The organism is Curtobacterium sp. 1310 (genome assembly GCF_017834105.1).
Lineage (GTDB): Bacteria > Actinomycetota > Actinomycetes > Actinomycetales > Microbacteriaceae > Curtobacterium.
In genome coordinates this window covers 224,327-281,325 of sequence record NZ_JAFICY010000003.1, presented here as the reverse complement: position 1 = coordinate 281,325, position 56,999 = coordinate 224,327, and the positions used below count along the sequence as shown (strand labels likewise).

General features: G+C 69.7%; 55 protein-coding genes and 2 tRNA genes (2 of these 57 running past the window's edge). 26 read left to right on the top strand and 31 right to left on the bottom strand.

The window, feature by feature from the left end:
• The 5 genes from JOD95_RS09670 to JOD95_RS09650 form a co-directional block, all read right to left on the bottom strand.
• Window positions 1-274: the beginning of a response regulator transcription factor gene (locus JOD95_RS09670; protein WP_209684806.1), read on the bottom strand. 389 nt of this gene lie to the left of the window's left edge; 274 of the gene's 663 nt are visible here — the first part of the coding sequence; the start codon lies at window positions 272-274; its stop codon lies beyond the left edge, outside the window.
• On the bottom strand, window positions 262-1,470 hold the full coding sequence (locus JOD95_RS16945; RefSeq protein ID WP_209684804.1) for a sensor histidine kinase: 1,209 nt from the start codon (window positions 1,468-1,470) through the stop codon (window positions 262-264). The genes JOD95_RS09670 and JOD95_RS16945 overlap by 13 nt, the downstream gene beginning before the upstream one ends.
• Window positions 1,471-1,612: 142 nt before the next feature.
• The gene (locus tag JOD95_RS09660; RefSeq protein ID WP_209684803.1) at window positions 1,613-2,464 is read right to left on the bottom strand and encodes a LamG domain-containing protein; all 852 of its coding nucleotides are present in this window, start codon (window positions 2,462-2,464) and stop codon (window positions 1,613-1,615) included.
• Window positions 2,461-3,342: a S26 family signal peptidase gene (locus JOD95_RS09655; RefSeq protein ID WP_209684801.1), complete on the bottom strand. Its 882-nt coding sequence runs from the start codon at window positions 3,340-3,342 to the stop codon at window positions 2,461-2,463. Before JOD95_RS09655 ends, JOD95_RS09660 begins: the two co-directional genes overlap by 4 nt.
• A 294-nt stretch (window positions 3,343-3,636) precedes the next feature.
• Entirely contained in the window at window positions 3,637-4,290 is a 654-nt protein-coding gene (locus JOD95_RS09650; protein WP_209684798.1) for a hypothetical protein, read from the bottom strand.
• Window positions 4,291-4,454: 164 nt separating this feature from the next.
• Between JOD95_RS09650 and JOD95_RS09645 the strand changes: the two genes are divergently transcribed.
• The gene (locus tag JOD95_RS09645) at window positions 4,455-4,907 is read left to right on the top strand and encodes a MarR family winged helix-turn-helix transcriptional regulator (RefSeq protein ID WP_307810414.1); all 453 of its coding nucleotides are present in this window, start codon (window positions 4,455-4,457) and stop codon (window positions 4,905-4,907) included.
• A 75-nt stretch (window positions 4,908-4,982) separates the two neighbouring features.
• Window positions 4,983-5,966, top strand: a complete 984-nt coding sequence (locus tag JOD95_RS09640; RefSeq protein WP_209684796.1) for a TerC family protein — start codon at window positions 4,983-4,985, stop codon at window positions 5,964-5,966.
• A gap of 45 nt (window positions 5,967-6,011) precedes the next feature.
• Here the strand turns inward: JOD95_RS09640 and JOD95_RS09635 are convergent, their stop codons facing one another.
• From JOD95_RS09635 to JOD95_RS09620, 4 genes are read right to left on the bottom strand one after another with little or no spacing between them, the layout of a single operon-like run.
• Window positions 6,012-7,112: an AI-2E family transporter gene (locus tag JOD95_RS09635; RefSeq protein WP_209684795.1), complete on the bottom strand. Its 1,101-nt coding sequence runs from the start codon at window positions 7,110-7,112 to the stop codon at window positions 6,012-6,014.
• Window positions 7,109-8,233: a Brp/Blh family beta-carotene 15,15'-dioxygenase gene (locus tag JOD95_RS09630; protein ID WP_209684794.1), complete on the bottom strand. Its 1,125-nt coding sequence runs from the start codon at window positions 8,231-8,233 to the stop codon at window positions 7,109-7,111. Before JOD95_RS09630 ends, JOD95_RS09635 begins: the two co-directional genes overlap by 4 nt.
• Window positions 8,230-9,666 (bottom strand): lycopene cyclase family protein, encoded by a 1,437-nt coding sequence (locus JOD95_RS09625; protein ID WP_209684793.1) that lies wholly within the window; start codon window positions 9,664-9,666, stop codon window positions 8,230-8,232. Before JOD95_RS09625 ends, JOD95_RS09630 begins: the two co-directional genes overlap by 4 nt.
• The gene (locus tag JOD95_RS09620; protein ID WP_209684792.1) at window positions 9,653-10,573 is read right to left on the bottom strand and encodes a bacteriorhodopsin; all 921 of its coding nucleotides are present in this window, start codon (window positions 10,571-10,573) and stop codon (window positions 9,653-9,655) included. Before JOD95_RS09620 ends, JOD95_RS09625 begins: the two co-directional genes overlap by 14 nt.
• Window positions 10,574-10,764: 191 nt before the next feature.
• Between JOD95_RS09620 and JOD95_RS09615 the strand changes: the two genes are divergently transcribed.
• The 3 genes from JOD95_RS09615 to JOD95_RS09605 are packed head-to-tail and all read left to right on the top strand — an operon-like array spanning window position 10,765 to window position 12,485.
• Entirely contained in the window at window positions 10,765-11,418 is a 654-nt protein-coding gene (locus JOD95_RS09615) for a response regulator transcription factor (RefSeq protein WP_209684791.1), read from the top strand.
• 9 nt (window positions 11,419-11,427) lie between these two features.
• A complete protein-coding gene (locus JOD95_RS09610) occupies window positions 11,428-11,907 on the top strand; it encodes a MarR family transcriptional regulator (protein WP_209684790.1) in 480 nt (159 codons plus the stop codon).
• A 23-nt stretch (window positions 11,908-11,930) separates the two neighbouring features.
• Window positions 11,931-12,485: a GNAT family N-acetyltransferase gene (locus JOD95_RS09605; protein ID WP_209684789.1), complete on the top strand. Its 555-nt coding sequence runs from the start codon at window positions 11,931-11,933 to the stop codon at window positions 12,483-12,485.
• 74 nt (window positions 12,486-12,559) lie between these two features.
• On the opposite strand, the gene JOD95_RS09600 is transcribed toward JOD95_RS09605, so the two are convergent.
• Window positions 12,560-12,916: a hypothetical protein gene (locus JOD95_RS09600; protein ID WP_066657492.1), complete on the bottom strand. Its 357-nt coding sequence runs from the start codon at window positions 12,914-12,916 to the stop codon at window positions 12,560-12,562.
• Between the two features lie 245 nt (window positions 12,917-13,161).
• Here JOD95_RS09600 and JOD95_RS09595 point away from each other — a divergent pair, with 245 nt between their 5' ends.
• Window positions 13,162-14,823 carry a putative Ig domain-containing protein gene (locus tag JOD95_RS09595; RefSeq protein WP_209684788.1) on the top strand — a complete coding sequence of 554 codons (1,662 nt, stop codon included), beginning with the start codon at window positions 13,162-13,164 and terminating at the stop codon, window positions 14,821-14,823.
• Window positions 14,824-14,937: 114 nt separating this feature from the next.
• On the opposite strand, the gene JOD95_RS09590 is transcribed toward JOD95_RS09595, so the two are convergent.
• Window positions 14,938-15,672, bottom strand: coding sequence for an SDR family NAD(P)-dependent oxidoreductase (locus JOD95_RS09590; protein ID WP_209684786.1), 735 nt, complete (start codon window positions 15,670-15,672; stop codon window positions 14,938-14,940).
• 77 nt (window positions 15,673-15,749) lie between these two features.
• Here JOD95_RS09590 and JOD95_RS09585 point away from each other — a divergent pair, with 77 nt between their 5' ends.
• Entirely contained in the window at window positions 15,750-16,328 is a 579-nt protein-coding gene (locus tag JOD95_RS09585) for a TetR/AcrR family transcriptional regulator (RefSeq protein WP_209684783.1), read from the top strand.
• Between the two features lie 36 nt (window positions 16,329-16,364).
• On the opposite strand, the gene JOD95_RS09580 is transcribed toward JOD95_RS09585, so the two are convergent.
• The 9 genes from JOD95_RS09580 to JOD95_RS09540 form a co-directional block, all read right to left on the bottom strand.
• Window positions 16,365-16,748, bottom strand: a complete 384-nt coding sequence (locus JOD95_RS09580) for a VOC family protein (RefSeq protein ID WP_209684781.1) — start codon at window positions 16,746-16,748, stop codon at window positions 16,365-16,367.
• Window positions 16,749-16,879: 131 nt separating this feature from the next.
• Complete coding sequence (locus JOD95_RS09575; protein WP_209684779.1) at window positions 16,880-17,572, bottom strand: YafY family protein; 693 nt, start codon at window positions 17,570-17,572, stop codon at window positions 16,880-16,882.
• A 179-nt stretch (window positions 17,573-17,751) separates the two neighbouring features.
• Entirely contained in the window at window positions 17,752-19,353 is a 1,602-nt protein-coding gene (locus JOD95_RS09570; RefSeq protein ID WP_209684777.1) for an ATP-binding protein, read from the bottom strand.
• Window positions 19,354-19,414: 61 nt separating this feature from the next.
• Entirely contained in the window at window positions 19,415-20,779 is a 1,365-nt protein-coding gene (dnaB, locus tag JOD95_RS09565; RefSeq protein WP_066657525.1) for a replicative DNA helicase, read from the bottom strand.
• Between the two features lie 527 nt (window positions 20,780-21,306).
• Entirely contained in the window at window positions 21,307-21,759 is a 453-nt protein-coding gene (rplI, locus tag JOD95_RS09560; protein ID WP_058728351.1) for a 50S ribosomal protein L9, read from the bottom strand.
• 14 nt (window positions 21,760-21,773) lie between these two features.
• Window positions 21,774-22,031 carry a 30S ribosomal protein S18 gene (gene rpsR, locus JOD95_RS09555; RefSeq protein WP_017887834.1) on the bottom strand — a complete coding sequence of 86 codons (258 nt, stop codon included), beginning with the start codon at window positions 22,029-22,031 and terminating at the stop codon, window positions 21,774-21,776.
• 50 nt (window positions 22,032-22,081) lie between these two features.
• The gene (locus JOD95_RS09550; RefSeq protein ID WP_209684775.1) at window positions 22,082-22,657 is read right to left on the bottom strand and encodes a single-stranded DNA-binding protein; all 576 of its coding nucleotides are present in this window, start codon (window positions 22,655-22,657) and stop codon (window positions 22,082-22,084) included.
• Between the two features lie 3 nt (window positions 22,658-22,660).
• Complete coding sequence (gene rpsF / locus JOD95_RS09545) at window positions 22,661-23,032, bottom strand: 30S ribosomal protein S6 (protein ID WP_058728349.1); 372 nt, start codon at window positions 23,030-23,032, stop codon at window positions 22,661-22,663.
• A gap of 173 nt (window positions 23,033-23,205) precedes the next feature.
• Complete coding sequence (locus tag JOD95_RS09540; RefSeq protein ID WP_066658858.1) at window positions 23,206-24,642, bottom strand: CCA tRNA nucleotidyltransferase; 1,437 nt, start codon at window positions 24,640-24,642, stop codon at window positions 23,206-23,208.
• A gap of 123 nt (window positions 24,643-24,765) precedes the next feature.
• Between JOD95_RS09540 and JOD95_RS16390 the strand changes: the two genes are divergently transcribed.
• The 6 genes from JOD95_RS16390 (at window position 24,766) to JOD95_RS09510 (ending at window position 33,629) form a co-directional block, all read left to right on the top strand.
• On the top strand, window positions 24,766-28,956 hold the full coding sequence (locus JOD95_RS16390) for a DUF6049 family protein (RefSeq protein ID WP_245172039.1): 4,191 nt from the start codon (window positions 24,766-24,768) through the stop codon (window positions 28,954-28,956).
• A gap of 134 nt (window positions 28,957-29,090) precedes the next feature.
• On the top strand, window positions 29,091-30,089 hold the full coding sequence (gene trxB / locus JOD95_RS09530; RefSeq protein WP_066657530.1) for a thioredoxin-disulfide reductase: 999 nt from the start codon (window positions 29,091-29,093) through the stop codon (window positions 30,087-30,089).
• A gap of 63 nt (window positions 30,090-30,152) precedes the next feature.
• Window positions 30,153-30,479, top strand: coding sequence for a thioredoxin (gene trxA / locus JOD95_RS09525; RefSeq protein ID WP_022832611.1), 327 nt, complete (start codon window positions 30,153-30,155; stop codon window positions 30,477-30,479).
• 177 nt (window positions 30,480-30,656) lie between these two features.
• Window positions 30,657-31,961 carry a PLP-dependent aminotransferase family protein gene (locus tag JOD95_RS09520; protein ID WP_209684773.1) on the top strand — a complete coding sequence of 435 codons (1,305 nt, stop codon included), beginning with the start codon at window positions 30,657-30,659 and terminating at the stop codon, window positions 31,959-31,961.
• A gap of 40 nt (window positions 31,962-32,001) precedes the next feature.
• Entirely contained in the window at window positions 32,002-32,964 is a 963-nt protein-coding gene (locus JOD95_RS09515) for a D-alanine--D-alanine ligase (protein ID WP_066657533.1), read from the top strand.
• A 107-nt stretch (window positions 32,965-33,071) separates the two neighbouring features.
• Complete coding sequence (locus JOD95_RS09510; protein WP_209684771.1) at window positions 33,072-33,629, top strand: YdcF family protein; 558 nt, start codon at window positions 33,072-33,074, stop codon at window positions 33,627-33,629.
• Between the two features lie 1,808 nt (window positions 33,630-35,437).
• Here the strand turns inward: JOD95_RS09510 and JOD95_RS09505 are convergent.
• From JOD95_RS09505 to rpmH, 8 genes are all read right to left on the bottom strand, one after another.
• Complete coding sequence (locus JOD95_RS09505) at window positions 35,438-36,415, bottom strand: ParB/RepB/Spo0J family partition protein (protein WP_209684769.1); 978 nt, start codon at window positions 36,413-36,415, stop codon at window positions 35,438-35,440.
• A complete protein-coding gene (locus tag JOD95_RS09500) occupies window positions 36,415-37,308 on the bottom strand; it encodes a ParA family protein (RefSeq protein ID WP_066657539.1) in 894 nt (297 codons plus the stop codon). The genes JOD95_RS09505 and JOD95_RS09500 overlap by 1 nt, the downstream gene beginning before the upstream one ends.
• An 80-nt stretch (window positions 37,309-37,388) precedes the next feature.
• On the bottom strand, window positions 37,389-38,033 hold the full coding sequence (rsmG, locus tag JOD95_RS09495; protein ID WP_209684767.1) for a 16S rRNA (guanine(527)-N(7))-methyltransferase RsmG: 645 nt from the start codon (window positions 38,031-38,033) through the stop codon (window positions 37,389-37,391).
• Window positions 38,030-38,533 carry a R3H domain-containing nucleic acid-binding protein gene (locus JOD95_RS09490; RefSeq protein ID WP_209684765.1) on the bottom strand — a complete coding sequence of 168 codons (504 nt, stop codon included), beginning with the start codon at window positions 38,531-38,533 and terminating at the stop codon, window positions 38,030-38,032. Before JOD95_RS09490 ends, rsmG begins: the two co-directional genes overlap by 4 nt.
• Window positions 38,534-39,496 (bottom strand): membrane protein insertase YidC, encoded by a 963-nt coding sequence (gene yidC, locus JOD95_RS09485; protein ID WP_066658860.1) that lies wholly within the window; start codon window positions 39,494-39,496, stop codon window positions 38,534-38,536. It lies immediately after the preceding gene.
• Window positions 39,497-39,504: 8 nt separating this feature from the next.
• Complete coding sequence (yidD, locus tag JOD95_RS09480) at window positions 39,505-39,900, bottom strand: membrane protein insertion efficiency factor YidD (RefSeq protein WP_081985178.1); 396 nt, start codon at window positions 39,898-39,900, stop codon at window positions 39,505-39,507.
• Window positions 39,897-40,259 (bottom strand): ribonuclease P protein component, encoded by a 363-nt coding sequence (gene rnpA / locus JOD95_RS09475; RefSeq protein ID WP_066657545.1) that lies wholly within the window; start codon window positions 40,257-40,259, stop codon window positions 39,897-39,899. Before rnpA ends, yidD begins: the two co-directional genes overlap by 4 nt.
• Window positions 40,260-40,320: 61 nt before the next feature.
• Window positions 40,321-40,458: a 50S ribosomal protein L34 gene (gene rpmH, locus JOD95_RS09470; protein WP_043595303.1), complete on the bottom strand. Its 138-nt coding sequence runs from the start codon at window positions 40,456-40,458 to the stop codon at window positions 40,321-40,323.
• Window positions 40,459-40,978: 520 nt separating this feature from the next.
• Between rpmH and dnaA the strand changes: the two genes are divergently transcribed.
• The 10 genes from dnaA (at window position 40,979) to JOD95_RS09420 (ending at window position 52,477) form a co-directional block, all read left to right on the top strand.
• Window positions 40,979-42,445 (top strand): chromosomal replication initiator protein DnaA, encoded by a 1,467-nt coding sequence (gene dnaA / locus JOD95_RS09465; protein ID WP_066651121.1) that lies wholly within the window; start codon window positions 40,979-40,981, stop codon window positions 42,443-42,445.
• 621 nt (window positions 42,446-43,066) lie between these two features.
• Window positions 43,067-44,212 (top strand): DNA polymerase III subunit beta, encoded by a 1,146-nt coding sequence (dnaN, locus tag JOD95_RS09460; protein WP_066651122.1) that lies wholly within the window; start codon window positions 43,067-43,069, stop codon window positions 44,210-44,212.
• Window positions 44,213-44,281: 69 nt separating this feature from the next.
• Window positions 44,282-45,169: a phosphogluconate dehydrogenase (NAD(+)-dependent, decarboxylating) gene (gene gnd, locus JOD95_RS09455; protein ID WP_066651124.1), complete on the top strand. Its 888-nt coding sequence runs from the start codon at window positions 44,282-44,284 to the stop codon at window positions 45,167-45,169.
• Window positions 45,170-45,202: 33 nt separating this feature from the next.
• Window positions 45,203-46,381, top strand: coding sequence for a DNA replication/repair protein RecF (gene recF / locus JOD95_RS09450; protein WP_066651126.1), 1,179 nt, complete (start codon window positions 45,203-45,205; stop codon window positions 46,379-46,381).
• Window positions 46,381-46,881 carry a DUF721 domain-containing protein gene (locus JOD95_RS09445; RefSeq protein ID WP_066651128.1) on the top strand — a complete coding sequence of 167 codons (501 nt, stop codon included), beginning with the start codon at window positions 46,381-46,383 and terminating at the stop codon, window positions 46,879-46,881. Before recF ends, JOD95_RS09445 begins: the two co-directional genes overlap by 1 nt.
• Before the next feature lie 133 nt (window positions 46,882-47,014).
• Window positions 47,015-49,024 (top strand): DNA topoisomerase (ATP-hydrolyzing) subunit B, encoded by a 2,010-nt coding sequence (gyrB, locus tag JOD95_RS09440; RefSeq protein WP_245172033.1) that lies wholly within the window; start codon window positions 47,015-47,017, stop codon window positions 49,022-49,024.
• A gap of 131 nt (window positions 49,025-49,155) precedes the next feature.
• Window positions 49,156-51,819: a DNA gyrase subunit A gene (gene gyrA / locus JOD95_RS09435; RefSeq protein ID WP_066651131.1), complete on the top strand. Its 2,664-nt coding sequence runs from the start codon at window positions 49,156-49,158 to the stop codon at window positions 51,817-51,819.
• A complete protein-coding gene (locus JOD95_RS09430) occupies window positions 51,812-52,219 on the top strand; it encodes a DUF3566 domain-containing protein (protein ID WP_066651132.1) in 408 nt (135 codons plus the stop codon). Before gyrA ends, JOD95_RS09430 begins: the two co-directional genes overlap by 8 nt.
• 76 nt (window positions 52,220-52,295) lie before the next feature.
• Window positions 52,296-52,372, top strand: a tRNA-Ile gene (locus JOD95_RS09425).
• A gap of 32 nt (window positions 52,373-52,404) precedes the next feature.
• Window positions 52,405-52,477: transfer RNA gene (locus JOD95_RS09420), tRNA-Ala, on the top strand.
• Between the two features lie 596 nt (window positions 52,478-53,073).
• On the opposite strand, the gene JOD95_RS09415 is transcribed toward JOD95_RS09420, so the two are convergent.
• Complete coding sequence (locus JOD95_RS09415) at window positions 53,074-53,649, bottom strand: hypothetical protein (RefSeq protein WP_066651134.1); 576 nt, start codon at window positions 53,647-53,649, stop codon at window positions 53,074-53,076.
• Between the two features lie 116 nt (window positions 53,650-53,765).
• Here JOD95_RS09415 and JOD95_RS09410 point away from each other — a divergent pair, with 116 nt between their 5' ends.
• A complete protein-coding gene (locus JOD95_RS09410) occupies window positions 53,766-54,305 on the top strand; it encodes a peptidylprolyl isomerase (RefSeq protein ID WP_066651135.1) in 540 nt (179 codons plus the stop codon).
• A 5-nt stretch (window positions 54,306-54,310) separates the two neighbouring features.
• Window positions 54,311-55,177: a rhomboid family intramembrane serine protease gene (locus JOD95_RS09405; protein ID WP_209684763.1), complete on the top strand. Its 867-nt coding sequence runs from the start codon at window positions 54,311-54,313 to the stop codon at window positions 55,175-55,177.
• Window positions 55,178-55,596: 419 nt separating this feature from the next.
• Here JOD95_RS09405 and JOD95_RS09400 read toward each other — a convergent pair whose 3' ends face one another.
• A complete protein-coding gene (locus JOD95_RS09400) occupies window positions 55,597-55,851 on the bottom strand; it encodes a cell division protein CrgA (RefSeq protein WP_022907010.1) in 255 nt (84 codons plus the stop codon).
• Between the two features lie 82 nt (window positions 55,852-55,933).
• Here JOD95_RS09400 and JOD95_RS09395 point away from each other — a divergent pair, with 82 nt between their 5' ends.
• Window positions 55,934-56,578: an aminodeoxychorismate/anthranilate synthase component II gene (locus JOD95_RS09395; protein ID WP_209684761.1), complete on the top strand. Its 645-nt coding sequence runs from the start codon at window positions 55,934-55,936 to the stop codon at window positions 56,576-56,578.
• Window positions 56,579-56,702: 124 nt separating this feature from the next.
• Here JOD95_RS09395 and pknB read toward each other — a convergent pair whose 3' ends face one another.
• A protein-coding gene (gene pknB, locus JOD95_RS09390; protein ID WP_307810413.1) for a Stk1 family PASTA domain-containing Ser/Thr kinase crosses the window boundary here: on the bottom strand, window positions 56,703-56,999 show its 3' end. Its footprint extends 1,536 nt past the window's final position; 297 of the gene's 1,833 nt are visible here — the last part of the coding sequence; its start codon lies off the right edge, out of view — the gene reads right to left on this strand; its stop codon occupies window positions 56,703-56,705.

Genomic DNA, 56,999 nt, shown 5'->3' with positions numbered 1-56,999 from the left:
CCGCGTAGCGCTCCTCGACGTACTGGGAGAGCACGAGCACCGCGACCCCGGGGTGCTGCGCGCGGATGAGGACCGCGGCGCGCACCCCCTCGTCGGTGGAGGTCGGGGGCATCCGCACGTCGACGATCGCCAGGTCGGGGCGGTCGGCGGCGACGGCGTCGAGGAGGGCGGGAGCGGTGTCGACGGCCGCCGTCACCTCGTGCCCGGCGTCGGTCAGCAGGCGGACGAGTCCGGCCCGCAGGAGGACGGCGTCCTCGGCGATCACGATGCGCACGGGAGCTCCACGGTCACTCGGGTCGGGCCGCCGACGGGGCTCTCGGTCAGCAGGGTGCCGCCGGCGGCGCGGACGCGGTCGCGCATCCCGCTCAGTCCGCCGCCGGGGTGACCGTCGGTGCCGGCGCCACCGACCCCGTCGTCCCACACGACGGTCCGGACACCGCCGGGCACCTGGTCGACGGTGACGGAGCACCGCGTGGCACCGGAGTGCTTCGCGACGTTCGTCAACGCCTCGGCGACGGCGAAGTAGAGGACCGCCTCGACCTCGGGCCGCGGTCGACCGGTGAGCACCACGTCGACGGTCGTCGGGACGGCGTTGCGTGCGGCCACGGCGGACAGCGCGGCGTCGAGCCCCCGGTCGGTGAGGATCGCCGGGTGGATGCCTCGGGCGAGCTGTCGGAGCTCGGTGATCGAGTCCTTCGCGTCGCGGTGCGCCTGGTCGAGGAGCTCCCGGGTGGCCGCGGGGTCGCTGTCGAAGCGCGACCGGGCCATGCCGAGGGTCATCGCGAGCGCCACGAGCCGGGGCTGGACGCCGTCGTGCAGGTCGCGCTCGATGCGGAGTCGTTCGGTGGTCGCGGCGTCGACCGCACCCTGCCGGGCGTCGGCGAGGGCGTGGATGCGGTCCTGCAGCGCCGCGGTCCGGCTGGAGCCGAGGAGCAGCGGTGCGAGCGCCCGGTCGAGACTGCCGGCGCCCCACACGTAGAGCACGGTCACCACGAGGAGCACCACGCTCGCCGTGACACCACCGGCCGTGCCACCGGGGAGCAGTCCCGGCAGGGGACCGGATCGAGCCGTCGTCACGATGAACGGAGCGAGCGTCACGAGCGAGAGGAACCCCCAGCCGAGCACGGTGGACACCAGGTGGTGCGCCAGCGCCCGCCAGGTCACCGGGTCGGCGAGGTCGACGAACGCCTGCACCACGGGACGCCAGAGCCCGGTCGTGCGGGTCGTCCGGCGGATCGGCCGTGGGATCTCGACGTCGCGGAGGGCCGCGGCGCGGCGGCGCTCGAGCTCGGCGGCCCACCGGGCCGTCAGGGTCGTGGCCACCAGCAGGAGCACCCCGACCCCGGCGGCGGGGATGCTGCCGATCGAGGTGGCGAGGAACGTGACGAGGAGGACGGTCCAGACGAGGCCGAGGAACGCGTCGAGGAGGAGGTCCACGGCGGAGCTCCAGAGGGCGATCGCTTTCTGCACGGCTTCACAGTAGGGGCGGACGCGAGCACCGCTCGACGGTGGTGACCGCACGATCGGGTGGGGGTTTCCCCCACCCGCCCACGGACGGACGGGAGGCGCGCGGCGACCCCGCCACGCGCCTCCCGTCCGTCGTGCCGGTGGGTCAGCGACCGGCGGCGTTGTGGTTCGCGACCTGCGTCGCGGACAGCTCCGTCGAGTAGACCGCGGCGTACCGCATCGACCCGGTGAAGTACTCCCTGGACGGCGCCCCCGGCCACCCGCTGATGGTGTCGTACCCGATGCGGAAGTACCCGGTGTAGTTCTCCGGGGCCTTGAACGCGGTGTTCGACGCGACGAGGGTGCCGTCCAGGTACAGGCGCATCCCGTTCGTCGGCGACATCGTCGACACGACGTGGTGCCACGCACCGTCGGTGACGGCCTTCGGGGACGTGATCACCTGCGTGGTGCCGTTGTACGAGCCGAACACGAGCTGCCCCGAGGTGTTGACGTAGATCTGCCGGTCGTGCTGCCCCGAGGTGGCGACCTGGTTGCTGCCGAAGCCGATGAGCAGTCCACCGGCCACCGTGGTGCGGAACCAGACCTCCTCGCTGAAGGTCGTCGGGTTCGCGTAGGCCCGCGGCGTCGAGACGAAGCTCGTCGACCCGTTCAGCGTGTACGCCGGACCACCGTCGCGGGAGCACGCTGCCGGGTTCGCGGTCGTGGTCATCGACCCCTGGTAGGTGCCGGCGTTGCCCTTGCCCGACGAGTCCGCCGCGGTCTTCGCGCCGGCAGCCTCGTCGAGGTCGTAGGCGAACAGCGCGCCGGAGGCGTCGGCCAGCGCTGCGGCACCGCAGGTGAAGTACGGCGCGGTCGCCGCGGTGTTGCCGGTGTTCGCGACGGTCGCGCTGTACGCGGACCGCGTCGGAGCGAACTGGTTGAGCAGCACGACCACGGCGAGGGCGACGACGAGCAGTGCGGCGACGACCCGGCCGTCGCGGAGGCGACCGGCCCTCACGAGGCACGCACCGGTTCGACACGGCCGACGGCCAGGCAGAGCACGAGCGGCACGAGGCACACCAGGACGAGCGCAGCCCAGCCGACCGGGTCGAGGTGGATGTTCGAGGTCAGCTGGTAGTGCCCGTTCGCCGTGAGCTCGTGGATGACGACGCGTCCGACCTGGCCGTCGACCAGGTGCACGGTGGTGCCGCCGTGGGCCTCGACGCGGACGGGGAACATCCCGGAGGAGACGATGGTCGCCTCGACACCCTCGGGGCTCGAGGTGTTCGTGATCGTGGTCACGTTCACGAACGGCTTGAGGACGAAGGCTGCGTACGAGGTCGTGAGGGCACCACCGGCGATGCGCAGGCAGGTGCGGGTCACGCGGTCGGTGAAGGCGCTGGTGAGCGTCCAGATCAGCAGGGTGCCGACGAGCAGGATCGGTGCGGCGCGGAACAGCCAGCCGAGGTGGGGCACGAGGAGCACCGGTGCGCCGATGACGTCGTGCTGCGTGAGCGTCCACGGGTCGGTGGCACCGTTGATGTCCCCGCGGGTGTGCAGGCCCTGCGCGTCGATGCCGATGATGCGGTGCGTGTAGACGACGCCGGGGTTCGCATCGGTCGCGAACGAGACGACGTCGCCGACCGCGAGCGTGTCCACGTCGACCGGCATGTCGAGCACGAGGGTGCCGACCGGGGCGGCCACGCCCATCGAGGGCGTCTCGACGACGAACCAGCGACCACCGGCGGACAGGAACAGCACCGCGGCGGTCAGCAGCACGGCGGCGACCGCGGCGACCGTCCAGGCGAGGACGGTCTCGGAGCGGCTGACGGCACGGCCGCGCAGGACCGGACGGTCGAGCGTGCCGCTGAGCGGGATCGCTGCGGTCTGGCTCATCTGCTGCTCCGGTGGGGTCGGCCGCCCCGGAGGGACGGCGGGTGGTGCGGGTGCGGGGAGTGCGTGGGGAAGGGGGGCGGCGCTCGGGCGTGGGGGGACGTCCGAGCGCCGCCGGGGTGGACGCGTCCGACCGGACGGGGGGATGACGGTCGGACTGCGCCGGGGGTGACGTCACCCGGCCGGAAGGGGGGAGGCCGGTCGGGGGGCGTCGGTCTGTGGAGTTCGGTCTGGGAGCGGGGGGTACCGTGCCGGCGGGACGGGATCAGGGCGTCACGCCGGCTCGCTCCCTGCGGGTCAGGCGGTGAAGGTCCAGGTCATCGGGACGGACGCTGCGAGGCCCTGGTACGTGTTGCCGGCCGACGGGTCGAGGGTGACCGCGAAGTTGAACGGCACGGTGGCGCCGGCGGCGGGGGCCTGGGGCATCGTGAAGGACGAGGCCGGCGCACCCTTGAAGCTGGCGAGGGTGCCGCTGAAGACGGTGGTCGAGCCCGAGGTGATGACGAGGTTCATCTTCGCGCACAGGTCGGTCGCGGTGCCGTTCTGCGTGCCGTTGGCCGACTGCGTGCAGGTCGCACCCGGGGTCAGCGTGAAGGTCGCGGCGTTCGCGGTACCGGTGTTCTTGATCGAGATCGCGGTGTTGACGGTGTTGCCGGGCGTCATCGTCGTGCTGCCACCGAACTTGTTGATGGTGGAGCAGGTCGCCGCGTTCGTGGAGACCGAACCACCGTCGGTGCTGAGGCAGGTGACGGTCGCGCCGGCGTTCTGCTCCTGCATGACCAGCGTGCCGGTCGCGGCGGTGTTGCTCGAGTTGGTGATGCTCGCGGCGAACCCGGAGAGGGTGCCGGTGAGCGAGAGCGACAGCAGGACGGCGGCGAAGATGCCGGCGAGGAGTGCCACGGGGGCGAAACGGATCCGCTTCATCGCGGAGGTGCGGAGCTTGGTGGACACGGTGTACCTCATCGTTCGGTGGTGGTGCGGGCAGTCGGAGCAAGTGGTTCGGGCTCACTTGCTTCAATGATCAAGATAGTCAGTTGTTCACCAATTTGACCACTCGTATACTTACCCCAGAGCGGGGGACGCCCCGTGTCCCCCCTTCGACGGAAGCAGGTCCCGTGGCCCCCTCCACCGACGACGCCGACCTGATGGCGGCGTTCGCCGCGGTCGTCCGCGCGAACACGAGCCTGGTCGGCCAGCTCAGCGCGCGAGCCGGCATCCACGAGAACGCCCTGCGTGCGCTCGTGCTCGTCAGCGACACCGGGTACTCGACCCCCACCGAGGTGGCCGGCTACCTCGGGCTGACCTCGGGTGCGGTGACGAACATGATCGACCGCATGACGGCCGCCGGACTGATCGAGCGCGCACCCAACCCCGCGGACCGACGGGGGTCCCTGCTGCGCCTGCTCCCGGCTGGCGACGCCGTCGTCGAGGACTACCGCACGCGCTACGGCGCGATGCTGCGCGCCGTCGACGGCGCGCACGGCGGCGAGCTCCACGAGGTGCTGAACTCCCTGGCGACCAGCCTGTACGAGCAGGCGGCCGACGCGATCGGCGTCCGCGGGGACTGAACCGGGACGCGGCGGACGGAAGGGACGTCGCGGGCCCGCCGCGCGCCTCCCGTCCGCATGCCCCAGACTGGAACGATGCCCCAGCTCCCCGTCGTCTTCGAGGTCGGCTCCATCATCGCGCTCGTCGCGATCCTGCTCGTCGACCTGCTCATCGTCGCCCGCCGACCGCACGTCCCGAGCCTGCGCGAATCGGGCACGTGGGTCGGTGTCTACGTGGGGCTCGCGCTCGTCTTCGCGGTGCTCATGCTCGTCTTCGCCGGCGGGGACGCCGCGGGGCAGTTCGTCGCCGGCTGGCTGACCGAGTACAGCCTGAGCATCGACAACCTGTTCGTCTTCGTCATCATCATGGCGCGGTTCAGCGTGCCGAAGGCGATCCAGCAGGAGGTGCTGATGCTCGGCATCATCATCGCCCTGGTCCTGCGCGGGGTGTTCATCCTGGTCGGCGCGCAACTCATCGAGGACTTCACCTGGATCTTCTACCTGTTCGGCGCGTGGCTCATCTGGACCGCGATCCAGCAGCTCCGTGAGGACGACGACGAGGAGCAGCAGGACAGCGCCCTCGTCCGCCTGCTGCGCCGTCGGGTGCGCATCACGGACGAGTTCGACGGCATGAAGTTCCGCGTCTCCCAGGACGGGGCGAAGCACTTCACACCGCTGCTCATCGTGCTCATCGCGATCGGCACGACGGACCTGCTGTTCGCGCTCGACTCGATCCCCGCGATCTTCGGCATCACCGAGAGCGCGTTCATCGTCTTCACCGCGAACGTGTTCGCCCTGATGGGTCTGCGGCAGCTGTACTTCCTGCTCGGCGGGCTGCTCGAGCGCCTGGTCTACCTGAAGTACGGGATCGCGCTCATCCTGGCGTTCATCGGGGTGAAGCTCGTGCTGCACGCCCTGCACGAGAACGAGCTGCCGTTCCTCAACGGGGGCGAGGGGTTCTCGTGGGCACCGGAGATCCCGACCTGGGTGTCCCTCGTGGTGATCCTCGTCGCGATGGCGGGCGCGACGGGGGCGAGCCTCGTCCGGATGCGACGGGACGCGGTGGTCAGCGGGCGCTGACCGTCCGGGCCGCGGTGGTCGGCCGGCGCTGACCCTGCGGCCGCGTCAGGCGGCGGGCTCGGCGCTCTGCGGGATCGGCAGGGCGATCTCGACGTCGGGGTCGTCCTGCCGGGCCGCCCGGATCATCGAGTTCGCGGTCGCGGCGAGCGGTACGGCGAAGAACCCGCCGGCGATCCCGCCGATCGTCGTGCCGGCGATCACCGCGAGCAGCACCGCGAGCGGGTGCACGGCGACGACGGACCCGGTCAGGAACGGGTGCAGCACCTGGCCCTCGAGCTGCTGCACGAGCACGACGACCCCGAGCATGACCAGGGCGACCACCCAGCCCTTGAACAGCAGTGCCAGGAGCACCGCGACGGCCCCGGCGGCGAAGGCCCCGACGACCGGGATGAACGCCCCGACGAACACCACGACACCGATCGGCCCGGCGAGCGGCACCCCGAGCAGGAACGCGCCGAGTGCGATGCCGATCGCGTCCGTCGCCGCGATGACGACCTGCACGCGGATGAAGTGCGTCAGGGTCGTCCACCCCGCCTCGCCGGCGACGCCGATCCGGTGCTGCGCGGCCCGGGGGAAGAGCGAGACGACCCACTCCCACATCCTCCGTCCGCCGGTGAGCGCGAAGATCGTCACGAAGGTCACGATGAAGAGCCCTTCGCCGAGGTGCACGAGGGTGGCGCCCGCGACGACGACGCCCTGCTGCAGTTCGGCGGCGTGCTGCTCGACGAAGGTCCTGGCGTCCGTCGAGAGCGTGTCGAGGTCGACCGACGGCAGGCCGAACGGCGGGTGCCGCAGCAGGTCCTGCACGGTGCCGATGAGCGCCACCGTGCGGTCCTCGAGGCTCGGGAGCTGCTCGCTGACGCGCCAGACGACCAGGAAGACGAGCAGGGCGATCCCGACGACGAGCGACAGCAGCGCGAGGACGATCGCGAGCCACCCCGGGACACCGTGACGCTGCAGCAGGGCACTGAAGGGCACGAGCAGCGCGGCGACGACCAGCCCGATGAGCAGGGGCACCACGACGTTCGACAGGGTGAAGGCGATCCACCCGACCAGGCCGACGGCCGCCGCGATGACGAGGATGCGACCGGCGAACACCGCGCCCGTGCGCAGGCCGGACGGGCGGGGAGCGGGTGTGGTGGTCACGGGGTGTCCTTCGTTCGGGGTGCTGGTGCCGGGCGCTCGGTCGAGCGCTCGGCACGGGGGTGCGTCACGTGGTCCGGTGTGCGTCGGGACCAGGTGCGCTGCACGTGGTCCATCCACGTGACGACGACGGTGTGCGGGGTGGTGAGTGCCGCGATGAGCACCAGGTAGACGCCGAGGTCGGCTCGGCGGACCACGACGGCGAGTGCCACGAGCATCGCCACCGCGATCGCGGTGATCGGCCACGCCTGACGGGCGAAGCGGAGGAACGGCGCGAGCAGCCGCCCGCGGTGCAGCTGTCCCGCGCTCGTCGGCTCGGTCAGCTCGAGGCGCAGGATGTGCCGGACCGCGTGCCACAGCGTGAAGTAGAGGCCGACCGCGAGCACCGGCGGCACGACGGCGAAGAACGCGACGAGCACGAGGTCCTCGGAGACCTGCCGCCAGCGCGGTCCGCCGGCACGGGCGACGATCACGACGTGCAGCACGACGAGCGCGGCGACCAGGACGGCGCCGGCGAGCCGGACCGCGCCGGGCACCTCGAGCACGGCGCCGTCGAGCCCGCCGTCGACCACCGCCGCCGACTCGACGACCACGTGCGCGGCGGCACCCGGCTGCGCGACGAACGGCACGGTCATCGGCAGGGCTCCGCGCACCGCCACGGTCAGGGTGGACCCGAGCGCACCCGGCACGCCGTCGCCGAGCAGCCGGTCGACGAACAGGTCGCCCTGCCCCCAGTGGAACCAGGTGATCCCGACGAACACCGCGAAGCCGAGCAGCGGTGCGGTGGTCCAGAGCGCGACCGTCGCCGCGCCGACGACGAGGTAGAGCGCCACGACCGTGTCGACCGACCGCGCGGTGCTCGTCCCCGGACGCAGGCGCGCGGGGACCAGGTGGTCGAGGGCGCCGTGGGGGAGCCCGAAGACCAGCACGCTCACCGCGAAGGGCACGAGCTGCACCGCCACGGGGACGGCAGCGCCGCTGAGCGTCGTGACGGCGCAGGCGAGTGCGACGAGCGCGAGCACCGCGGTCACCGGCGCGAGCACGCGGTCGGCGACCCAGGTGCGGAGGGCGGGCGGCGCTACGAGCCCGCGGTCGGGCAGGACGCCCGCCGGCACCGCGGTCACGATCGGCCCCCGGACCGGGCGGCCGTGTCCCGGTCCGTCCGGGTCCGGGTCCGGGTCCGGGTCTGGGTCCGGGTCTGGGCGATCGTGTCCCGGTCCGTCCGGGTCCGGACGACCGCGTCACGGACGGTCCGCGCCAGTGCCGCCAGGAACGGGCGCTTCTGCAGCGCCAGGACGATGCGCAGCTCGTCGATCGGGCCCGACCGCTCCGACAGGAACCGGACGACGAGGGGACCGGGCAGCGCGAAGAGCCGCCGGAACGCCTCCGCTGCCTGCTCCGGCCGGTCCCGCAGGAACCGCAGGAACACCGCGTCGAGGAAGCGCGTCCGCCACCCGTCGACGAACGGCGGCACCGCGGTCCCGGCGGCGAGGTGCTGCGCGACGAGGGCGCTGTGCCGGTTGCTCCGGGCGAACCCGTAGCCGCTGCTCGGACGGGTCGTCCCCACGACGGCGGTCGCTGCCGACCACCGGGCGTCGGGCCGTGCCGGTGCGTCGGTCATCGGGATGCACCCGCGTTCCTCGTCGACCACGCGCCACTCGTCCGGACGGAGCCCCCACCGTCGCCCGACGTAGCCGGCGACGTGGCCCTCGTGGTCGAACGGGTCGGCGGCGTCCGGGGTGAAGACCGTGCTCTCGACGAGCGCCTCGGTGGGGGAGACCGGCAGGACGTAGACGAACCGGACGGGTCCGGCGGCGTCCTGTCCGGTGAAGTCCATGAGCGTCGCGGACGACGTGTCGAACACGGGTCGGTCGGCGGTGACCCAGTGTCCGACGAACCGCTGGTGCAGGAGCACGCGGCCTGCGCCGATGTGGTCCGGGCACCGGGGTCCACGGGCGTCGAGCACCTGCCGTGCGCGCACCGTCCCGAGTCGGGAGGTCACGACGCACCCGTCGTCGGTGCGCACGACCGTCGAGACGGGGGCACCGCCGACGACGCGGACGGTCCCGGCGGTGTCGTGGCCACCCGCGGCGATCCGTCGCTCGGCTGCCTCCCGACGATCGGCGGCCCGGACGAGCACGTAGGGGTGTGCGGGGTCGGTCCCGGTGCTCGTTCCGTGGTCCCTGCGGACCTCCCACCGGTCCCAGCTCGCCGACCGCGCCTCCGGCAGGGGATCGCTGCCGTCGTCCCACGAGCACCACGAGCGCGGGTCGGGCGTCGAGCGCCCCTCGAGCACGAGGACGGTCGGTGCGCCCGCGGAACCGGCCTCGGCACCAGCACCGACACCGACACCGGCACCGGCCCCGGCCCCGGCCCCGGTCTCGGCCTCGGCCTCGGCCTCGGCGAGCCGGATCGCGGTGGCCAGGCCGGAGCAGCCGGCCCCGACGATCGCGACGTCGACGGTGCCGGGCAGTGCCGGACGGACGGGGCCGGGGGCCGGAACGCCGTGCGCTCCGACCCCCTGGCTGGTCGCGACTGTCGAGTCAGCGACGAGCACGCTGCGCACCGGGGGCGGCGGTGGCGTGCTGCGAGTGGTGCGCCGTGGCGGTGTTCGGGAGCGTGCCGTCGGAGAGCTTCTCGGACGAGATCCAGAGCGCCTCGGGGAGGGTGTCGACGCCGGTGCGGACGTCCTCGGCGGAGCGGAGCTTGGCGATCTTGTGGATCATCGACCCGAAGCCGACCTTCGCGACGATGTCGGCTGCCGACAGGACGATCTGCATCCACGTGATGACCGCGCCCCCGTGCCCCCAGCCCTGCAGGCCGAAGACGACCGGGTACGCCATCCACGTGACGATGAGCAGGATCCCGGCGTTGCGGAGCGTCCCGGCGGCCTCGGTCCCCTTGAGGTCACGGCCGCCCTTGACGACGACGTAGATGACGAGGACGTACAGGACCACCATGAAGACGCCGGAGATGACGCCCCAGGTCCAGAGCGCGCCCGTGTTCGTGCCGGAGTCGATGACGACACCGCCGACGAAGCCGGTGCTGATCATCAGGAACGCGGCGGCGATGCCCACCGCACGCAGTCGACGGGCCGCGGCACCGGCGAGGGTGGCGACGGCGATGAGCTCGATCACCAGCAGCGGCACGGTGACGGTCCAGTCGAAGTAGCGCGGCGCCCAGGACAGGATCGCGTTCGCGTTCGGCACCCAGGACGCACCCTTGCGGTCGTAGCCGATCGCGAACTCGAGCACGAGCAGGACGTACGACAGGAACGCGATGCCGGTGATGCACAACCCCGCGTACACGCCGCTGCGGTACCGGCCGGTGACCTCGCTGACCGAGACCCACGACTTCACGAAGAACGCGAAGAGCGCGAGTCCCGCGACCGAGAGTGCGTAGACGATGAGCGTGTGCTCCGCGAGCGTCAGCGTCGCGTTCCACGGAGCGAGTGCATCCGACATGGGGGTCCTTCCGGGGGATCGAGGGCCGACGGGAGACCGCCGACCAGGAGAACTTGCTCCTGGGCAACCGTCGCGGTTCCCAGGCCCGGCTGCGGACGGGGTACAGCACCGTCCGTAGCGTGGTGATCCCGAACGAACCAGGGCACGATCGCGCCCGTCTCACCCCCAGGGGTGGTCCTGAGAGGATCCAGATGTCCGAGCGCATCCGCGTCGCACTCGTCAACGACTACGAACTCGTCCTCCGCGGCCTCGCCGACCTGCTCGCCCCGTTCTCGGACCGACTCGAGGTCGTGCAGCTCGACGCCCGTCACCGGGTGACCGTGGACGTCGACGTGGCGCTCTACGACACGTTCGCCCAGCCGCAGCCCGACGACGAGGACGTGACCCGGCTGGCCGCGAACCCCCGCATCCGGACCGTCGCCGTCTTCACGTGGAAGATGGACCAGGACCTCATCGACGCCGCCGTGTCCCGTGGCGCGACGGGCTACTTCGCGAAGAGCTCGACCGCCGAGCAGCTCGCCGGCGGGCTCCTCCGCGTCGCGGCGGGCGAGCGGGTGCTGGACGAGCCGCGACGTCGGGTGGCGAGCGGGCCGGGTGTCGACTGGCCCGGCCGCGAGCTCGGGATCTCGGACCGGCAGTCCGAGATCCTCGCCCTGATCACCCAGGGGAAACGCAACGACGAGATCGCCGAACTGACGCACCTCAGCCCGAACACGGTGAAGACCCACATCCGCACGCTCTACAGCAAGATCGGCGCCCGGACCAGGGTCGACGCGGTGCTGTGGGGGACCGACCACGGGTTCCGGCCCGACCACCGCAGCGTCGACCGGGCCACGTCGCCGTAGGCTGGCCCGGTGGGCGACGACGATGAGCAGCAGTCACGAACGGAGTCGTCCGTCGTGGACGCGTCGGTCGTCGGGCTCGGCATCGTGCTCCGCTCCCTCGCGCCCGCGCTCGAGCAGGTGACGCTGCAGCAGTACCGGATCCTCGTCCTCCTGGCCACCCGCGGGCCGCTGCGGGCCGGGGACCTGGCCGTCGAGCTCGGGCTGCTCCCGTCCGGCATCACGCGGATGGTCGACCGTCTGGTCCGCGACGGGTGGGTGACCCGGAGGACCTCCGGTCGCGAGGTCCTGGTCACCGCCGGTGAGGACGCCCTCGCGCTCGTCGAGCGCGTGCTCGCGCGTCGGGCCGTCGAGTTCCGGGCGGCGCTGCGCCGGATGACCCCCGAGGAGCGGTCCGCCGTGCGCACGGCGGCGGACGCGCTGGCGCGCACCGCGGTCGCGGACCCGGTGCTGGACGCACAGCTCCTGCTCGCGACCCCACCCGAACGGTGATCCCCGGGTCGTACCGTGGGGGCGTGACGATCACGCTGACCAGGACCGACCCGCAGGGCGCCGACCGGGAGGCCATGGTCACCTTCCACACGTCTGCCCGCTTCCCCTTCCACGTCCGTCCGCAGCCCACCCGCGTCGACCTGGAGCGCGCGATCGACCGCGGTGCGTTCCGCGACGACGAGCACGACTCGTGGTGGCTCGACGACGAGCGGCTCGGACGCGTCGGGCTGGTCGTCCTCGAGGACCTGCAGGACCCGGCACCACTGCTCGACCTGCGGCTCGCCCCGGCGATCCGTGGGCAGGGACTCGGGGTGCCGGCGCTCCGAGCGGTGACCGACCACGTGTTCCGCACCATGCCCGACGTGACGCGCTTCGAGGGGCAGACGCGCGAGGACAACACCGCGATGCGACGCGTGTTCCTGCGCGCCGGGTGGGTGCAGGAGGCGCACTACCGGGAGTCGTGGCCGGTCGAGGGCGGAGCACCGCTGGCGTCGGTGGCGTACGGCGTCCTCCGGCGGGACTGGGAGACGGGTCGGGTGACGACGTTCGCGTGGGACGCCGTCACGCTCGACGACTGACCGAGGAGTCGTCGCGATCAGCCCGACTCGTCGCGATCAGCCCGACTCGTCGCGATCAGCCCGACTCGTCACGATCAGGACGGCTCGTCGACCAGGGCGGTGAACCGACTGCCGACGCCGTACACGAGGTGCCGCGTCGTCCCGGCCGCGGGCGGCGGCACCTCGTCGTGGTCGTCGCACACGAGCAGCGTCCAGTCCGGCCACCACTTCTTCGGCCGCTCCTGCTCGGAGAACCCGCAGACGGCGCACTCCAGGTGCGTCCAGACCTTCTTCGTCCCCGTGCGGTTGCCCCGGGACTGCACCAGCCAGGCGGGCGGGTCCTGCTCGATGCGCTCGAGTTCGGCCTCGCCGATGTGCGACGGGATGCCGTGGCGAGCGGCCATCTCGAGGGGGATGTCGAGCCGGATCGCGGCGTCACGGCGGGAGAGCATCCGTCCAGGGTAGGTCGTCCCGAGGTGTGCGGATGCGCCGGTTCCCGCGTCGCCACCCGGCCACCCGAGTCATCCGCGCGGCGGATCTTGCCTGAGCCCCCGTTCAGCCCACGGTGGAACGACCGGTGCTGACCGGGACTTTCCCGTCTGCCCCTCGGGCGGGGGACCAGCCGCGCGCCCAGGATCCTCCTACTCTGCGCGAACCGACAGATTCCCGTTCTGTCACCTGACCCCTGGGGGAACCCGTGCGCCGTAGCACCTCCACCGCCCGACGCGCCTGCGCCGTCGGCACGACCATCGCCCTCGTCGGCCTCACGACCGGCCTCGGCATCATGACCGCGACGTCGGCCTCCGCCCTCGAGCCGACGACGAGCACCGCCGTCGCGGACGGCGGGACCACGTCGACGGTCGCCCCGAGCACCGACAGCCCGAGTACCGACGCGCCGGGCACGGAGGCACCCGTGACGGGGACCCCGACCTCGGACGCCCCCGCCACCGAAGCACCGTCGACGGCTGCTCCGACGACCGACGCCCCCGCCACCGAGACCCCCGCCACCGACGCGCCGACCCCGTCCGAAGGCGACGAGCCGACCGGCTCCTCGACGACCGCCGACCGCCCCGCGGCCGCCGGCACCGTGACGATCGACGGCGTCGCCGCGGTCGGGTCGAAGCTCACGGCCGAGCCCTCGGGCTTCACCGCCCCGACGAACCTCAGCTACTCGTGGACCGTCGACGGCACGTCCGTCAGCCAGGGCCAGAGCTACGTGGTGAAGCCCACCGACGCCGGCAAGGTCGTCATGGTCACCGTCACGAACACGCAGGGCGGGATCGCCGTCGAGTCCGAGTCGGCCCAGACCGACCCGATCACGCAGGCCCCGGTCTTCGTCGACGAGGACGGCGAGCCGGTCACCGACGGCACCACGACCGAGGGCGACCTGGCCCTCACCGCAACCGCGGGCGAGGCGTTCTCGTACACCTTCCGCGCGATCGGTTCGCCGAAGCCCGTGCTGGCCCTCGACTACTACAACTCCGAGGACGGCGAGGACGCGGACGGCTGGACCCCGGCCGACCAGCTGCCCGAGGGGATCTCGTTCGACCCGGTGACCGGCGTGCTCAGCGGGACGACCGTCGATGCCTCGTACTGGGACTTCGCCGTCACCGCGACGAGCGGGACCGCGACCGTGACGCAGACCGTCGAGCTCGACGTGCAGGCCGCCGCACCGGTCGGGCTCGAGGCGACCGCGGTCGACCGCGCCGACTTCATCGACTACGCGAAGGCCGGCTTCCCGGTCGGCTGGTTCGACGACGAGGCGACGAAGAAGTCCGGCTCGCTCCGGTCCTGGATCATCAAGGCCGACGGGTCGGTCGTCACCGAGCACACCGACTGGGAGCAGACGCCCTTCGGCGGGTCGGAGTTCATCGACGAGGTCCCCGGCGGCACCCCGACCGTCCCGCAGGGCGGCACGCTGCTGCTGTCCGGCACCCTGGTCGACGAGTTCGGCAACGCGGTCGAGGACGAGGAGGACGACCTCGGCGTCACCAGCATCGACGTCCGCTCGAACGTCGCGTCCGACGTCGTGGAACAGGACTCCCTGCTCGGTGACTCGGGCTTCGTCGGGGTCACCTTCCCGCACGCCTCGGTGCACCGCCTGACGGTCAGCGCGTCCGACTTCAGCACCGCGTTCGACGTGCAGGTGACGCCGACGCCGGTCGCGGCCGTCCCGGGCGGCACCACGCCCCCCGCTGCGGTGCAGCACGGCACCGCGTCGGCGCCGAAGGGCCACGGCCGGCTCGCCTACACCGGCGCCGACGAGACCTCGCCGATCGCGTGGGCGCTCGGTCTGCTCGTCGCGGGTGCCGGCCTGATCGGCGCACGCACGCTGCGTCGTCGACGCGCCCGTTCCTGACCCGGTCCCTCCCGTCCGTCAGGTGCCCACCTGACGGACGGGAGGCTCCTCCCGCGGCCCCGCCACGTCCCTCCCGGACGCAGCGGGGCCGTCGCGCGTCCGTGGACGGGTGGGTCAGACGGCGATGCGGCCGCCGTCGACGGGCAGGACCGCGCCGTGCACGAAGGACGCCGCGTCGGCCGCGAGGAACGCGATCGCCTCGGCGACCTCCTGCGCGGAGCCCGGGCGACCCGCCGGACCGGCCGCGGCCAACTGGTCGAGTGCCTCACCCATGGCCGCGGTGCCCTCGGTACGGGTCGGTCCGGGGCTGACCGCGTTCACGCGGACGCCGGAGGGACCGAACTCGGCCGCCCACGACTTCGTCAACAGGACCAGCGCCGCCTTGGTCGAGCCGTACAGGCCCATGCCGGCGGCGCCGAACTCGGCGACCATCGTGGTCACGTTGACGATCGCACCCGTGCCACGCTCGGCCATGCCCGGCGCGAGCGCTGCGACGAGGAAGTACGGCGCCTTGACGTTGAGGTCGTAGACCTCGTCGAACCCCTCGGGCGTGGTGTCGGCGGTCGGGCCGAACGGGAAGATGCCCGCGCTGTTCACGAGCACGTCGACCCGACCGTCACCGATGCGCAGCGCCGCAGCGGCGAGGACCCTGGCGCTCTCCGCGTCGCCGAGCTCGGCGCGCACGAAGTCTGCGGTACCGCCGGCCGCGCGGATGCCGCGGACGACCTCCTCGCCGCGCTCGGCGCTGCGGCCGGACACGACGACGTGCACGCCGCGTGAGGCGAGGAGCTCGGCGGTCGCGCGGCCGATGCCGCTGGTGGAACCGGTGATGAGGGCGGTGGTGCTCATGGGACAGTCCTAACTGAACAGATCTGTTTGGTTTGTGGTGCTGGTAACTGTACAGATCGGTGCAGTAAAGTCAAACCATGGCCGAGCCCACCAAGACACGCCGCCGTCCCGCGTACGAACGCGCCGTCGCGACCGCCGACCGGCTGTTCTACGAGCAGGGCATCCACGCCGTCGGGGTCGACCAGGTCGCGGCAGCAGCGGACATCTCGAAGGCGAGCCTCTACACGCACTTCCGCACGAAGGACGACCTCGTGCTCGGCTACCTGCGCGGCCGGAGCACCGCCTGGCAGGACCACGTCGCGACCGAGCTCCCGCAGCGCGGGGCGACACCGCACGAGCGGATCGTCGCCGTGTTCGCGCTGCTCGGCGAGTGGTTCGACGAGCCCGGTTACCGCGGGTGCCCGTTCATCAACGTCGAGGCCGAGTACGGCGCCGGACACCCCACGCACGAGGTGACGCTCGAACATCGCGACTGGGTGCGCGGACTGTTCAGCGGCCTCCTGGCAGAAGCCGGCTCCGCGGACGTCGACGGCACCGCGCTCCAGCTCTGCCTGCTCTACGACGGCGCCATGGCCAGTGCGCAGGCCGACCCGTCCCGACCGTGGGCCCGGGCGGCAGCGGCAGCCGCACGGGCACTGCTCGGACCGGCGCTGTAGCCGGTCCGCGGGGAGGGGCGCGGCCCGACCTCGTGGTCACCGGGCGCGGTCGGGCGCCGGCCTGCTGAACAGGTTGACGACGTTGCCGTCGGGGTCACGGACCAGCACGGAGCGGTTGCCCCAGGGCATCGTGGTCGGCTCGAGGACGACGTCCTCCGGTCCGAGCCGGAGCTCCGCGAAGGCGCCGTCGACGTCGGCGACCGCGAACTCGATGAACACCGACCGGTTCGTGGCTGGTGTCAGGGCCCCGCCGAGCATCGCGACGGTGGCGGTACCGGCGATCGCGAGGGTCGCGCCGGGTCCGGTGAACTGCGCGAAGACGGGCGCGGGGCGTTCGGCGCGCTGGCCGGTGACCCGCTCGTAGAAGGCGACGAGGCAGTCGAGGTCGTCGGTGACGATGCGGATGGATGCGAACGACAAGGGGTCCTCCGGTGGTGCTGGTGCTGACGTGGTCGGCGCCCAGCCTCACCGGGGGTCGCGACACCGTCCTGTCGGTGTTCGCGGGATCCCGTCCGTGTCCGCGGGATCCCGTCGTGAGAGCGCGGACGCGGTCAGTCGACGACCGGGCGCAGTCGCCCGTACTCGACGCCCAGGTCCTCGGTCCGGAGCACGCGCCTCGGTGGTCGTTCGTCGGTGACCTCGATCGCCACCATCCGGTCGGCGCGGAACGCACGGACGCCGTCACGCAGTCGGCACCACGCGACCAGGTACCACTGCCCGTCCTTCTCGATCGATCCCAGCGGTTCGACGTCCCGGATCGAGACCGCGCCGTCCGCAGCCCGGTACCGCAGGCGCACCACCCGGTCCGCACCCAGCGCCTCCGCGAAGGCGACCGGCGTGACGGGGTCCTCGTCGGCCTCCAGGAAGTGCACCCGGGACGCAGCGGCACCAGCGCGAGCCGCGTCGCGGTCCGGCATGACAGCGAGCACCTTGCGTGCCGCGGTCCGGGCAGCCTGCCGGAACGGGCTGTTGCCGAGGGCGCCGAGGCCGATCAGCACCGCGAGGGCCTCGTCCGGCGTGAAGCCGGCGGGGCCGAGCGTCGCCGATGCGTCGATGACGTACCCGCCGGTGCGGCCGGGCTCGGCCCAGATCGGCAGACCCGACTGCTGCAGCGCCGCCAGGTCCCGCTCGACGGTCCGCACGGACACCTCGAACCGCTCCGCGAGACGCCGTGCGCTCCGCGGCCGGGGTGCGGCGGCCCGGAGCTCCTCCACGATGCCGTAGAGGCGGTCGGTGCGGTTCACGGACCCATCATCCGGCAGGGCGGACCGGTCCGCGGACGTCGGGTCCCCGAGCGCCCTTCGGTGCGACGGTGCTCACACGTTCGCGAGTGGCAGGAGATGCGTACAGGTGAGGATCGCGAGAAGAACAAGTTATTCAAAATTGTTCCTACTGCCGACCACGAGAAGAACACCGCTGTAATTCACTCGATTGCCGTATAACGGGATCCCCTCCGCTCGCCGCGCCGTTCGAGCCGACCGTCCTCGACCAACTGGTTGAGTAGCCTCGTCGCTTCGAGCGCAGTCAGGCCCGTGAGGCGGCGAACGTCGGCATTGACCACCTCTCTGTCTGCAGCGGCCTCCATGACCATGTCCTGCAGTTCTTCCTGCGACACACGGTACGCAGCAGGCGATGAGAGATCCGGATGCAAGCTGTACCGCGCCGCTCCGCGCTGTCCCGTCTGACGAAGGAGATGACGATCGCGCAGGCTCTGCAAGACGGCTCGCGCCTCCGCCGGATCGGTCGTACCGAGGTACTCACGCGCACCTGAGTTCGTCAGTTCCTCGCCACGAGCAGCGTGGATCATGAGAAGGCGTTCGTGTGGCTGGAGCTCGCGAGACCTCTCGAGCTCACTGACCCAGCCTCGTTCGCGCTCTGTGATGGGGCCCCGCATCGGTAAGGTCACCGTCACGAACGCCCCATCATCGTCGAAGACGGGCGCGTCGAGTAGGGCGTCGCGCATGGAGTCCTGCATGACGTCGACACCACGGCCCGCATCTTCAGCCAGCGCCAGTGAACGGAGGATGTCGATGATGATCGGGTTCCTCGCCGACTGCGCGACCCGCATCGTCTCGACCGTGACGGGCTCGGGCAGGCTGCCAGGCGATCGAACGATCACCGAATCCTCCCTGATCTCGACTATGGTCGCGGCACGATCTGTCTCGTAGCTCCGGTGCGCAACGGCATTGGCGATTGCTTCCCGGATCACTACTACGGGCAGCCTCGGCAGGTCGTACCGGTACACGCCACTCACGATGAGATCCGTGCCCAGTTCATCGCTGATGTACCGCGAAGCATCGAGTACTTGTTGCTGCAGCGGTCCATCGAAAACGGTGCGGCGGTCGTAGTTCACACCTTCGCCTCTGTACCGCCGTACCTCGACGACGCACTTGCGAAGATCCATGGAGTCTCGAGGATGAGTCAGAAGGAGCGCTCCGGCGATCGTGAGCACTCCGTTCTTCAGAAGCCCCCGCTCCTGGAGCCGGTCCGCGAGGTGCGCGTCGGTCAGAGACCAGCCACGGTTCCCCCCGACCTGGCTGAGAAGGTCGGGATCGATGTCCTCGAGTGTGGATCGCGACTCGACGGTCTCGAAGCGCTGGAACGACCTGCTGCTGATGAAGGAGAAGAGCTCGGTTCCTAGCAGAGCGTGATTTCGCGGTCCCCTCCTCACCAGGACCCGACCGTTGGAAGTCTGCGCGAAGCCCTCAGATCGCTTTGCGATGCGGATTGCGGTGATGTCGACGTCCCCCACACGGACGGACAGCACTTCGTAACGGCCGATGTCGTGACAGCTGAGGAGGGCCTCGTTCACTTGTTCAGCGACACCCTGATCAAGCGGACGACCCCGTACCGTCCCGTTGTCGCTCACTCCGACGAAGATGATCCCTCCGTTGGTGTTCGACAGCGCCACGGCAGCTTCACCCAGCGGAGTCGATCCTGTCCCGGTCTTGAACTCGACCGTCTCAGACTCTCCGGGGAACTCAACGACGAACTCTGCCGCCGTGTACTGCGTTTTCAGGCCCACATGCCAAGCTTACAGTTTGGCAAACTTGTTGAACAAGCGCGAGAAAAAATAACTTTGTCTATCACTGCGGCATGTCGACGAACCGCGAGAACATCCCGTGGAACGCCACCGTGATGGTGTCCGTCGGGCCGTTGCGGTGCTTCGCCACGATGAGGTCCGCCTCACCCTGACGCGGGTTGTCCTTCTCGTACGCCGACTCACGGTGCAGCAGGATGACCATGTCGGCGTCCTGCTCGATGGAGCCCGACTCACGCAGGTCCGAGATCATGGGCTTCTTGTCGGCACGCTGCTCCGGACCACGGTTCAGCTGCGACAGCGCGATGACCGGCACGCCGAGCTCCTTCGCCATGAGCTTCAGCGCACGCGAGAACTCCGAGACCTCCTGCTGACGGCTCTCGACCTTCTTGCCCGAGGTCATCAGCTGCAGGTAGTCGATGACCACGAGCTTGAGGTTGTGCTGCTGCTTGAGCCGGCGGCACTTCGCCCGGATCTCCACCAGGGTCATGTTGGGGGAGTCGTCGATGAAGAACGGGGCGTCGTTGATGCGCCCGCGGGTCTGCGCGATGGTCGTCCAGTCACGGGAGTCGACGGTGCCCTTGCGCATGTTCTGCAGCGGCACGCTCGACTCGGCGGACAGCAGACGCATCGCGATCTCGGCGCGACCCATCTCGAGCGAGAAGAACGCGGCGGTCTGGTCGTGCTTGAGCGCTGCGGCGCGGCACAGGTCGAGCGCCAGGGTCGACTTGCCGAGCGCGGGCCGGGCGGCGACGATGATGAGCTGCCCGGGGTGGAAGCCGTTCGTCAGGGCGTCGAGGCCACTGAACCCGGTCGGGACGCCGGTCATCTGCCCGTCGCGCCCCTTGGCGGCCTCGATCTCGTCGATCGCGGCGCCGATGGCGTCGGTGAGGGGCACGTAGTCCTCGGTCTGCACGCCGCCGGCGACGTTGTAGACCTCCGCCTGCGCGCTGTTCACGAGGTCGGTGACCTCACCCTCGGACGCGTAGCCCATCTGCACGATGCGGGTGCCCGCGTCGACCAGACGGCGGAGCACGGCCTTCTCGGCGACGATCGCTGCGTAGTACCCGGCGTTCGCCGCGGTCGGCACCATGCTCGTGACGCTGTGCAGGTACTCGGCGCCGCCGGCCCGGGAGAGCAGTCCGGTCTTGGTCAGCTCGTCGGTGACGGCGATCACGTCGGTAGGCTCACCGTGCGAGTACAGCGACAGGATCGCGTCGAAGATGACCTCGTGCTTCGGGATGTAGAAGTCCACCCCGCGCGCGGTCTCGATGACGTCGGCGACGGCGTCCTTCGACAGCAGCATGCCGCCGATGGTGGACTGCTCCGCGAGCAGGTCGTGCGGCGGCGTCCGCTCCGAACCCCGTTCGGACAGGTCCTGCGGGGACGGATCGAGATGCGCGATCGACACACGGACTCCCTCTTGTCGTGACGGTGCGGGCCTCGGCCCACACCGGCTTTCCTACCCCGGACGACCGACATCCCCTGCCCTCCGCCGAGTCGCTGGGCCAAGCTACGGGGACAGAGTTATCCCCAGCAAACGGCCCTGTGGATAACTCTGTGGAGAGGATGCGGAACACGCCGGACTCGCATGTGCACAACTGTGGATGGACGTGTGGACAAGTCGGCATTCGAACACGTGTTCTTGCCCCGGACCTGGGCTTTTCCGTTCCACACCGTGTGTGGAGAACCGCGGTTCAAGTACACCTTGAAGGTTCCGATTCGGGGCGTTTCGACTGTGTAAAACGACTTGACAACAGGCCCTCCTGTGGGGAGCGTTCTCGGTTCGTTCCCAGCAAGCCCGGACGGGCGCGAGGGGTAACCGGCCAACGCAGCAACACCTGTCCCACAGCAACACCCGCGCGCGCGGCGAGCCGCGCGCACGACGAAGGGCGGGCCTCCCGGAGGAGACCCGCCCTTCGACGGTGGTGACGCTGCTTACTTGGCGGCGACGACCTGCAGGGAGATCACCGCGGTGATGTCCTCGCGCAGACGCACGGTGGCCTCGTGGTCACCGACGGTCTTGATGGTCGCGGGGACCTCGACCTTGCGCTTGTCCAGCGAACCGACGCCCTGCGCCTGGACCGCGTCGGCGACGTCCGCCGGGCGGACCGAGCCGAACAGGCGGCCGTCCTTGCCGGCCTTGACGGTCAGCTTGATGGTCGCGTTCTCGAGCTTCATCTTGAGGTCCTGGGCCTCTTCGATGGTGGCGAGCTCGCGAGCGGCACGGGCCGCACGGATCGACTCGACCTGCTTCTCGCCGCCCTTGGACCACGCGACGGCGAAGCCCTGGGGGATGAGGTAGTTGCGGGCGTAGCCGTTCTTGACGTCGACGACGTCACCGGCGGAACCGAGGCCGGAGACCTCGTGGGTGAGGATGAGCTTCGACATGGTGATCCTCTTGATCAGCGGCCGGAGCCGGCGTAGGGGAGGAGCGCCATCTCACGGGCGTTCTTCACGGCACGGGCGATGAGGCGCTGCTCCTGGACGGAGACGCCGGTGATGCGACGGGCGCGGATCTTGCCACGCTCCGAGATGAACTTGCGCAGGGTCGCGACGTCCTTGTAGTCGATGACGCCGACCTTGATCGACTTCGCGGGAGCGGCGTTCTTGCCGCCCTTGCCGCGAGGCTTCCGGCGGTCGCCGGTGCTCTTTCCAGCCATTGTTTGTCCTTAGAGAAGAAGAAGTTGTGTGTCCGTCAGACCGCTGAGGATCAGAACGGGGTCTCGTCGTCGTACGAGCCGCCGGGCTGGCTCCACACGTCGTTCGACTGTGCGTTGCCGCCCTGCTGGCCGCCCTGGGGCGACCACGGTGCGTCCGACTGACCGCCGCCGCTGTTGTTGTTCCAGCCGCCGCCGTTCCCGCCCTGGCCACCGCCGGAGGCGTTGCCGCCGCCGACCTGGCCACGACCGCCACCGGAGCCACCCGCAGCGCGGGTGATCTGGGCGGTCGCGTAGCGGAGCGACGGGCCGATCTCGTCGACCTCGAGCTCGATGCTCGTGCGCTGCTGGCCCTCACGGTCCTGGTAGGAGCGCTGACGGAGACGACCCTGCGCGATGACGCGCGAGCCCTTCGTCAGCGAGCCCGCCACGTGCTCGGCGAACTCGCGCCACACGCTCGCACGGAGGAACAGCGCGTCGCCGTCCTTCCACTCGTTCGCCTGACGGTCGAACGTGCGAGGGGTGGAGGCGATGGTGAAGTTCGCCACCGCGAGCCCGTTCTGCGTGTACCGCAGCTCCGGGTCTGCGGTGAGGTTGCCCACCACCGTGATGACGGTTTCGCCGGCCATGAGCTACTCGGCGCTCGCGGTCGCGTTCGCGGCCTTGCGGGCCGCGCGGGCCTCGTCGCGCTGCTTCTGCGCGGCGACCTGGGCGATCGCCTCTTCGGCGCGGAGGACCTTCGTGCGGAGCACGGCCTCGGAGAGACCGAGCTGACGGTCGAGCTCCTTGGCGGCCTCGGGCGTCGAGGTGAAGTCGACGACGGCGTAGATGCCCTCGGACTTCTTCGCGATCTCGTAGGCCAGGCGACGACGGCCCCAGACGTCCACGTTGTCGACGGTGCCACCGTCGTTGCGGATGACCGCGAGGAACTTGTCCAGGCTGGGAGCGACGGTGCGCTCGTCGATCTCGGGGTCGAGGATCGCCATCAGTTCGTACTGGTGCATGCGGAACCCACCTCCTTTGGTCTCGGCGGCTCCGGGCGGTTCCCGGAGCAGGAGGGTTGATGCATGTGTCCGGACACGCAGGAGCGCGTGGACAACTCGAGTAGCTTAGCCCACGGCCTGGAGGCGCGCCACCGGTCGTGCAGAGCGGCCGGCGTCGTCAGGCGGTCGCGCCGTCAGGTGGTCGCGTCGCGCTCGGCCCACCAGGCGCGCAGGCGCTGCTCGGCCTCGTCTGTGCCGAGGGGACCCTCGTCCATGCGGACCTCGAGCAGGTGGCGGTACGCCTCGCCCACGGCACGCCCCGGCGGGATGTCGAGGATCCGCATGATGTCGTCGCCCGTCAGGTCCGGACGGATCGAGTCGAGTTCCTCCTGGTCGGCCAGCGCCGTGATGCGGTCCTCGAGGTCGTCGTACGCGAAGCCGAGCCGGTCGGCCTTCCGACGGTTCCGCGTCGTGACGTCCGAGCGGGTGAGCTCGTGCAGGCGCTCGAGCAGCGGGCCGGCGTCCCGGACGTAGCGGCGGACGGCGGAGTCGGTCCAGGCACCCTCGGTGTAGCCGAAGAACCGCAGGTGCAGCTCGATCAGTCGGGAGACGGCGGCGATGGTGTCGTTGTCGAACCGCAGTGCCCGCAGTCGCTTCTTCGCGAGCTTCGCGCCGACCAGGTCGTGGTGGTGGAAGCTGACGGCACCGCCGGGCTCGAGCTTGCGGGTGGCCGGCTTGCCGATGTCGTGCAGCAGGGCCGCGAGCCGGAGCACGGTGTCGGGGGCCTCGCCCGGGTGCCGCTCGGCCTCGTACCCGATGGCTTGGGACAGCACCGTCAGCGAGTGCTCGTACACGTCCTTGTGGTGGTGGTGCTCGTCGATCTCCAGCCGCATCGCGGGGAGCTCGGGCAGGAAGCGCTCAGCGAGCCCGGTGTCCACGAGCAGGCGGATGCCGGGGACCGGCTCGGACGTGTTCAGCAGCTTCACGAGCTCGTCACGCACCCGCTCGGCCGACACGATGTCGATCGAGTCGGCGAGGTCCGTCATCGCGGCACGCACCTCGTCGGACACCGTGAAGCCCAGCTGCGCGGTGAATCGTGCGGCGCGCATCATGCGCAGGGGGTCGTCGCGGAACGAGACGGGCGCCGCCTGCGGGGTGTGCAGGCGCCCGGCGAGCAGGTCCTCGACCCCGCCGTGCACGTCGACGAGCTCACGCTGGGGGAGGCGGAGCGCCATGGCGTTCACCGTGAAGTCACGGCGGAGCAGGTCGTCCTCGATGGTGTCGCCGAACGCCACCTCGGGCTTGCGGGTCTCGCCGTCGTACACGTCGCTGCGGTAGGTCGTGATCTCGACCTGCTCGCCGGCGACCCGGGCGGCGATGGTGCCGAACTGCCGACCGACGTCCCACGTCGCGCTCGCGATCGGCTCGACGATGCGCAGGACGTCGTCGGGGCGGGCGTCGGTCGTGAAGTCGAGGTCGGTGACGGCACGGCCGAGGAAGGCGTCGCGGACGGGGCCGCCGACCAGCGCCAGCTCGTGTCCGGCGTCGGCGAACGCCCGAGCGAGGACGGCGACGGGCTCGGTGGCTGCGAGTGCGTCGAGTCGTTCGACGGCCTGGGCAACGGACTGCATGACGGACCTCATCCTCCCAGATCGGTGCGCCGAGTTCTCCACACGGCCCGCGCGCACGGGATCGTCCCCGTCCGCCCCTCGTACACTCGTGCTCGGCCGGAACCGACCCTCGGGCCCTCCTGTATGCACATCCTCCGCTCCACGCTCGCCGCCGCTGCCACGGCCCTCGTCGCCGTCGGCCTCGTCGCCACGCCCGCAGGTCCGGACCCGGCGCACGCCGCCTCCGTCGACCGCACCACGACGCGCACCGCGGCTCCGGCCGCCGCCGACCAGGGGAAGACCACCGTGTCGATCGCCCCGGCCGACCGCGGGATCGTCCGACGGGACGAGGACCTCCAGGTCACGGTCACGGTGACGAACGACACCGACACGGACGTCCCCGCCGGGTCGGTCGAGCTCGACATCTTCCGCTCCGAGAGCACGCGCGACGTCCTCTCCGACTGGCTCTCCGACACCACCACGACCGGTTACCTCGGCGCCCCGATGGACTCGGCGGACGTCCCGATCGTCCCGGCGCACCGCTCGGTGACCCAGACGGTGACCATCGTGCCGGGCAACGTCGCACTCGGCGGCTACTCGTCCTTCGGCGCCCGACGCATCGCGGCCGAGTACACCGCGGGCGACACCTTCGCCGTCGCCCGGTCCGCGATCACCTGGTACCCGGACTTCCAGCAGACCCCGGTCGGTGTCTCGGTCGCGATGCCGATCACCCTGCCGAGCACGGCCGACGGCGTGATCGGTGCCAACGACCTCGCGGCGGCGACCGCGGTGGACGGCACCCTCACCCAGCAGCTCGACGCCGCCGTGGACCACAACGTGGCCGTCGGCGTCGACCCGAGGATCATCGCCTCGATCCGGCTGCTCGGCGAGAACGCCCCGTCGAGTGCGCGCAACTGGCTCGACCGGCTCGAGGGGCTCCGGAACGAGACCTTCGCGCTGTCGTACGCCGACGCCGACGTCACCGGGCTGCGCCAGGCCGGCGCGGACGGGATCCCGGGCGTGATCTCGCTCGACCAGGCGGTCGAGGAGCAGAACTTCCCCGGTGCCAGCACGCCGACCCCGACCCCGACGGCCACCGGGACGCCGACGGCCTCGGCCAGCGCGGGTGACCCCGTCGACGAGACCCCGGACGCGACACCGACCCCCTCGGACGACGTGACCGCCGGCACCCAGGACGGCACGGGCCAGGACGGCACAGGTCAGGACGGCTCGGGACAGGACGACACCGACGGCACGACCACGACGCTGCCGACCACCGCCAGCCTGCTGGACTTCCCGTACGCACTCGACGACGTCGCGTGGCCGGTCGAGAACACCGTGGCCACCGACGACCTGCCCGCACTCGCGAAGGCCGGCACCGAGACGACGATCATCGCGAGCGGCAACACCTCCGCCGGCCCGGACACCACCGTCTCCGCCGCCGAGCGCATCGGCGACCAGAAGGTCCTCGTCGCCGACCAGGGCATGTCTGCCCTGCTGCGGGACGCCGCCGACGCCACCGACCAGCGCGCCTACGACGCGGCCGTGGCGGAGCTCACCGCGACCCTGGCGACGGCGGCGCGTGCCGGTACCGCGCAGAGCCCCGTGCTCCTGACCCTCGGCCGCAGCTGGCCGACCGAGACCGGTCGGCTGAGCGCCGTGCTCGACGCGCTCGAGGACACCCCGTGGGTGTCGCCCTCGGACCTGTCGACCGCGGCGAAGGCGACCGCCGGCTCGCTCACCCTGGCGCCGGCCGACGACGGCGACGCCCGCCTCGACCGCCTGCGGACCCTGGTGGACAGCGAGCGCGAGCTCGTCGCCTTCGCATCGGCCGTCGACGACCCCGCGACCGTCACCGCCCCTGCGCGGCTCCAGCTGCTCGCCCTGGCGTCGAACGCCTGGCGGGACGAACCCGACGCCCTCACCACCGCCGTCGACCGGCAGGCCCGGTCCTGGACGCAGACCACCGACCAGGTGAGCATCCCCGACTCCAGCTCGCTGACGCTGCTCGGGGACCGATCGTCGCTGCCCGTGTCGGTCCGCAACCGGACGGACTACCCGGTCACCGTGCGCCTCAACGTCCAGCCGTCCAGCTCGGCGCTGCAGGTCGTGCGGAACGACATCGAGGTGAAGCTCCAGCCGCAGTCCTCCGCCCGCACGACCATCCCGGTCCGGTCGGTCGCGAACGGCACGGTCAACCTGACGATGTCCCTGACCACGCCGACCGGGGTCACCGTGTCGCAGCCCACCACGGTCGAGCTCAACGTGCAGGCGCAGTGGGAGACCGTGATCACCGCGGTGGCCGCGATCGGCCTCGTCGCGATCTTCGGCTTCGGGATCTTCCGCAGCATCCGGAAGCGCATCCGCCGCCGCAACGGCGAGCTCGACGACGAGGACGACGACGACCCGAACCGTCCGCTCGCGGTCCAGCCCGATGCCCCCGGCGCCCCTGCCCGATCGGGAGGCCCGTCCCACGTCGCACAGGCGGCGCCCGCCGCCGCCGTGGTCGGCACCACTGCCGCGTCCGGTCCCGCGCGCGTCGCACCGCAGCAGGCCGGTGCGCGCCCTGCGGACGCGACGGTGCGCGACGGCGGCGAGCCGCGCCTCCAGGCCGGCCGTCCGGACCAGGACGACACCCCGCCAGATCCCGAGGAGCCGACCATCAGCACGCAGCAGCAACCCGCCGTCGACGCGGAGCCCGCGGCCGAACGGAACCTCGGTCGGGCGAGCGCGATGCTCGCGGCGGGCACGATGCTCTCGCGGGTCCTCGGCTTCGGCAAGACGTTCGTGCTCGCCTACGCGATCGGTCAGGCGAAGTCGCCCGGCGCCGACGCGTTCGCGCTCGCGAACCAGCTGCCGAACAACATCTACGCGCTCATCGCCGGTGGTCTGCTCTCCGCGGTGCTCATCCCGCAGATCGTCCGGTCGATGCGGGAGAGCAGCGACGGCGGTACGGCCTACGTCAACAAGATCGTCACGCTCGGCGCGACGGTGTTCGTGGTGATCACCATCGTCGCGACGGTCCTCGCGCCGTTCCTCGTGTTCGTCTACAGCCAGCAGGCGACCGGGGACGGCAAGGGCTTCACGCCGGCACAGACCGACCTGGCCGTGGCGTTCGCCTTCTGGTGCCTCCCGCAGATCCTCTTCTACGCGCTGTACTCGCTCCTCGGTGAGGTCCTCAACGCCAAGCAGGTCTTCGGCCCCTTCACGTGGGCACCGCTCATCAACAACGTCATCGCCATCGCCGGTCTCGTCGTCTTCATCGCGATGTTCGGCGGTCAGGACGTCAACTCCTCGGTCGACGGCTGGACACCGCTGAAGATCGCGGTGCTCGCGGGGAGTGCCTCGCTCGGCGTCTTCGCGCAGGCCGCGTTCCTGCCGTTCTTCTGGCGGCGCGCCGGCCTGTCGTTCCGCCCGGACTTCCGCTGGCGCGGTGTGGGCCTGAAGGCGACGGGCACGGCGGCCGGCTGGCTGTTCGCGATGATCCTCGTGACGCAGCTGGCGGGCATCGTGCAGTCGCGCGTCGCGTCGCTCGGTACGGGCGCCGCAGGCAACGCGGTGCTGCAGAACGCGTGGCTGCTGTTCATGCTGCCGCACTCGATCTTCGCGGTGTCGATCGCGACGGCGTACTTCACGCGGATGAGCCACGACGCCGGCCGCGGCGACCTCGACGCCGTCCGGCGCAACCTGTCGCTGTCCCTGCGGATCGTCGGACTGTTCACGGTGTTCGCGTCGGTGGCGCTGATCGTCGTCTCCGTGCCGTTCGGTCGCATGTTCGCCGGCACCTTCGAGCAGGCGCTCTCCATCGGCGCGGTGCTCCTCGCCTACATGCCCGGCCTGGTGCTGTTCAGCATGCTGTTCATCATCCAGCGCGTCTTCTGGGCGATGCACGACCACCGCACGCCGTTCCTCATGCAGTGCGTGCAGTCGGTGCTGTTCGTCATCGGAGCCCTGGCCGTCGCGACGTTCCCGCAGAGCATCGTCGGCGTCTCCATCGCGGCGTGCACGACGCTCGCCGGCACGGCGCAGACGATCATCGCGCTCGTGCTCGTCCGTCGCCGCCTGAACGGCATCGAGGGCCCCGTGGTCACCCGCTCCCACGTGCAGTTCGTCATCGCAGCACTCATCGCCGGCGTCGCCGGGGCGGCCGTCGTCACCGCCCTCGGGACCTTCTCGCCCGACGGCTTCGCCATGTCCGACCGGACGGGCGCGCTCGTCACCATCGCGCTGACCGGAGCCGTCATGGCGCTCGTGTACTTCGGCGCCCTGGTCGTGTCGAAGAACGGCGAGATCGCGAACGCGGTCGCGCTGCTCCGCAAGCGGCTCGGACGCTGACCGCCGATCGTCCGCACATCGGCTGTCCGCTCATCGGCTGTTCGCTCACCGGCTGTCCGCTCACCGGTGGGCCGGAATGTCCCGCCGCTACCATGTGTTCACCCGGTCAGCACTCAACGGAAGGGCAGCGAGGCATGCGCCAGCTCATCATCATCGGTTCCGGTCCCGCCGGGTTCACCGCCGGCATCTACGCCGCGCGCGCGGAGCTCAAGCCCCTGATCGTCGCGTCCAGCGTCGAGACCGGCGGCGAGCTCACCAAGACCACCGAGGTCGAGAACTTCCCGGGCTTCCCCGAGGGGATCCAGGGCCCGGACCTCATGATCAAGATGCAGGAACAGGCCGAGAAGTTCGGCGCCGAGGTCCTGTACGACGACGCGGTCTCGGTCGACCTGACCGGTGAGGTCAAGAAGGTCACCGTCGGGTCCGGCGAGACGTACGAGGCCCTCGCGGTCATCTACGCGACCGGATCGGCGTACCGCCACCTCGGTCTCGCCGACGAAGAGCGTCTGTCCGGCCACGGCGTCAGCTGGTGCGCCACGTGCGACGGGTTCTTCTTCCGGCAGAAGAACATCGCCGTCGTCGGCGGCGGCGACTCCGCGATGGAAGAAGCCACGTTCCTCACCCGGTTCGCCGACAAGGTGACGGTCATCCACCGCAAGGACAGCCTGCGCGCGTCGAAGATCATGCAGGACCGTGCGATGAACGACCCGAAGATCGAGTTCGCGTGGAACAAGGAGGTCACCGGGATCACGGGTGACTCCTCGGTCGAGGGCGTCACCCTCCGCGACACCGTCACCGGGGAGGAGTCCTCGCTCCAGCTCGACGGCCTGTTCATCGCGATCGGCAACGACCCGCGGACGCACCTCATCCACGGGCAGATCGACCTCGCTCCCGAGGGCACGATCGCGGTCCAGGGTCGTTCGTCGAAGACCAACCTCCCCGGGGTCTTCGCCGCGGGCGACGTCATCGACCCGACCTACCGCCAGGCGATCACGGCAGCCGGTTCCGGTACCGTCGCCGCCCTCGACGCGGAGAAGTACCTCGCCGAACTCGACGACGCGCTGGTCGACCAGGCCGAGGGCGTCACGCCCGCGGGGCCGGCGATCATCGACGTCGAGGCCGCACGGGCCTGATCCAGACCGGAATACCGCAGCGGCCCAGCCGTTGCACCAACTGAACTTCTCGAAGGAGCACACATGTCCAACGCAAAGGCCGTCACCGACGCCACCTTCTCGGACGAGGTCCTCAAGTCCGACAAGACCATCCTCGTCGACTTCTGGGCCGAGTGGTGCGGCCCGTGTCGCGCCGTCTCCCCGATCCTCGACCAGATCGCCGCGGAGCACGCCGACAAGATCGAGATCGTCAAGCTCAACGTCGACGACAACCCGCAGTCGGCCATGAACTACCAGATCACGTCGATCCCGGCGATGAAGGTGTTCAAGGGCGGCGAGGTCGTCAAGACCGTCATCGGCGCCAAGCCGAAGCCGGCGCTCGAGGCCGACCTCGCCGAGTTCCTGGCGTAGTCCGACCGACAGACCGCGAACGGCCCCGCTCTCCTCGGAGGGCGGGGCCGTCGCCGTTCCCGGATGCCGGCTGCGCGCGCCAGGGCCACAGCTTCAGGATCGGCCCCCGCCTCCCACCGCGGATCCGGCAACGCATGTCGTAGTGTGGCGGGAATGTCCCACTGAACGGAGCACACGATGACGAACGGCAACAGCCTCGACCCCTGGTACGACTCCTACGCCCAGCGCACCGCCGGGCTGAGCGCCTCCGAGGTCCGAGCCCTGTTCGCCGTGGCATCGCGGCCCGAGGTGGTCTCCCTCGCCGGCGGCATGCCGTACGTCTCGGCGCTCCCGCGAGAGCTCGTCACGGGGTCCATCGACCGCGTGATGACCGAGGACGCCGCGATGGCGCTGCAGTACGGCGGTGGGCAGGGCCTGCGCTCCCTCCGCGAGCACATCGTCGACGTGATGAGCCTCGAGGGCATCCGTGCCAGCGCCGAGGACGTCGTGGTCACCACCGGCTCGCAGCACGCGCTCGACCTCGTCACGCGGCTCTTCATCGACCCGGGCGACGTCGTGCTCGCCGAGTCGCCGTCGTACGTCGGCGCCATCGGCGTCTTCCGCTCGTACCAGGCGGAGACCGTCCACGTGACCACCGACGAGCACGGCCTGGTCCCCGAAGCGCTGCGCGAGGCGATCGCGAACCTGCGCACGCAGGGCAAGCGGATCAAGTTCCTCTACACGATCCCGAACTTCCACAACCCGGCGGGTGTCACGATGAGCCGTGAGCGCCGCATCGAGGTCCTCGACATCTGCCGCTCGAACGGCATCCTCGTGCTCGAGGACAACCCGTACGGACTGCTCTGGTTCGACGAGCCCGCTCCGCAGGCGATCCGGTCGATCGACGACGAGGGCGTCGTGTACCTCGGGTCCTTCTCGAAGACACTGGCTCCCGGCTTCCGTGTCGGTTGGGCCCTCGCCCCGCACGCCATCCGCGAGAAGCTCGTGCTCGCCAACGAGTCGGCCGTCCTCGCTCCGAACTCCTTCGGTCAGTACGTCGTCAACGCCTACCTGGACGCCGCAGACTGGAAGGGGCAGGTCGACACCTTCCGGGGCCTCTACGCGGAGCGCAGGGACGCGATGATGGCCGCCCTGGGGGAGTTCCTGCCGGACCTCACCTGGACGAAGCCGAACGGTGGGTTCTTCGTCTGGCTGACGCTGCCCGACGCCCTCGACTCGAAGGGCATGCTGCCCCGTGCCGTGAAGGAACTCGTCGCGTACACACCGGGGACCGCCTTCTACGCCGACGGCCGTGGCGGCGGCAACATCCGCCTGTCCTTCTGCTACCCGACCCCCGATCAGATCCGGGTCGGCGTCAAGCGCCTGGCCACCGTCATCAACGACGAGCTCGAGCTCCTCGAGACCTTCGGACACACAACCCGTCCGAGCGCGGTGTCCGAGTCGCGCTCCACCGTCGTCGCGCCGCCGCCGAACGTGTCCTGATCAGCACTTTCATCGTTCGCTCTTCCCGGAGGACCCTCGCATGGCCGAGCTCACCCGTCGTCACGTCGTCGTCGTCGCGGGAGGGATCTCGCACGAACGAGACGTCTCCCTGCGGTCAGGGCGACGCGTCGCCGACTCACTGACCGGTTACGGCTGGACGGTCGACCTTCGCGATGCCGACGCGTCGCTCCTGCCCGCGCTGCGCGAGTCACGCCCGGATGTCGTCTGGCCGGCCCTGCACGGCGCGTCCGGCGAGGACGGCGCGCTGCGGGGCATCCTGGAGGCGCTGGACATCCCGTTCGTCGGCTCCCGTTCCACGTCAGCCCGGCTCGCATGGGACAAGCCCACCTCGTCCGCGCTCGTCGCGCGGGCCGGTGTGCGGACCCCTCGGTCGGTCACGTTGTCGCACGACGTCTTCCGCGAGCTCGGTGCCGTGGGCGTCCTCGACGCCATCGCCGCGGAACACCCGGTGCCGCTCGCCGTGAAGCCGGCACGAGGCGGGAGCGCACAGGGGGTCACGCTCGTCGAGGACGCACACGATCTCCCGCGTGCGATGGTCAGCGCGTACACCTACTGCGACGACGTCGTGGTCGAACAGCTCATCCGCGGCACCGAGGTCGCCGTCGGGATCATCGACACGGGTGACGGCCCGGTGGCGCTCTCGGCGGTCGAGATCGTCCCGAAGAGCGGGACGTACGGGTTCGAGGCGCGCTACAACGCGGGGGAGACGACCTTCTTCACGCCCGCCCGACTGTCGGGCGACTTCGCCTCCGCCGCCGCAGACGCAGCCGTGTCAGCGCACACGGCGCTCGGTCTCCGCCACATCTCGCGCGTCGACCTGATCATCGATGCGGCAGGGACGCCGTGGTTCCTCGAAGCCAACGTCCTCCCGGGTCTGACCGAGACCTCCCTCGTTCCGCAGGCGCTGAGTGCCTCCGGCTTCGACCTCGGTTGGACCTACGCGGAGCTCGCGGAACAGGCCATCCGGGACCACCGCAGCTGACCATGTCAGTACGACGCAGGGGCAGTGTTCCACGTGGAACACTGCCCCTTCTCGTTGTGGCCGTCCCGTTGGGCGCTGCCGCGATCGTCGGCGAGGTTGCTCATGCTGTGGCATCGGTGACCGCCCGGCGCGCGCTCGGCACGATTCCGACTCGCAGCGCAGGGAGGACCGCGGGTACCGGAGCGGTGACGGCCATCGTCGTCCTCGGTTTCGCGAATGCAGGCCCCGAACCGAACGCGGTGAACCGGTGGCGCGCCCGTATCGCGGTGCGCACGGCGCGGCGGTACGAAGCGGCGGGTGACACTGCCACCGTCGTGTGCTGCGGCGGAGCGGTGCGCGGTGCGTTCCCTGAGGCTGATCTACTCGAGGATGCGGTGCGCAGGCTCAGATGGACCGGTGCGGTCAGGAAGGATCGCGACAGCGTCTCCACATGGGAGAACATCGCGAACGCGAGGCCGATGATCGCCGCCGCAGACCGCGTCGTCATCTGCTCGAACGGACTCCACGCCGCGAAGGGGCGAGCGTACCTCCGCCGCCAGGACCCGCACCTGGCGTCGAAACTGGCCCCAGCGCTGGACTATCGCGTCGGAGAGATGCTCTGGGCGAAGCCGGTCTTCGCCGCCGTCGGTATCTGGAAGCTCCTCCGGACGCGCCGTTCCACGTGAAACACTCCGACGAGTGGTCCCCGGATGCACTGTCGCCCGTCGTGGGACGGTTGACGAGGACGTCTCCGGGGAGGGCGCCGAACCACGTGATCCGGACGCGGTGAACAGAGCCGGCGTGCGTTCGTCATCTCCATCGGGAGAGGGGCGCGGAGGCCGATCATGCTCGCCAGCGCGGTAGAGGTACTGCATCGCCGGTTCCCAAGCGGAGATTGCGCCGATCAGTCCCTCGGCTGCTGACCGGGTGCGGACAGCTCTCGCACGACGGTCGTCGTCGAGGTGCACCGCGCCGCCGATTCTCCAACCTCGACCCTTCGTGCAGCCCCGACCCTCGCACTGGTGCAGGAGCGGACTCACGGCGCCTCGTGCACCAGGGGCAAGCCGGTCGTGAATTGGTGCATCCGGCGCACAGGTGCCGCACATCGCTCCGGTCCTGGTCGACCCTGACGGTGGCCTACGGGCGTCGCAGGATGCATCGGGTTCGCGCTCGCACCTCCGAACGGCTCGGCTCGAGCCTCACCTGAGCCGATGCCGTCGGTCGCAGCGATCCTCGTCCTCCTCGATGAACCCCCGCCAGCCCAGAGACCGTATCCCACGGCGCGCGTCGCTTCGCGCGCGTCGCGGGCCGAGCGGGGGAGGGCGGCGCTGTAGAACGATCAGTGCGGACGAGTTCGAGCAAAGCAGGCCCCTTCCCACCGTGGCGCACTGCAGCCACGGGATGCGGGCCAGCCGCGCGACACCCTCCGCAGGTCGCCTCCCGTGGATGGTGCGGGCATCTGCATCCTCACCCCGGACGTCACGCTACCGTCACCAGGGGGCGAGGTAGGGATCACATCACGTGGCTCCGTCGAGGTCGTCGCACCGCTGTCGACCGTCCGCGGCGCCCGACGGTACTGCCGACGGCCAGGGAGCCGTGCCGCCCGTAGCCGCAGACGGACCGCTCGTTGTCGCACCTTGCGCACATCCGGGTTGGGCCGACCTACTCAGTTCGAAGTCCACAGCGCCCGCTCGCTCGTGCCGCCAGCGTGAGGACGAACGATGCGCTGCCCGCTTACGGTGTGAGGTCGGGTCTCAGCACCAAGCCACGCGGCCGTCGTCCGCCCGAGGTCCGGCGCCGCACCCGTCCCGGGTTGTTCTGATCGAACGCCGTCACAAGCATCGTTGCGCCGTCGCCGTCGCCGTTGCCAGGGAGGCCGAGCACCAAGCCGTTTCTGTCGCGCACGACCGCTCGTTTGACGGGCGCACCGCCGGTACCGCGAACACGAGGATCGTGGTCGAGGTCGAGGTCGACGACCGACGCACTCGGAGGACAAGAGGGAGAGAGACCATGGAGCAGTGATGGTGCCAGCACGTCCGGTGGCCCGTCATCGCGTAGCGGCCATGCGATCCGCGTACTGCCGCAGGCTCACCCCAGCTGCACTCCGCGAGCCGTACGCCGGCACAGGCTCCGATCGGTAGCACCGGAAGAACTCGGTGGCGTACGCAGCCTTCTCCAGCTCGCAGGGACCACCGGCAGGCACGCACATCGTCACATCGTCGAGATGTGCGGGCCGCGAGCGCCCGAGCAGCCTCGCGAGACGAGACGGCTGACCCGAACAACCGGATTCAGACGTTTCACGTGGAACACTGCCTCAACGGCCTTGGCGTACGCGCGAGCGCAGCTGTCGCCCTCGGCGCCTCGTCAACGCCGCCGTACGCCCCGCAGGCGGCCGAACAGGTCCGACCGGGGACTGGATGACGGGGACGCACAGTACGCTCCGCACACGGCCACAGGGCGCCGTCCCTGCACCAACGACGGCCTCCGAGCGCGTCTAGCCAGCGATGTCGCTGATGCCCAGCTCGCCGAGGATGCGGTTGAGATCATCGCCGTTCGCGAAGTCGATCGTCACCGAGCTCTTGCGAGCACCAACCGCGATCTTCACGCGTGTGTTCAACCGATCACCGATGCGCTCGGCGAGGTCGTTGAAGTGCGCCTGTCGCTTCGTCGGCTCCGCCTTCGGCTTCACCGGCGTCTTGGCCGACAACTGCTGCGCGATCGCCTCTGCGGCCCGGACGGACAGGTCCTCGTTGACGATCTTCTCGGCGAGGTACTCCATCGCCTCGGCGTCCGGTGCCGCGAGGACGGCACGTGCGTGTCCCGCGGACAGCACACCGGCAGCGACGCGGCGCTGGACGGGGGAGGGCAACCGGAGCAGACGGATCGTGTTCGTGATCTGCGGACGCGACCGGCCGATGCGCTGCGCGAGCTGCTCCTGCGTGATCCCGAAGTCCGCGAGCAGCTGCTGGTACGCCGACGCCTCTTCCAACGGATTGAGCTGTGCACGATGCAGGTTCTCGAGCAGCGCGTCCCGAAGCATCGCGTCATCAGGGGTGTCCTTGACGATCGCGGGGATGGTCGCGAGCCCGAGCTCCTTCGTGGCACGCAGACGACGCTCACCCATGATGAGCTCGTACTGCGCCTCGGTGCCTGATGCGCCGGCGATCGGACGGACGACGATGGGCTGGAGCACACCGATCTCGCGGATCGAGTGGACGAGCTCCTGGAGCTCCTCCTCGCGGAACTCCTTGCGCGGCTGCTGTGCGTTCGGCACGACGTCGAGCGGATTGAGGTTCGCCAGACGTGCGCCGGGAACGGCGACGAAATCCTCAGCGGTCGCACCGGCGGAGGGCGCCGAGGCCGGGGAGCCGCCCGTGGGGAAGAACACGTCGACGGGCCGGTCCTGCTGGTCCGACGCCGTCGGGATCAGGGCGCCGATGCCTCGTCCGAGTCCAGTTCGCTTGGGTGCCATCAGTCCTGCGCTCCTCGTGCTGCGATCTCGGCGGCTGCCTCGAGGTACGAGAGCGAGCCCGACGAGTTGACGTCGTACGACACGACGCTCTGTCCGTAACTCGGTGCTTCGCTGACGCGCACCGACCGGGGGATCACGGCCTTCAGCACCTGCTCGCCGAAGTGCTCACGGACATCCGCTGCAACCTGGTTGGACAGGTTCGTGCGTCCGTCGAACATCGTGAGCAGGATCGTGGACACCCGGAGGTTCGGGTTGAGGTGGCGTTCGATCAGCTCGATGTTCCGCAGGAGTTGGCTGAGGCCCTCGAGCGCGTAGTACTCGGTCTGGATCGGGATCAGCACCTCCTGCGCGGCGACGAATGCGTTGATCGTCAGGAGGCCGAGGGAGGGCGGGCAGTCGATGAAGACGTAGTGGTACGGCTCCTCGAGCGACGACAGGTACTGGTCAAGCGCCGTGCGCAACCGCTGCTCACGCGCGACGAGAGAGACGAGTTCGATCTCCGCACCCGCCAGGTGGATGGTCGCCGGGACACACCAGAGCGTCTCGGACTCTGGCGAGCGCTGAACAGCATCGGCGATCGGCGCCTCGTCCACGATCACGTCGTAGACGCTCGTCACTTCGGCCTGGTGCTCGACCCCGAGCGCGGTCGAAGCATTGCCCTGCGGATCGAGGTCGATCACCAGGACACGGGCACCACCGTGCGCGAGGGCAGCCGCGAGGTTCACCGTGGTGGTCGTCTTCCCGACGCCACCCTTCTGGTTCGACACGGTGAACACGCGAGTCTTCGCGGGGAGCGGGAACTGCTGCGTGGCGATCGCTCGCCGCCGCCGGTTGAGGTCAGCGATCTCGCGAGCCAGGGGCGTCGACGAGTCGTAGTCGGTCGATGAACTCAACGAAGACCTCTTCCCCGGGTCAGTGTTCCACGTGGAACGTCGGGCTCTCTGGTCCAGCACAGCCGGACCCAGCCGCGGCGTCAGTCAACTGTAGCCCGGAAGACTCGCGTGGTCTCCTCGACCACACCGTCTCCGAGCTCGAGCACCTCGATATCGGCCAGGCGCTTCCGGAGGATCACCTTCCGAGCCTTCTCGATCTCTTCGTCGACCCGCGCACCCTTCATCAGGATGAGCTGACCACCCGACCGCACCAGCGGGACCGTGAGCGGGATGAGCTTCGACAGCGCACTCACCGCACGAGCCGTGACCTGGTCGACGACGACCGAGTCTGCGACGTCCTCAGCCCGCCCGCGGAGGACGGTGACGTTCCCCAGCCCGAGTCGCTCGGATTCGGCGTTCAGCCAGTCGCAGCGACGCTCCATCGGTTCGATGAGCGTGAAGGAGACGTCGGGACGGGCGATCGCGAGCACCAGGCCCGGGAGCCCCGCTCCGGAACCGACGTCCGCGACGCGACCATCGGCCTCCAGGAGCGGCGCGAGCAAGGCAGAGTTGAGGATGTGTCGCGTCCACAGGCGGGGGAGTTCGAGGGGTCCGATGAGGCCCAGTTCCTCGCCGCGACGAGCGAGCTCGGCCGTGAAGGACCGCGCGACCTCGATCCGGTCGCCGAACAGCTCCGCAGCGGCAGCCGGCTCCCGCTCGAGGACCGGCGTGACCTCGTCGGTCATCGCGTGACGACCGTGTGGCGGTCTCGTCCCTCGCCCTCGGACTCCGAGTGGAAGCCCTTCTCGGCAACCAGGTCGTGCACGAGCTTGCGCTCGTAGGACGACATCGGAGGGAGCGCCGCCGACGACGAACCGCTCTCGATGCGCTCGACAGCCGTGTCGACCAGACGCTGGAGCTCCGTCGCTCGGGCGTCACGCGAGCCACCGACGTCCAGGATGAGGCGGCTGAACTCGCCGGTCTCGGCCTGCACGGCGATGCGGGTCAGCTCCTGCAGGGCCGACACCGTGTCCGGCTTCGAGAGCACCCGCAGTGCGCCGCCCTCGTCGCTCACGGACAGGTACACCCGTCCGCCACGCTCCTCGATCTCGATGTCCCCGTCGAGGTCGCAGATGTCGAGGAGTTCCTCGATGTAGTCCGCCGCGATGTCCGCTTCGTCGCGGACCTCGTCGGTCTCGGTCTCCGCCGCGGCGTCGACGGTGGGTGCGGTGTCCTGCTCGGTCACTTACTTCTTCCCGTTCTTCTTGGAGCGGTTCTTGCCGACGGGCTGCTGACGCTGCGTGGTCACGCGGACGGGCTCGACCTCGACCGCGGTGGAGCCAGCGCCGGCCTCGGCGAGCACCGGGGTGCCGCGACGCTGGGCCTTCTTGGCCAGGCGGGCCTCACGGGCGAGTGCGGCCTCGGAACCCGGGGTCGGCATGCTGCGGATGACGAAGTACTGCTGCGCCATCGTCCAGATGTTGGAGGCCAGCCAGTAGAACATGACGCCGAGGGGGAAGCTCAGACCCGAGATCACGAACACCAGCGGGAGGATGTACAGCATCATCTTCTGCTGGCGGTACATCGGCGACGCCTTGGTCTCCGGCGACATGTTCTTCGCCACGAGCTGCAGCTGGGTGACGAACTGCGACGCGGTCATCACGACGATCATGAAGCCCGCGATGACCCGGACCTCCCACCCGGAGGCGTTCGTGAAGGTCTCGTGCAGGGGAGCGCCGAACAGGGCCGCGTTGCCGAAGTCCTGCGCCAGGGTGTTCGTGAGCAGACCGATGCCGGTCTTGTTGATCTGCGCCTCGTGCAGCACCGAGTACAGCGAGAAGAAGATCGGCATCTGGATGAGCAGCGGCAGGCAGGAGCTCAGCGGGTTCGTCCCGGTCTCCTTGTAGAGGGCCATGGTCTCGCGGCTCATGGCCTCACGCGAGAACTGGTCCTTCTTGCCCTTGTACTTGTCCTGGATCTTCTTCAGCTGCGGCGCCACCTCGAGCATGCGTCGCTGCGACTTGATCTGCCGGACGAAGATCGGGATGAGCGCGGCCCGCACCACGAAGGTGAGGAAGATGATCGACAGCACCCAGGTGATGCCGGCCGACGGGTCCATGCCGATCGACTCGAAGATCCAGTGGAAGGCCACGAGGATCGCCGAGACCACCCACTTCAGTGGCCAGAGGATCGTTCCGATGAAGTCCATGAGGACGGTCACGCCTTTCGAGTGCGCTGGGGGAGCAGGACCGGACGACGGGCATCGCCGGACGGCTGGGGGTGCAGCTGGGACGGGGGGAGCACGAACCCGAACCGGGTCAGGCGGTAGGGGCGGCGGCGGTCACGCACGTCGTCGATCCCGCCTGCGGCCCACGGGTTGCACCGCGCGATCCGCCAGGCCCCCATCGCCGACCCGCGCACGACGCCGTACTGCTGGATGGCCTCGAGCGCGTACCGTGAGCACGACGGGTGGTAGCGGCAGACGTTCCCGTACAGGGGAGAGATGACCGCGCGGTAGGCGCGCAGCACGACGACGCACACGTTGCGCGGGAGCAACGCGACGACCCAGGCCAGTCGGTTCAACGCCAGCCGGGTCCACTGGATGCGGTTCATGCTGCCTTCTCCACCCCGCGCGCGAAGGAGCGCGAGACGTCTCCGAGCAGGCTAGGCCATCCGGCCTGCGCCGCGGCTGGCAAGGCCCTGATGACCACGTCGTGGCCGGTCGGCACCTCGGTCAGCAGATCGTGGGCGATCGCCTTGAACCGACGTCGCACCGTGTTGCGGGTGACGGCGTTGCCGACCGTCTTCGCGACGATGAACCCGAAGCGGGTCGGGTCGTCCGGACCGGGCTCGGCCCCGACGGGTCGACGGACCACGGATACGACGACGTGCGCCGTGGCGCTCCTGCGACCACGACGCACGACGGACCGGTAGTCCTCACCGCGGACGATGCGGTTGGCGCGGGCCAACACGATCGCTACCGGGTTCCGATTCGGGACCGAATCAGGCGCTGCCCCGAGGGGCGCAGCCCGATCAGGCGCTGAGCTCGGTGCGGCCCTTGCCGCGGCGCGCGGCCAGGATGGCGCGGCCGGCACGGGTGCGCATGCGGGCGCGGAAGCCGTGCTTCTTGGCGCGACGACGGTTGTTCGGCTGGAAGGTGCGCTTGCTCATGATGATCTCCACACGGCTGCGCTCGAGGACGGGCTCAGCGCGAGCCGACACGTATGTCTGGACAGCCGCTCGACGAGGCCGAACGACACGATGGGCGCGACCAGGTGGCCGCAGTCAACTGGTTAACGGTACGTGACAGCGGCGGTGAGGTCAAACGGCGGCGACGGCCGCCCTCGTCCGAGGTGAGCGCACGATCATCATCCACATTGGGGAAAACGTGCGTTCGGTACGACTCGGTCGGACCCTTTACAGTGGTGTGATCGATCGGCCCGTTCCGCGGAGCGACGGGGGAGTCACCTCACCGTCCGCAGCCGGGCCACCGTGGACAGGACTGTGGACAACCCTGTGGATCACCGCGACGGCGTGACAGCGGTCCGGCCCGTGGATCGGCCGCGCCGGACACCACTCGCGGAGCGGCTCCGACCCGGCGCGCCGGAGTCCCGCCGTTCCGGGCACCGAGCACCACGGGACCGGCGCCACGACACCAGCACACCGACACCAGACCAGGAGACCAGCGCGAATGACGATGCCGGCCGACCCCGTCGAGGACCTCTGGTCCTCCGTCCTGGGCCTCCTCTCCGAGGACGACCGCATCACCCCGCAGCTGCACGGCTTCCTCAACCTGGTCGAACCGAAGGGCGTGCTCGCCGGCACCCTCTACCTCGAGGTCCCCAACGACCTGACACGGGGCATGCTCGAGCAGCGGATCCGCGTCCCGATCACCGAGGCCGTGTCGCGGGTCGGTGACGACTCGGTCGCGAACTTCGCCATCACGGTGAACCCGGACATGGCGTCGGAACCGCGGGTCGAGGCGGTCGTCCCGAGCCACGTCCCCGAGTACGCGGAGCCGGTGCAGGCGCCGGTGGAGCAGAGCGCGGCACCCCGCCAGTACATCGAGGCACCGTTCGTCCCGAGCCAGATCGACTCCCCGGGCACCGGTGGTCGCCCCGAGTCGCGACTCAACCCGAAGTACAACTTCGACAACTTCGTCATCGGCTCGTCGAACCGCTTCGCCCACGCCGCCGCGGTCGCGGTCGCCGAAGCTCCGGCCAAGGCGTACAACCCGCTCTTCATCTACGGCGACTCCGGTCTCGGCAAGACGCACCTCCTCCACGCGATCGGCCACTACGCCGAGAGCCTCTACCCGGGCATCCGTGTCCGGTACGTGTCGAGCGAGGAGTTCACCAACGACTTCATCAACTCGATCGCGAACAACCGATCGAACCAGTTCCAGCAGCGCTACCGCGACATCGACATCCTGCTGATCGACGACATCCAGTTCCTGCAGGGGAAGGACTCCACGCAGGAGGCCTTCTTCCACACGTTCAACACGCTGCACGACCACAACAAGCAGGTCGTGATCACGTCGGACGTCGCGCCGAAGCACCTGACCGGCTTCGAGGACCGGATGCGCTCGCGGTTCGAGTGGGGCCTCATCACGGACGTGCAGGCGCCGGACCTCGAGACGCGCATCGCGATCCTGCGCAAGAAGGCGCAGTCCGACCACCTGCAGGTCCCCGACGACATCCTCGAGTTCATGGCGTCGAAGGTCTCGAGCAACATCCGTGAGCTCGAGGGGACGCTCATCCGCGTCACCGCGTTCGCGAGCCTGAACCGGACGGCCGTCGACATGGCCCTGGTGCAGACGGTCCTCAAGGACCTGATCACCCTCGACGACGACAACGTGATCGCGCCGACGGACATCATCAACCACACCGCGGAGTACTTCAAGCTCTCGGTCGACGACCTGTACGGCTCGTCCCGGTCGCAGGCGATCGCGACCGCGCGGCAGATCGCCATGTACCTGTGCCGTGAGATGACGAGCCTGTCGCTGCCGAAGATCGGGCAGCTGTTCGGCAACCGCGACCACACCACGGTCATGTACGCGAACAAGAAGATCACCGAGCTGATGAAGGAACGACGGTCGATCTACAACCAGGTCACCGAGCTGACGAGCCGCATCAAGCAGGACCGCCGCTACCGCTGACGCGGACGCGAGCAGGACGCGGACGCGAGCAGGACGCGGACGCGAGCAGGACGCGGACGCGAGCAGGACGCGGACGCGAGCAGGACGCGGACGCGAGCAGCTGACGGACGGGAGGCACGGTGCGACACGGCACCGTGCCTCCCGTCCGTCGTCTCCCCTCGACCCGACATCCGTCGCACCGGTGTCCGACCGGGAGGCCCGCCCCACGGCCCCGGATCGGCCCGCCTCGGCGCGCATCCACCATCTGAGACGGTTCCATGCGCCGAGTTTCCCCCAGTGTGGAAAGCCTGTGGATAACTGTGGAGGACACGCGGTCCGGTTGTTCACAGTTCTGTACCCACCTGTGGAGACTGGGGATGGAAGCGGATAGATGAGATTTGTTCATCCAGACGCTGCCAACACGGGACTCACAACTCACACGTGTGTAGTTCCCTGTGGAGAAGCGGGATGCACAGAGTTATCCACACTGTGCACAGGCGTTAACACCATTGATCCTGGTTAACGATGAAGTTCCGCGGGCCAACCTTGTGGACGGCGGGATGACAAGAAATCCGGGCCCTGCTCCGCTGTGCCACAATGGGGCGGCCGGACAGTCCGCACCGATCGACAGGGGTCCCAGCTGTGAAGTTCGAGGTCAACCGGGACGTCTTCTCCGAAGCCGTCTCCTTCGCGGTGAAGCTCCTCCCACAGCGCACGACCCTCCCGATCCTGTCCGGAGTCCTCATCCACGCCGAGGGCGATCGGCTCACGCTGTCGTCGTTCGACTACGAGGTCTCGGCGCAGACCTCGATCACGGCGCAGATCGACGAACCGGGCACCGTGCTCGTCTCCGGCCGTCTGCTCAACGACATCTCGAGCCGACTGCCGAACGCCCCGGTGACCTTCACCACCGAGGACACGAAGATCTCCGTCACCTGCGGATCGGCGCACTTCACGCTGCTGTCCATGCCGGTCGAGGAGTACCCGACGCTGCCGGAGATCGGTGAGCAGACCGGGGTCGTCCCCGGTGACGCCTTCTCCGAGGCCGTGTCCCAGGTGGCCGTCGCCGCGAGCCGCGACGACGTCACCCCGGTCATCACCGGTGTGCAGCTCGAGGTCGGCGACAACGACCTGTCGCTCATCGCGACCGACCGCTACCGCGTCGCGGTCCGCACGATCGCGTGGGACTCCGGTCGTGTCGGATCCGACCCGCTGCACGCGCTCGTCCCGGCCCGCACGCTGCAGGAGGTCGGCCGCACGTTCGGGTCGGCGTCCACGGTGTCGGTCTCGATCAGCGGGTCGTCGGACCGCGAGCTCATCGCGTTCCACGCCGACGACAAGACCGTGACCTCGCTGCTCATCAAGGGCAACTACCCGCCGGTCCGCCGGCTCTTCCCCGAGACGGTGAACGACCACGCGGTGATCAACACCGCCGAACTCGTCGAGGCCGTCCGACGGGTCTCCCTCGTCCTGGAGCGCGAAGCGGCGCTCCGGTTCTCCTTCTCGGTCGACGGGCTCACGCTCGAGGCGATCGGATCCGAACAAGCGCAGGCGTCAGAGTCGATCAGTGCGTTGCTGACCGGGGAGGAAACGGTGGTCTCGCTGAAGCCCGCCTTCCTCCTGGACGGGTTGAACGCGGTGCACTCCGAGTTCGTCCGCATCTCCTTCACCAAGACGGAGAACCCCAACAAGCCGGGTCCGGTGCTCATCACCGGGCAGACCTCGCAAGAGGCCGCGGCGACGGACGGATACCGGTACCTGCTGCAGCCCAATCTCCTGCTGCGATAGCGCAACAGCCGTACCACTGCGCTGACGCGCCTCTGGCCACCAGCGCGACGACGAACAGAAGAGGAAATCATGCACATCGGTCTTGTCGGCCTCGGTCGCATGGGCAACAACATGCGTGCCCGTCTCCGCAACGCAGGCATCGAGGTCACCGGGTACGACGCGAACCCCGCCGTCTCCGACGTCGCGGACCTCGGCGCCCTGGCAGCCGCACTGCCCGAGGGCAAGAAGCTCGTGTGGGTCATGGTCCCGCACGGCAAGATCACCGACGACGTGATCACGGACCTCGCCGGCGTCCTGGGTGAGGGCGACCTCGTCATCGACGGTGGCAACTCGAAGTGGCTGGACGACACGATCCACGCCGAGCAGCTCGACGCCAAGGGCATCCGGTACATGGACGCCGGTGTCTCCGGTGGTGTCTGGGGCAAGGACAACGGCTACGGCCTGATGGTCGGTGGCGCCCCCGAAGACGTCGAGTTCGCCATGCCGGTCTTCGACGCACTCCGCCCCGAGGGCCCCCGCGAGGAGGGCTTCTCGCACGCCGGCCCCGTCGGCGCCGGTCACTACGCGAAGATGGTCCACAACGGCATCGAGTACGCGATCATGCAGGCGTACGGCGAGGGCTACGAGCTCCTCGAGGCCAAGGACATCATCAAGGACGTCCCCGCGGTCTTCGCCGGGTGGCAGCGCGGCACCGTCGTGCGCTCCTGGCTGCTCGACCTGATGGTCCTCGCGCTGAACGAGGACCCGAAGCTCGACGCCATCGAGGGCTACGTCGACGACTCCGGCGAGGGCCGTTGGACGGTGGAGGAGGCCATCGAGCACGCCGTACCGATGCCGACCATCTCCGCGTCGATCTTCGCGCGCTTCGTCTCGCGTCAGGGCAGTGCGTCCCCGACGATGAAGGCCGTCGCGGCCCTGCGCAACCAGTTCGGCGGTCACGCCGTGAAGAAGGCGTAGTTCAGGTCACCACCTGAGCTCGTCCCGGCCCGCGTGCACGTCGACCACCTGCAACTCACCGACTTCCGGAACTACCGGGAGGCGGACGTCGACCTCGCACGCGGGCCGAACCTGTTCGTCGGGCGGAACGGACAGGGCAAGACCAACCTGGTCGAGGCGATCGGCTACCTCTCGACCCTCGGGTCGCACCGGGTGCCGACCGACGCCGCCCTCGTCCGTCAGGGCTGCGACGCCGCGATCGTGCGCGCTCGACTGGCGCACGAGGACCGCAGCATCCTGGCCGAGGTGCAGATCAACCGCACGGGGTCGAACCGAGCCCAGGTCAACCGGGCCGCGATCAAGCCCCGCGAACTGCCGCGGTACTGCACCAGCGTGCTCTTCGCCCCCGAGGACCTGGCCCTCGTCCGCGGTGAGCCCTCGGGCCGTCGGCGCATGCTGGACGAGCTGCTCGGTCAGATCGCACCCCGGATGCAGGGCGTGCTCGCCGACTACGACCGGACGCTCAAGCAGCGGAACACCCTGCTGAAGTCGGCACGGGCGACCGGTGCGCGGTCCGGATCCCTCGCGACGCTGGACGTCTGGGACGACCGGCTCGTCGCGTTCGGTTCCGAGATCATCGCGGCCCGCGACCACCTCACCCGTCGCCTCGCGCCGTTCGTGACCGAGGCCTACGCCACCGTCGCCGGCGAACGGCACGAGGCGACCATCTCGGGTGTGCTCAGCGTGCGCGGCGGTGACCCCGAGGACGCTGCCGCGACCGACCCGGTGCTCGGGACGCCGGACGAACCGGTGTCCGTCGCCGCTGCGGCCGAGGCCTTCCGTGGTGCGCTCGAGCGTCGGCGTCGGGACGAACTCGACCGCGGACTGACCCTCGTCGGACCGCACCGCGACGACGTGCTCTTCCAGCTGAACGGGTTACCTGCGCGCGGGTACGCCAGCCACGGCGAGTCGTGGTCGTTCGCCCTCGCGATCAAGCTCGCCGGCGCCGCGGTGCTCCGGGCGGAGTCGACGCTCGGCGACCCGATCATCATCCTCGACGACGTGTTCGCCGAGCTCGACGAGTCACGGCGTGAACGGTTGGCGGGGGCGGTCGCCGACTACGAGCAGGTGCTCATCACCGCCGCGGTGTTCGGGGACGTGCCCGACCAGCTCGCCGCCCACACTGTCCGGATCGAGGCGGGCACGATCGTGACGGACGAGGCTCGCGCCTGATGCCCAAGCCGTGGAAGCCCTCCGAGCCCTCGCGGGTGTACCGGCACCTGCGCGCCGTGTTCGGCGACCCGTCCCTCCGCACCGTCGACGCCCGACGTCGCCGGTCCCGCGAGCTCGACGCCGACACGGTCCCGTACGGCAAGGGTCGCGAACCCCGGGGGCTCGGCGACGTGGTCGGCGCGCTGGCCCAGGAACTCGGGTGGTCGGAGCCGTTGGCGCGCTCGGAGCTCTTCGTCGACTGGCCCGCCGTGGTGGGCGACGAACTCGCGAAGCACTCGCGCCCGATGACGATCGACGACGGCACGCTCGTCATCCGCTGCGACTCGACGGCGTGGGCGACGCAGCTCCGTCTGATGCGCGCGACCGTGACGACGACGATCGCCGAGCGGCACCCGGGAGCGGGCGTGCAGTCGATCCGGGTTTCCGGCCCGGACGTCCCCACCTGGAAACGCGGTCCCAGGACCGTCCAGGGGCGTGGTCCTCGCGACACCTACGGTTGACGCGACGAAATCGTCCTCGGGGATGAAGAACACCCGTCCAGCGGGCGGATGAGCCCCGTGGAGAGGGGCTCCTGCGGTAGACTGGCGAGTGCAGTGTGCGGGCGTTCCGCGCGCAGGCAGGAGCAATCCCGACATGGCATCAGAATCTGACGACGACCGGACGATCCCGCAGGACGAGACCGAGCAGGCTCCACCGACGGAACCATCGTACGGCGCAGACCAGATTCAGGTGCTGGAGGGGCTCGAGGCGGTCCGCAAGCGCCCGGGCATGTACATCGGCTCGACGGGTCCGCGCGGTCTCCACCACCTGGTGCAGGAGATCGTCGACAACTCCGTCGACGAAGCACTGGCCGGCTACTGCGACACGATCGACGTCACCATCCGCGAGGACGGCGGTGTCCGCGTGGTCGACAACGGCCGTGGCATCCCGGTCGACACCCACGCGGCCGAGGGCGTCTCGACGCTCCAGGTCGTCCTCACCGTCCTGCACGCCGGCGGCAAGTTCGGTGGCGGCGGGTACGCGGTGTCCGGTGGTCTGCACGGCGTGGGCTCCTCCGTCGTGAACGCCCTGAGCTCCGAGCTCGACGTGGAGGTCCGCCGCCAGGGCCACGTCTGGCGCCAGAGCTACACCGACGGCGTCCCGGTCGCCCCCGTCTCGAAGGACGAGGAGACCGACGTGACCGGCACCACGATCACGTTCTGGCCGAACGCCGACATCTTCGAGACCGTCGAGTTCGACTACGAGACGCTGCGCACGCGCTTCCAGCAGATGGCCTTCCTCAACAAGGGCCTCCGCATCAACCTCACCGACGAGCGCACCCCGGACGAGGGCGAGGAGTCGCGCCGTGACTCCTTCCGCTACGAGCGCGGGCTGCCCGACTACGTCGAGTACCTCAACGCGCAGAAGAAGGCCGACCTCGTCCACCCCGACGTCATCGCGATCGAGGCCGAGGACACCGAGCGCAAGATCGCGCTCGAGATCGCCATGCAGTGGAACACCTCCTACCAGGAGAGCGTCCACACCTTCGCGAACACGATCAACACGCACGAGGGCGGCACCCACGAAGAGGGCTTCCGTGCGGCCCTGACGAGCCTGGTCAACCGGTACGCCCGCGAGACCAAGATCATCAAGGAGAAGGACGACAACCTCACGGGTGACGACATCCGCGAAGGGCTGACCGCCGTCATCTCCGTGAAGCTCGGCGAGCCGCAGTTCGAGGGCCAGACGAAGACCAAGCTCGGCAACACCGAGGCGAAGTCGTTCGTGCAGCGCGTCGTCGGCACCGAGCTCACCCACTGGTTCGAGAGCAACCCGTCCCAGGCGCGCGACGTCGTGCGGAAGGCGATCCAGGCGTCGCAAGCCCGGCTCGCCGCCCGCAAGGCCCGCGAGACCACCCGGCGCAAGGGGCTGCTCGAGTCGGGCGGCATGCCCGGCAAGCTCAAGGACTGCCAGTCGAAGGACCCGACGCTGTCGGAGATCTTCATGGTCGAGGGTGACTCCGCCGGTGGTTCCGCCGTGCAGGGTCGCAACCCCATGACCCAGGCGATCCTGCCGCTGCGCGGCAAGATCCTCAACGTCGAGAAGGCCCGTCTCGACCGCGCCCTGGCCAACCAGGAGATCCAGTCGATGATCACGGCGTTCGGCGCCGGCATCGGCGAGGACTTCGACCCGGACAAGGCCCGGTACCACAAGATCGTGCTGATGGCCGATGCCGACGTGGACGGTCAGCACATCACGACGCTGCTGCTCACGCTGCTCTTCCGCTACATGCGTCCGCTCATCGAGCGCGGGTACGTGTACCTCGCACAGCCGCCGCTGTACCGCCTGAAGTGGTCGAACGCGGCACACGAGTACGTGTTCAGCGACCGGGAGCGCGACGCCCTGATGCAGGCGGGCATCGCCGCCGGCAAGCGCATCCCGAAGGACAACGGGATCCAGCGCTACAAGGGTCTGGGCGAGATGGACTACAAGGAGCTCTGGGACACCACGATGAACCCGGACACCCGCACGCTCCTGCAGGTCACGCTCGAGGACGCCGCCGCGGTCGACAGCGTCTTCGCGACGCTGATGGGTGAGGACGTCGAGTCGCGACGCCAGTTCATCCAGCAGAACGCCAAGGACGTCCGCTTCCTCGACATCTAGTACCGGCCTGGAGGCGCGGTGCCAGCCGCGTCGACCAGTCCCGACCCCCTGTGGTCGCGCCCGGCGCGACCGACGGAACCAGTGCCTCCCGGCCGACGACCGGAGGGCCACCAGAAAGGTGACCAAGCCACATGGCTGACGACAACGAGAACGGCGCCGACGAGCAGCCCGAGATCGTGCACGGCGAGGTAGGCGACATCGTGGTCTCCGGCGACCGCATCTCGCAGGTCGACCTGCAGCTCGAGATGCAGCGGTCGTACCTCGACTACGCGATGTCCGTCATCGTCGGACGTGCGCTGCCGGAGGTCCGTGACGGTCTGAAGCCGGTCCACCGCCGCGTCATCTACGCGATGTTCGACGGCGGCTACCGGCCGGACCGGGCGTTCTCGAAGTGCTCCCGCGTCGTCGGTGACGTCATGGGCCAGTTCCACCCGCACGGCGACAGCGCGATCTACGACGCGCTCGTCCGCCTCGTGCAGCCGTGGTCGCTCCGGTACCCGCTCGCGCTCGGCCAGGGCAACTTCGGGTCCCCGGGCAACGACGGCGCCGCGGCCCCGCGGTACACCGAGACCAAGATGGCACCGCTCGCCATGGAGATGGTCCGGGACATCGACGAGGACACCGTCGACTTCCAGGACAACTACGACGGCCGCACGCAGGAGCCGTCGATCCTGCCGGCGCGCTTCCCGAACCTGCTGGTCAACGGATCGGTGGGCATCGCGGTCGGCATGGCCACGAACATCCCCCCGCACAACCTGCGCGAGGTCGCCGAGGGCGCCCAGTGGGCGCTCGCACACCCGGACGCGACGCGTGAGGAGCTCCTCGGCGCGCTCATGCAGCGGATCAAGGGCCCGGACTTCCCGACCGGCGCGCAGATCCTCGGCACGAAGGGCATCCAGGACGCCTACCGCACCGGTCGTGGCTCGATCACGATGCGCGCGGTCGTCAACGTCGAGGAGATCCAGGGTCGCACGTGCCTGGTCGTCACCGAGCTGCCGTACCAGGTGAACCCGGACAACCTGGCGATCCGCATCGCCGAGGGCGTGAAGGACGGCAAGCTCGCCGGCATCGCGGACATCCGCGACGAGACCTCCGGCCGCACCGGTCAGCGCCTGGTCATCGTGCTGAAGCGCGACGCGGTGGCGAAGGTCGTGCTCAACAACCTGTACAAGCACACGCAGCTGCAGGAGAACTTCGGCGCGAACATGCTCGCCATCGTCGACGGGGTGCCGCGCACGCTGTCGCTCGACGGCTTCATCTCGGCGTGGGTCGACCACCAGATCGACGTCATCGTCCGCCGTACCCAGTACCGGCTCCGCGAGGCCGAGAAGCGCGCGCACATCCTGCGCGGCTACCTCGCGGCGCTCGACGCCCTCGACGAGGTCATCGCGCTCATCCGTCGGTCGCCCGACGTCGAGGAGGCGCGGACCGGCCTGATGGACCTGCTGTCCGTCGACGAGATCCAGGCACGCGCGATCCTCGAGCTGCAGCTCCGCCGCCTGGCCGCCCTCGAGCGCCAGAAGATCCACGACGAGGCCGAGGAACTCGAGCGCAAGATCGCCGACTTCCAGGACATCCTGGCGTCGGAGACCCGGCAGCGCACGATCATCGGCGACGAGCTCGCCGAGATCGTCGACCGCTTCGGGGACGACCGTCGCAGCGAGATCATGCTCGGCTACGACGGTGACATGTCCATCGAGGACCTCATCCCGGAAGAGGAGATGGTCGTCACCATCACCCGCGGCGGGTACGTCAAGCGCACGCGGAGCGACAACTACCGGTCGCAGCACCGCGGCGGTCGCGGCGTCAAGGGTGCGCAGCTCCGCGCGGACGACATCGTCGAGCACTTCTTCGTCACGACGACCCACCACTGGCTGCTCTTCCTCACCGACCAGGGCCGCGTGTACCGCGCCAAGGCGTACGAGCTGCAGGAGGCGAGCCGTGACGCCAAGGGGCAGCACGTCGCCAACCTGCTCGCCATGCAGCCCGACGAGCAGATCCAGCAGGTGCTCGACATCCGCGACTACGAGGCGGCGCAGTACCTCGTGCTCGCGACCGAGCAGGGTCTGGTCAAGAAGACCGCGCTGACCGAGTACGACACCAACCGCACCGGCGGCATCATCGCGATCAACCTCCGCGAGGGCGACAAGCTCCGCCAGGCGCTGCTCGTCGACGAGACCGACGACCTGCTGCTCGTGTCGAAGCACGGCATGTCGCTCCGCTTCACGGCGACCAACGACACCCTCCGTCCGATGGGCCGGTCGACCTCCGGCGTGAAGGGCATGTCCTTCCGCGGCGACGACGCACTGCTCGCCGCACGTGTGGTGTCGGACGACGGCTACGTGTGGGTGATGACCGAGGGCGGCTACGCCAAGCGCACCTCGGTCGACCAGTACCGGGTGCAGGGCCGCGGTGGTCTCGGCATCAAGGTGGCCAAGCTGGCCGCCGATCGGGGCGACCTCGTGGGGGCGCTCATCGTCGGCGAGGACGACGAGGTGCTCGTCGTGCTGCAATCGGGCAAGGTGGTAAGGTCTGCCGTGTCCGAGGTGCCCGCCAAGGGTCGCGACACGATGGGTGTGGTCTTCGCGAGGTTCGCGGAGAACGACCGGATCATCGCGGTGGCCCGGAACAGCGAGCGGAACCTGGATGACCAGGACGACGCCGACCCCGAGATCGAGCCTGCGGGCCCGGTGGAGACGGTGAGCCCTGACGAAGCGGCCCCCGAACCCGCCGACCCCGCCGACACCGAGCCTGTCGAGGACGAGGCCGGAGAGGACCAGTCGAACAATGAGTAGTGTCGCCGAGAAGCTCCAGAAGAAGGCGAAACGTCCCAGCGGTACCCGGCAGGTCCGCCTGCGTCTGGTGTACCTCGACTTCTGGTCGATGGTGAAGCTGAGCTTCCTCATCGCGCTCGCCGGTTCGATCGTGATCATCGTCGCGACCGCGCTGGTCTGGGTCATCCTCAACCAGACCGGTGTGTTCACCCAGATCGACGCCCTGCTCAAGGACGTCACCGGGCAGAACAGCTACTCGATCATGGACCAGTTCTCGCTCGGGCAGGTCCTCGGGTTCTCGGTCGTGGTGGGCATCCTCAACGTGGTCGTCGGCACCGTGCTCGGCGCGATCGTGAGCGTCCTCTACAACCTCAGTGTGCGGATCACGGGCGGCCTGCTCGTGGGCTTCACGAACAACTGACACACCCGGGCCGGACGGCAGTCGCCCCTCGATTTCGTTCTCCGAGATCGGTACGGTAGGCTTTCTTCTGGTCTGAGGGGCTATAGCTCAGGCGGTTAGAGCGCTTCGCTGATAACGAAGAGGTCCAAGGTTCAAGTCCTTGTAGCCCCACCACTTCCCACCGGGACCAGTACGCTGATCCTCACGGGGCCTTAGCTCAGTTGGTAGAGCGCCTGCTTTGCAAGCAGGATGTCGGGAGTTCGATTCTCCCAGGCTCCACTCCCTCAGGGCGGATACTGCTCCGCTCGTTCCTCGCTCCGCCGGTTTCGGTCGTCGTGTTCGTCGGCGCCTCCGGCGCGCCGCTCCGCGATGGTCGCCTTCTTCCGGGCGTTGCCGCTGCGGGATGGTCGCCTCGGTCGTCGTCGGGCGTGAGGTGTCGCCGCTGCGGGCGTTCGGCCCGGCGCTGGCGCACGACATGCCGTCAGTGGTGCTTCGACGCGGCATGTCGTGGCACCTGTGCGAGCGACGGCGGCATGTTGCGCGACGGCGCATCAGCGGCTGACGGAATGAGGGCGTGCCTCCAGTCTGTGGCTGGGGCTGAGGCCGGGCCTGTGCCTGAGGCTGGGACCGGTGCTGTGCCTGAGGCTGAGGCTGGGGCTGCCGAGCGGGCAGGACGTGCCGCGTGCGGGGCGTCGGGAGGGTTCTTCTCGTCGAGTCTCGGCGGTGAGCGGGCCGTATGTCTCCCGTTCGGGGCTCGGGGCTCGGGGCTCGGGGCAGGTGGCACGGGGCAGGGGCAGGTTCTGCGGCGTGCGGGACGGCCGGGGACGACGAAGGGCCCCGGCGCGGTGCCGGGGCCCTTCGTACGAACCGGGAGGTCAGGCGGCGGGCTTCTCCGCCGTGTCGGCGTCGTCGGCGACCCACAGGTCGTCGTCGGCGCGGAGCGTCTGGTAGGCGGCGTACGCGGCACCGGCAACGGCGACCACACCGACGACGATGAGGGCGACCCCACCGAACCCGAGGCCCTTCTTCTGCTGCCCCGGCGTGTACTTCGCCGCGGCCTTCTTCGCCTTCTTGCCCTTCTTCTGGGCGTCCTTCACGATCTTCTTGACGCGCGGGTCCTTCGCGAGGTCCTTCACGCTCATCACCGAACCAGCGGTCGCCACGAGGCCGGGGACGACCTCGGTCTGGAAGCGGTGCGACGCGCTGTGCGCGGCCGAGGTCGCTGCGTGCACGCCCGTCGCGACGGCGGGACGGATCCCGTTGTCGATCGCGTTCTGCACGCGGGGGGCGATGTCCTTGCGGGCTGCGTCAGCAGCGTGCGAGCGGGCCTCGGCGAGGATCGCGTTCGCGTGCTCGAGGACCTTGCGCTGCTCGCCGAGGAGCGAGGCCGTCTTGCCCTTGAGCTTCTTGATCTGCTTCCGACGCTTGCGCGGGATCTCGATCGTCGTCATCTGGTACCTCCATCGGATCGGCGTGACCCCATCCTGCCACCGAGCACCCTGACAGGTCACGGATCGTCGGCTGTGTGATCCGTGTCACCGTCAGGAGTGCATGCGAGAATCGACACATGTCTCTGCACACCGCTGTCGCAACGATCCACACGAACAAGGGCGACATCCGCGTCAACCTGTTCGGCAACCACGCCCCGAAGACCGTCAAGAACTTCGTCGACCTCGCGACCGGCAAGCAGGAGTGGACGCACCCCGGCACGGGCAAGGTCTCGACCGACAAGCTCTACGACGGTGTCGTCTTCCACCGCATCATCAAGGACTTCATGATCCAGGGCGGCGACCCGCTCGGTCAGGGCATCGGCGGTCCGGGCTACCGCTTCGACGACGAGATCCACCCGGAGCTCACCTTCCAGGAGCCGTACATCTTCGCGATGGCGAACGCCGGCATCCAGGGCGGGCGCGGCACGAACGGCTCGCAGTTCTTCATCACGACCGTGGCGACCCCCTGGCTGCAGGGCAAGCACACCATCTTCGGTGAGGTCGCCGACGACGAGTCGCGCGCGGTCGTCGACGCGATCGAGGGCGTCCCGACCGACGGTCGCGACAAGCCCGTCGAGGACGTCGTCATCGAGAGCATCGACGTCGAGGACGTCTGAACCCGGTGACCGACCAGGCCCCGGGGCGGGACAACTACTGCTACCGGCACCCGGACCGGCAGAGCTTCATCCTGTGCCAGCGGTGCGGGCGGACGATCTGCACCGAGTGCCAGACGCCGGCGGCCGTCGGCGTGCACTGCCCGGAGTGCGTGCGTGAACAGCGCGCGCAGTTCCAGGCGAACCGTCGTGCCTCCGGGGCCCCGGGCGGCCTGACCGTCGTGCGTCGTCGGTTCGCGATGATGGACCAGAAGGCGACCACGGTGATCATCGCCGTGTCCGTCGTGATCTGGCTGCTGAACCTGTTGTCCGGCAACGTCGTCAACCAGTGGCTCAGCTACTGGACGCCGTTGGTCGGGACCCAGCCGTGGCGCCTCGTCACGGGGCTGTTCGTCCACTCGTCGATCTTCCACATCGGGTTCAACATGCTCGCGGTGTTCATCTTCGGGCGGATCCTCGAGAACCTCCTCGGTACGTGGCGCTTCGTCGCGCTGTACTTCCTGGCCGGCCTCGGCGGTGACCTCGCGGTGTCGATCCTCTCGCCCGGGGTCCAGGTGGTCGGTGCGTCGGGTGCGATCTTCGGTCTGTTCGCGGCGTTCTTCGTGATCCAGCGCAGCCTCGGCTACAACGCCGTCCAGCTGCTCGTCATCATGGGGCTCAACCTCGTCGTCGGCTTCCTGCCCGGGACCAACATCTCGTGGCAGGCCCACTTCGGTGGCATCGTGCTCGGGTTCGTCACCGGCTTCGTCTTCTCCAAGACCCGGAACGTCCGGCAGCGTGGCCTGCAGATCGGGCTCCTCGTCGGCGAAGCGGTCCTGCTCGTGGCCGGGATCGGCGCCGCGTACATCAGCATCGGTGGCTACGCGATCGGCTGACGAGTCCGCCGCCGCTCAGGACGCCCCGTCCCACCACAGTGTGGGGCGGGGCGTTCTGCCTCTCTGGAGGCCGCTTTCCACAGCCGTCCGGTGAGTTCTCCACAGTTGGGGACAACTCGGTGAGTTACACGGGTGTGATTATCCCCACTGTGGACGGGCCTGTGGACAACTCGGGGGCCATGGTGTGGATGGTCGTGTGGAAAGTGTGGACAACTGTGGAGAACGTGGTCCCGGGTGTGGACGGATGCGTCGGGGTGGTGTCGGGCTTGTGGACAGCGAGCAGGAATCCGGGCCGAGACGGGACGGGCCGGGACAGGACGGGCCGGGACAGGACGGGCCGGGAGGGGACAGGCCGGGACGAACGACGACGCCCGCCGTACCGGGCGGTACGACGGGCGTCGGGAGATGCTGGGCGGCGGTCAGCGCCACCGCGTGGTCATGAGGAACCCGATGAACATGATCCCGAAGCCGATCAGGATGTTCCACGACCCGAGCGACGGTACGGGCAGGGTCGTGTTCGAGATGTAGAAGACGATGACCCAGGCCAGCCCGATGAGCATGAAGCCGAACATGACCGGCTTGAACCACACGGGGTTGGGCTGGTCGCCCGCCGTGTCGACCGAGTCGGCTCGGGTCCTCCGGGCGGGCTTGGTGCGGTCCTTGTCCTTGGCCATGGCCGGTATCCTACCGTGACCACGTCTGTGGGAAGACCCTCAGCAGCCCGCGCACATCCCCCACGAGTACGGTGATCCGACCATGACCAAGATCCTCGTCGTCGACAACTACGACAGCTTCGTCTACACGCTCAACGGCTACCTGCAGCAGCTCGGTGCGGACACCGACGTCGTCCGGAACGACGCGTTCCCCGAGGACGAGATCGCCGAGCGCATCGCCGACTACGACGGTGTGCTGCTCTCGCCCGGGCCGGGTACCCCCGCGGACGCCGGTGTCTCGATCCCCACCGTGCGTGCGGCCATCGACGCCGAGACCCCGCTGCTCGGCGTGTGCCTCGGGCACCAGGCGATCGCCGAGGCCATGGGCGCCACGGTGACCCACGCCGAGGAACTGATGCACGGGAAGACCTCGCAGGTCGACCACGACGACAGCGTGCTCTTCGCCGGTGTCCCGCACCCGTTCACCGCCACGCGGTACCACTCGCTCGCGATCGTCGACGGGACGGTGCCCGAGGAGCTCACCGTCACGGCGCGGACCGGAGGTGGCGTGATCATGGGCGTGCAGCACCGTGACCACCCGGTGTACGGCGTGCAGTTCCACCCGGAGTCCGTCCTCACCGAGGGCGGGTACCGGATGGTCGGCAACTGGCTCGAGACCACCGGTCTGACCGGTGCTGCCGAGCGGGCCGCAGCGCTCAACCCGCTGATCGCCGAACACCGGTCCTGACGCCGGAGCGGTACGACCGCCGACGCGTCCGGTGACCACCGGCGCAGGCGACGTCCGCGGGGATGCTGCCGCGTGCCTCCAGGCCGACGGACGGACGCCCGCCGCAGCCGACGTGACGGACGGACTACTGTCCGGCGCCGCCGCCCTGGACGGTCCCGCTGCCGCCGCCACCGTCGCTGCCGCTGTCGTCGCCACCCCGGTCGGGGACGGACGGCGCCTGCGACGGCCGCTGTGCCGAGGCTGCGCAGTACGTCAGCGTGATGGTGCTGCCCTGCGCGACGTCGCCCTGCGGCACGCTCTGCTGCACCACGGTGCTGCCCGTGCAGGTGTACGTCGGGGACGCCACGACCTTCAGCCCGAGGTTCGCGAGTGCCTCGTTGGCGGCGCTGATCGGCTGCTGCGTGACGTCCGGCATCTGCAC

Excerpts from the sequence above, each read along its gene's own strand:
- JOD95_RS09655 (WP_209684801.1), bottom strand. The coding sequence starts at position 3,342 with ATGAGCCAGACCGCAGCGATCCCGCTCAGCGGCACGCTCGACCGTCCG.
- JOD95_RS09640 (WP_209684796.1), top strand. The coding sequence starts at position 4,983 with ATGCCCCAGCTCCCCGTCGTCTTCGAGGTCGGCTCCATCATCGCGCTC.
- JOD95_RS09620 (WP_209684792.1), bottom strand. The coding sequence starts at position 10,573 with ATGTCGGATGCACTCGCTCCGTGGAACGCGACGCTGACGCTCGCGGAG.
- JOD95_RS09615 (WP_209684791.1), top strand. The coding sequence starts at position 10,765 with ATGTCCGAGCGCATCCGCGTCGCACTCGTCAACGACTACGAACTCGTC.
- JOD95_RS09600 (WP_066657492.1), bottom strand. The coding sequence starts at position 12,916 with ATGCTCTCCCGCCGTGACGCCGCGATCCGGCTCGACATCCCCCTCGAG.
- JOD95_RS09590 (WP_209684786.1), bottom strand. The coding sequence starts at position 15,672 with ATGAGCACCACCGCCCTCATCACCGGTTCCACCAGCGGCATCGGCCGC.
- JOD95_RS09585 (WP_209684783.1), top strand. The coding sequence starts at position 15,750 with ATGGCCGAGCCCACCAAGACACGCCGCCGTCCCGCGTACGAACGCGCC.
- rplI (WP_058728351.1), bottom strand. The coding sequence starts at position 21,759 with ATGTCGAAGCTCATCCTCACCCACGAGGTCTCCGGCCTCGGTTCCGCC.
- rpsR (WP_017887834.1), bottom strand. The coding sequence starts at position 22,031 with ATGGCTGGAAAGAGCACCGGCGACCGCCGGAAGCCTCGCGGCAAGGGC.
- JOD95_RS09550 (WP_209684775.1), bottom strand. The coding sequence starts at position 22,657 with ATGGCCGGCGAAACCGTCATCACGGTGGTGGGCAACCTCACCGCAGAC.
- rpsF (WP_058728349.1), bottom strand. The coding sequence starts at position 23,032 with ATGCACCAGTACGAACTGATGGCGATCCTCGACCCCGAGATCGACGAG.
- JOD95_RS09540 (WP_066658858.1), bottom strand. The coding sequence starts at position 24,642 with ATGCAGTCCGTTGCCCAGGCCGTCGAACGACTCGACGCACTCGCAGCC.
- JOD95_RS16390 (WP_245172039.1), top strand. The coding sequence starts at position 24,766 with ATGCACATCCTCCGCTCCACGCTCGCCGCCGCTGCCACGGCCCTCGTC.
- trxB (WP_066657530.1), top strand. The coding sequence starts at position 29,091 with ATGCGCCAGCTCATCATCATCGGTTCCGGTCCCGCCGGGTTCACCGCC.
- trxA (WP_022832611.1), top strand. The coding sequence starts at position 30,153 with ATGTCCAACGCAAAGGCCGTCACCGACGCCACCTTCTCGGACGAGGTC.
- JOD95_RS09520 (WP_209684773.1), top strand. The coding sequence starts at position 30,657 with ATGACGAACGGCAACAGCCTCGACCCCTGGTACGACTCCTACGCCCAG.
- JOD95_RS09515 (WP_066657533.1), top strand. The coding sequence starts at position 32,002 with ATGGCCGAGCTCACCCGTCGTCACGTCGTCGTCGTCGCGGGAGGGATC.
- JOD95_RS09505 (WP_209684769.1), bottom strand. The coding sequence starts at position 36,415 with ATGGCACCCAAGCGAACTGGACTCGGACGAGGCATCGGCGCCCTGATC.
- rsmG (WP_209684767.1), bottom strand. The coding sequence starts at position 38,033 with ATGACCGACGAGGTCACGCCGGTCCTCGAGCGGGAGCCGGCTGCCGCT.
- yidC (WP_066658860.1), bottom strand. The coding sequence starts at position 39,496 with ATGGACTTCATCGGAACGATCCTCTGGCCACTGAAGTGGGTGGTCTCG.
- yidD (WP_081985178.1), bottom strand. The coding sequence starts at position 39,900 with ATGAACCGCATCCAGTGGACCCGGCTGGCGTTGAACCGACTGGCCTGG.
- rpmH (WP_043595303.1), bottom strand. The coding sequence starts at position 40,458 with ATGAGCAAGCGCACCTTCCAGCCGAACAACCGTCGTCGCGCCAAGAAG.
- dnaA (WP_066651121.1), top strand. The coding sequence starts at position 40,979 with ATGACGATGCCGGCCGACCCCGTCGAGGACCTCTGGTCCTCCGTCCTG.
- gnd (WP_066651124.1), top strand. The coding sequence starts at position 44,282 with ATGCACATCGGTCTTGTCGGCCTCGGTCGCATGGGCAACAACATGCGT.
- JOD95_RS09445 (WP_066651128.1), top strand. The coding sequence starts at position 46,381 with ATGCCCAAGCCGTGGAAGCCCTCCGAGCCCTCGCGGGTGTACCGGCAC.
- gyrB (WP_245172033.1), top strand. The coding sequence starts at position 47,015 with ATGGCATCAGAATCTGACGACGACCGGACGATCCCGCAGGACGAGACC.
- gyrA (WP_066651131.1), top strand. The coding sequence starts at position 49,156 with ATGGCTGACGACAACGAGAACGGCGCCGACGAGCAGCCCGAGATCGTG.
- JOD95_RS09430 (WP_066651132.1), top strand. The coding sequence starts at position 51,812 with ATGAGTAGTGTCGCCGAGAAGCTCCAGAAGAAGGCGAAACGTCCCAGC.
- JOD95_RS09415 (WP_066651134.1), bottom strand. The coding sequence starts at position 53,649 with ATGACGACGATCGAGATCCCGCGCAAGCGTCGGAAGCAGATCAAGAAG.
- JOD95_RS09410 (WP_066651135.1), top strand. The coding sequence starts at position 53,766 with ATGTCTCTGCACACCGCTGTCGCAACGATCCACACGAACAAGGGCGAC.
- JOD95_RS09400 (WP_022907010.1), bottom strand. The coding sequence starts at position 55,851 with ATGGCCAAGGACAAGGACCGCACCAAGCCCGCCCGGAGGACCCGAGCC.
- JOD95_RS09395 (WP_209684761.1), top strand. The coding sequence starts at position 55,934 with ATGACCAAGATCCTCGTCGTCGACAACTACGACAGCTTCGTCTACACG.